Annotated in this window: 58 protein-coding genes (2 of these 58 cut by a window edge); 20 read left to right on the top strand and 38 right to left on the bottom strand. The window is 69.1% G+C overall.

What is annotated here, in order from left to right:
- Positions 1–383: the 3' portion of an ABC transporter ATP-binding protein gene (locus tag ACTMTI_RS11455; protein WP_441120227.1), read on the top strand. The gene continues 379 nt to the left of window position 1, outside the view; 383 of the gene's 762 nt are visible here — the last part of the coding sequence; its start codon lies off the left edge, out of view; it ends in the stop codon at positions 381–383.
- The gene (locus ACTMTI_RS11450; protein WP_441120226.1) at positions 380–1,048 is read left to right on the top strand and encodes a hypothetical protein; all 669 of its coding nucleotides are present in this window, start codon (positions 380–382) and stop codon (positions 1,046–1,048) included. The genes ACTMTI_RS11455 and ACTMTI_RS11450 overlap by 4 nt, the downstream gene beginning before the upstream one ends.
- Position 1,049: 1 nt before the next feature.
- Here ACTMTI_RS11450 and rlmN read toward each other — a convergent pair whose 3' ends face one another.
- Entirely contained in the window at positions 1,050–2,150 is a 1,101-nt protein-coding gene (gene rlmN, locus ACTMTI_RS11445; RefSeq protein WP_441120225.1) for a 23S rRNA (adenine(2503)-C(2))-methyltransferase RlmN, read from the bottom strand.
- Between the two features lie 118 nt (positions 2,151–2,268).
- On the opposite strand from rlmN, the gene ACTMTI_RS11440 reads away from it, so the two are divergent.
- Positions 2,269–3,291, top strand: coding sequence for a suppressor of fused domain protein (locus ACTMTI_RS11440; protein WP_441120224.1), 1,023 nt, complete (start codon positions 2,269–2,271; stop codon positions 3,289–3,291).
- Here ACTMTI_RS11440 and ACTMTI_RS11435 read toward each other — a convergent pair.
- The 6 genes from ACTMTI_RS11435 to ACTMTI_RS11410 form a co-directional block, all read right to left on the bottom strand.
- Positions 3,288–4,127, bottom strand: coding sequence for a phosphatidate cytidylyltransferase (locus tag ACTMTI_RS11435; protein WP_441120223.1), 840 nt, complete (start codon positions 4,125–4,127; stop codon positions 3,288–3,290). The two genes, ACTMTI_RS11440 and ACTMTI_RS11435, sit on opposite strands and share 4 nt — an antisense overlap.
- A gap of 107 nt (positions 4,128–4,234) precedes the next feature.
- Positions 4,235–4,792, bottom strand: coding sequence for a ribosome recycling factor (gene frr, locus ACTMTI_RS11430; RefSeq protein WP_441120222.1), 558 nt, complete (start codon positions 4,790–4,792; stop codon positions 4,235–4,237).
- Between the two features lie 46 nt (positions 4,793–4,838).
- Complete coding sequence (gene pyrH / locus ACTMTI_RS11425; RefSeq protein ID WP_441120221.1) at positions 4,839–5,537, bottom strand: UMP kinase; 699 nt, start codon at positions 5,535–5,537, stop codon at positions 4,839–4,841.
- Positions 5,538–5,683: 146 nt separating this feature from the next.
- A complete protein-coding gene (tsf, locus tag ACTMTI_RS11420; RefSeq protein WP_441120220.1) occupies positions 5,684–6,517 on the bottom strand; it encodes a translation elongation factor Ts in 834 nt (277 codons plus the stop codon).
- A 560-nt stretch (positions 6,518–7,077) separates the two neighbouring features.
- A complete protein-coding gene (gene rpsB, locus ACTMTI_RS11415; protein ID WP_441120219.1) occupies positions 7,078–8,031 on the bottom strand; it encodes a 30S ribosomal protein S2 in 954 nt (317 codons plus the stop codon).
- 297 nt (positions 8,032–8,328) lie between these two features.
- On the bottom strand, positions 8,329–8,946 hold the full coding sequence (locus ACTMTI_RS11410) for an ArsR/SmtB family transcription factor (protein WP_441120218.1): 618 nt from the start codon (positions 8,944–8,946) through the stop codon (positions 8,329–8,331).
- Positions 8,947–9,011: 65 nt separating this feature from the next.
- On the opposite strand from ACTMTI_RS11410, the gene ACTMTI_RS11405 reads away from it, so the two are divergent.
- Both ACTMTI_RS11405 and ACTMTI_RS11400 read left to right on the top strand, forming a co-directional pair.
- Positions 9,012–10,304: an MFS transporter gene (locus ACTMTI_RS11405; RefSeq protein ID WP_441120217.1), complete on the top strand. Its 1,293-nt coding sequence runs from the start codon at positions 9,012–9,014 to the stop codon at positions 10,302–10,304.
- A 239-nt stretch (positions 10,305–10,543) separates the two neighbouring features.
- Positions 10,544–11,554: a murein hydrolase activator EnvC family protein gene (locus ACTMTI_RS11400; protein ID WP_441120216.1), complete on the top strand. Its 1,011-nt coding sequence runs from the start codon at positions 10,544–10,546 to the stop codon at positions 11,552–11,554.
- A gap of 69 nt (positions 11,555–11,623) precedes the next feature.
- Here ACTMTI_RS11400 and ACTMTI_RS11395 read toward each other — a convergent pair whose 3' ends face one another.
- From ACTMTI_RS11395 to ACTMTI_RS11380, 4 genes are all read right to left on the bottom strand, one after another.
- The gene (locus ACTMTI_RS11395) at positions 11,624–12,487 is read right to left on the bottom strand and encodes a tyrosine recombinase XerC (protein ID WP_441120215.1); all 864 of its coding nucleotides are present in this window, start codon (positions 12,485–12,487) and stop codon (positions 11,624–11,626) included.
- A 432-nt stretch (positions 12,488–12,919) separates the two neighbouring features.
- The gene (dprA, locus tag ACTMTI_RS11390; RefSeq protein WP_441120214.1) at positions 12,920–14,419 is read right to left on the bottom strand and encodes a DNA-processing protein DprA; all 1,500 of its coding nucleotides are present in this window, start codon (positions 14,417–14,419) and stop codon (positions 12,920–12,922) included.
- Between the two features lie 359 nt (positions 14,420–14,778).
- A complete protein-coding gene (locus tag ACTMTI_RS11385) occupies positions 14,779–16,314 on the bottom strand; it encodes a YifB family Mg chelatase-like AAA ATPase (RefSeq protein ID WP_441120213.1) in 1,536 nt (511 codons plus the stop codon).
- Positions 16,315–16,674: a YraN family protein gene (locus ACTMTI_RS11380; protein ID WP_441120212.1), complete on the bottom strand. Its 360-nt coding sequence runs from the start codon at positions 16,672–16,674 to the stop codon at positions 16,315–16,317. It abuts the gene before it with no gap.
- Positions 16,675–17,099: 425 nt separating this feature from the next.
- On the opposite strand from ACTMTI_RS11380, the gene ACTMTI_RS11375 reads away from it, so the two are divergent.
- Entirely contained in the window at positions 17,100–17,258 is a 159-nt protein-coding gene (locus tag ACTMTI_RS11375) for a hypothetical protein (RefSeq protein ID WP_441120211.1), read from the top strand.
- Positions 17,259–17,527: 269 nt separating this feature from the next.
- Here the strand turns inward: ACTMTI_RS11375 and ACTMTI_RS11370 are convergent, their stop codons facing one another.
- The 14 genes from ACTMTI_RS11370 to ACTMTI_RS11305 all read right to left on the bottom strand — a co-directional run bounded on the left by ACTMTI_RS11370 (position 17,528) and on the right by ACTMTI_RS11305 (position 28,863).
- Positions 17,528–17,851 carry a DUF2469 domain-containing protein gene (locus tag ACTMTI_RS11370; RefSeq protein ID WP_026215037.1) on the bottom strand — a complete coding sequence of 108 codons (324 nt, stop codon included), beginning with the start codon at positions 17,849–17,851 and terminating at the stop codon, positions 17,528–17,530.
- A 39-nt stretch (positions 17,852–17,890) separates the two neighbouring features.
- The gene (locus ACTMTI_RS11365) at positions 17,891–18,559 is read right to left on the bottom strand and encodes a ribonuclease HII (RefSeq protein WP_441120210.1); all 669 of its coding nucleotides are present in this window, start codon (positions 18,557–18,559) and stop codon (positions 17,891–17,893) included.
- 51 nt (positions 18,560–18,610) lie between these two features.
- Positions 18,611–19,204, bottom strand: a complete 594-nt coding sequence (gene lepB / locus ACTMTI_RS11360) for a signal peptidase I (protein WP_441120209.1) — start codon at positions 19,202–19,204, stop codon at positions 18,611–18,613.
- Entirely contained in the window at positions 19,204–20,064 is an 861-nt protein-coding gene (gene lepB / locus ACTMTI_RS11355) for a signal peptidase I (protein WP_441120208.1), read from the bottom strand. Before lepB (ACTMTI_RS11355) ends, lepB (ACTMTI_RS11360) begins: the two co-directional genes overlap by 1 nt.
- Positions 20,065–20,203: 139 nt before the next feature.
- Entirely contained in the window at positions 20,204–20,566 is a 363-nt protein-coding gene (gene rplS / locus ACTMTI_RS11350) for a 50S ribosomal protein L19 (RefSeq protein WP_441120207.1), read from the bottom strand.
- 137 nt (positions 20,567–20,703) lie between these two features.
- Positions 20,704–21,483: a tRNA (guanosine(37)-N1)-methyltransferase TrmD gene (gene trmD / locus ACTMTI_RS11345; protein WP_441120206.1), complete on the bottom strand. Its 780-nt coding sequence runs from the start codon at positions 21,481–21,483 to the stop codon at positions 20,704–20,706.
- Positions 21,483–21,983 carry a ribosome maturation factor RimM gene (gene rimM, locus ACTMTI_RS11340; RefSeq protein ID WP_441120205.1) on the bottom strand — a complete coding sequence of 167 codons (501 nt, stop codon included), beginning with the start codon at positions 21,981–21,983 and terminating at the stop codon, positions 21,483–21,485. Before rimM ends, trmD begins: the two co-directional genes overlap by 1 nt.
- Positions 21,984–22,053: 70 nt before the next feature.
- Positions 22,054–22,299 (bottom strand): RNA-binding protein, encoded by a 246-nt coding sequence (locus ACTMTI_RS11335; protein ID WP_043634919.1) that lies wholly within the window; start codon positions 22,297–22,299, stop codon positions 22,054–22,056.
- A gap of 1 nt (position 22,300) precedes the next feature.
- On the bottom strand, positions 22,301–22,741 hold the full coding sequence (rpsP, locus tag ACTMTI_RS11330; RefSeq protein ID WP_441120204.1) for a 30S ribosomal protein S16: 441 nt from the start codon (positions 22,739–22,741) through the stop codon (positions 22,301–22,303).
- Positions 22,742–23,029: 288 nt separating this feature from the next.
- The gene (gene ffh, locus ACTMTI_RS11325; RefSeq protein WP_441120203.1) at positions 23,030–24,577 is read right to left on the bottom strand and encodes a signal recognition particle protein; all 1,548 of its coding nucleotides are present in this window, start codon (positions 24,575–24,577) and stop codon (positions 23,030–23,032) included.
- A gap of 57 nt (positions 24,578–24,634) precedes the next feature.
- Positions 24,635–25,222 (bottom strand): GTP-binding protein, encoded by a 588-nt coding sequence (locus tag ACTMTI_RS11320; protein ID WP_441120202.1) that lies wholly within the window; start codon positions 25,220–25,222, stop codon positions 24,635–24,637.
- Positions 25,203–25,634, bottom strand: coding sequence for a DUF742 domain-containing protein (locus ACTMTI_RS11315; RefSeq protein ID WP_441120201.1), 432 nt, complete (start codon positions 25,632–25,634; stop codon positions 25,203–25,205). The genes ACTMTI_RS11320 and ACTMTI_RS11315 overlap by 20 nt, the downstream gene beginning before the upstream one ends.
- Positions 25,635–25,639: 5 nt before the next feature.
- A complete protein-coding gene (locus ACTMTI_RS11310; protein ID WP_441120200.1) occupies positions 25,640–26,062 on the bottom strand; it encodes a roadblock/LC7 domain-containing protein in 423 nt (140 codons plus the stop codon).
- The gene (locus tag ACTMTI_RS11305; protein WP_441120198.1) at positions 26,059–28,863 is read right to left on the bottom strand and encodes a nitrate- and nitrite sensing domain-containing protein; all 2,805 of its coding nucleotides are present in this window, start codon (positions 28,861–28,863) and stop codon (positions 26,059–26,061) included. Before ACTMTI_RS11305 ends, ACTMTI_RS11310 begins: the two co-directional genes overlap by 4 nt.
- 435 nt (positions 28,864–29,298) lie before the next feature.
- Between ACTMTI_RS11305 and ACTMTI_RS11300 the strand changes: the two genes are divergently transcribed.
- The 8 genes from ACTMTI_RS11300 (at position 29,299) to ACTMTI_RS11265 (ending at position 36,662) form a co-directional block, all read left to right on the top strand.
- The gene (locus ACTMTI_RS11300) at positions 29,299–30,285 is read left to right on the top strand and encodes an ABC transporter substrate-binding protein (RefSeq protein WP_441120196.1); all 987 of its coding nucleotides are present in this window, start codon (positions 29,299–29,301) and stop codon (positions 30,283–30,285) included.
- Positions 30,282–31,058 carry an ABC transporter permease gene (locus ACTMTI_RS11295; protein WP_441120194.1) on the top strand — a complete coding sequence of 259 codons (777 nt, stop codon included), beginning with the start codon at positions 30,282–30,284 and terminating at the stop codon, positions 31,056–31,058. The genes ACTMTI_RS11300 and ACTMTI_RS11295 overlap by 4 nt, the downstream gene beginning before the upstream one ends.
- The gene (locus ACTMTI_RS11290; protein WP_441120192.1) at positions 31,055–31,846 is read left to right on the top strand and encodes an ABC transporter permease; all 792 of its coding nucleotides are present in this window, start codon (positions 31,055–31,057) and stop codon (positions 31,844–31,846) included. Before ACTMTI_RS11295 ends, ACTMTI_RS11290 begins: the two co-directional genes overlap by 4 nt.
- Positions 31,847–31,863: 17 nt before the next feature.
- The gene (locus ACTMTI_RS11285) at positions 31,864–32,868 is read left to right on the top strand and encodes a methyltransferase (protein ID WP_441120190.1); all 1,005 of its coding nucleotides are present in this window, start codon (positions 31,864–31,866) and stop codon (positions 32,866–32,868) included.
- Positions 32,869–32,986: 118 nt separating this feature from the next.
- Positions 32,987–33,982, top strand: coding sequence for an ABC transporter substrate-binding protein (locus ACTMTI_RS11280; protein ID WP_441120188.1), 996 nt, complete (start codon positions 32,987–32,989; stop codon positions 33,980–33,982).
- Between the two features lie 147 nt (positions 33,983–34,129).
- A complete protein-coding gene (locus ACTMTI_RS11275) occupies positions 34,130–35,107 on the top strand; it encodes an ABC transporter substrate-binding protein (RefSeq protein ID WP_441120186.1) in 978 nt (325 codons plus the stop codon).
- A complete protein-coding gene (locus tag ACTMTI_RS11270) occupies positions 35,104–35,883 on the top strand; it encodes an ABC transporter permease (protein ID WP_441120184.1) in 780 nt (259 codons plus the stop codon). Before ACTMTI_RS11275 ends, ACTMTI_RS11270 begins: the two co-directional genes overlap by 4 nt.
- Positions 35,880–36,662 carry an ABC transporter permease gene (locus ACTMTI_RS11265; RefSeq protein ID WP_441120182.1) on the top strand — a complete coding sequence of 261 codons (783 nt, stop codon included), beginning with the start codon at positions 35,880–35,882 and terminating at the stop codon, positions 36,660–36,662. The genes ACTMTI_RS11270 and ACTMTI_RS11265 overlap by 4 nt, the downstream gene beginning before the upstream one ends.
- Here ACTMTI_RS11265 and ACTMTI_RS11260 read toward each other — a convergent pair.
- The 7 genes from ACTMTI_RS11260 to ACTMTI_RS11230 form a co-directional block, all read right to left on the bottom strand.
- Entirely contained in the window at positions 36,659–37,654 is a 996-nt protein-coding gene (locus ACTMTI_RS11260; RefSeq protein WP_441120180.1) for a nitrilase-related carbon-nitrogen hydrolase, read from the bottom strand. The genes ACTMTI_RS11265 and ACTMTI_RS11260 overlap by 4 nt on opposite strands.
- Complete coding sequence (locus ACTMTI_RS11255) at positions 37,655–38,092, bottom strand: DUF3598 family protein (RefSeq protein WP_441120178.1); 438 nt, start codon at positions 38,090–38,092, stop codon at positions 37,655–37,657.
- A gap of 4 nt (positions 38,093–38,096) precedes the next feature.
- Complete coding sequence (locus tag ACTMTI_RS11250; protein ID WP_441120176.1) at positions 38,097–39,476, bottom strand: aldehyde dehydrogenase family protein; 1,380 nt, start codon at positions 39,474–39,476, stop codon at positions 38,097–38,099.
- Positions 39,477–39,560: 84 nt separating this feature from the next.
- On the bottom strand, positions 39,561–40,148 hold the full coding sequence (locus ACTMTI_RS11245) for a GTP-binding protein (protein WP_441120174.1): 588 nt from the start codon (positions 40,146–40,148) through the stop codon (positions 39,561–39,563).
- Entirely contained in the window at positions 40,129–40,476 is a 348-nt protein-coding gene (locus ACTMTI_RS11240; RefSeq protein ID WP_441120285.1) for a DUF742 domain-containing protein, read from the bottom strand. The genes ACTMTI_RS11245 and ACTMTI_RS11240 overlap by 20 nt, the downstream gene beginning before the upstream one ends.
- A 71-nt stretch (positions 40,477–40,547) precedes the next feature.
- Positions 40,548–40,970, bottom strand: coding sequence for a roadblock/LC7 domain-containing protein (locus ACTMTI_RS11235; protein WP_441120172.1), 423 nt, complete (start codon positions 40,968–40,970; stop codon positions 40,548–40,550).
- Complete coding sequence (locus ACTMTI_RS11230; protein ID WP_441120170.1) at positions 40,967–43,879, bottom strand: nitrate- and nitrite sensing domain-containing protein; 2,913 nt, start codon at positions 43,877–43,879, stop codon at positions 40,967–40,969. The genes ACTMTI_RS11235 and ACTMTI_RS11230 overlap by 4 nt, the downstream gene beginning before the upstream one ends.
- Positions 43,880–44,396: 517 nt before the next feature.
- Between ACTMTI_RS11230 and ACTMTI_RS11225 the strand changes: the two genes are divergently transcribed.
- From ACTMTI_RS11225 to ACTMTI_RS11205, 5 genes are all read left to right on the top strand, one after another.
- Positions 44,397–45,392, top strand: coding sequence for an ABC transporter substrate-binding protein (locus tag ACTMTI_RS11225; RefSeq protein WP_441120168.1), 996 nt, complete (start codon positions 44,397–44,399; stop codon positions 45,390–45,392).
- Positions 45,389–46,201 carry an ABC transporter permease gene (locus ACTMTI_RS11220; protein ID WP_441120166.1) on the top strand — a complete coding sequence of 271 codons (813 nt, stop codon included), beginning with the start codon at positions 45,389–45,391 and terminating at the stop codon, positions 46,199–46,201. The genes ACTMTI_RS11225 and ACTMTI_RS11220 overlap by 4 nt, the downstream gene beginning before the upstream one ends.
- A 43-nt stretch (positions 46,202–46,244) precedes the next feature.
- On the top strand, positions 46,245–47,105 hold the full coding sequence (locus ACTMTI_RS11215) for an ABC transporter permease (RefSeq protein ID WP_441120164.1): 861 nt from the start codon (positions 46,245–46,247) through the stop codon (positions 47,103–47,105).
- Positions 47,106–47,222: 117 nt separating this feature from the next.
- Positions 47,223–47,993, top strand: coding sequence for an ABC transporter ATP-binding protein (locus ACTMTI_RS11210; RefSeq protein ID WP_441120162.1), 771 nt, complete (start codon positions 47,223–47,225; stop codon positions 47,991–47,993).
- A gap of 198 nt (positions 47,994–48,191) precedes the next feature.
- Positions 48,192–48,431: a hypothetical protein gene (locus ACTMTI_RS11205; protein ID WP_441120160.1), complete on the top strand. Its 240-nt coding sequence runs from the start codon at positions 48,192–48,194 to the stop codon at positions 48,429–48,431.
- A 92-nt stretch (positions 48,432–48,523) separates the two neighbouring features.
- On the opposite strand, the gene ACTMTI_RS11200 is transcribed toward ACTMTI_RS11205, so the two are convergent.
- Positions 48,524–49,960, bottom strand: coding sequence for a glycoside hydrolase family 6 protein (locus ACTMTI_RS11200; protein WP_441120158.1), 1,437 nt, complete (start codon positions 49,958–49,960; stop codon positions 48,524–48,526).
- A gap of 308 nt (positions 49,961–50,268) precedes the next feature.
- A complete protein-coding gene (locus tag ACTMTI_RS11195; protein ID WP_441120156.1) occupies positions 50,269–50,712 on the bottom strand; it encodes a VOC family protein in 444 nt (147 codons plus the stop codon).
- Positions 50,713–50,834: 122 nt separating this feature from the next.
- Here ACTMTI_RS11195 and ACTMTI_RS11190 point away from each other — a divergent pair, with 122 nt between their 5' ends.
- A complete protein-coding gene (locus ACTMTI_RS11190; protein WP_441120154.1) occupies positions 50,835–51,380 on the top strand; it encodes a GrpB family protein in 546 nt (181 codons plus the stop codon).
- Positions 51,381–51,500: 120 nt separating this feature from the next.
- On the opposite strand, the gene ACTMTI_RS11185 is transcribed toward ACTMTI_RS11190, so the two are convergent.
- The 4 genes in view from ACTMTI_RS11185 to ACTMTI_RS11170 are tightly spaced (at most 28 nt apart) and all read right to left on the bottom strand, a layout consistent with a single transcriptional unit that may run on beyond the window.
- On the bottom strand, positions 51,501–52,031 hold the full coding sequence (locus ACTMTI_RS11185; protein WP_441120153.1) for a GTP-binding protein: 531 nt from the start codon (positions 52,029–52,031) through the stop codon (positions 51,501–51,503).
- A gap of 28 nt (positions 52,032–52,059) precedes the next feature.
- Positions 52,060–52,464: a DUF742 domain-containing protein gene (locus ACTMTI_RS11180; protein ID WP_240777152.1), complete on the bottom strand. Its 405-nt coding sequence runs from the start codon at positions 52,462–52,464 to the stop codon at positions 52,060–52,062.
- A 22-nt stretch (positions 52,465–52,486) separates the two neighbouring features.
- Positions 52,487–52,909, bottom strand: a complete 423-nt coding sequence (locus tag ACTMTI_RS11175; RefSeq protein ID WP_103955849.1) for a roadblock/LC7 domain-containing protein — start codon at positions 52,907–52,909, stop codon at positions 52,487–52,489.
- Positions 52,906–55,471 carry the 3' portion of a nitrate- and nitrite sensing domain-containing protein gene (locus ACTMTI_RS11170; protein ID WP_441120151.1) on the bottom strand. Its footprint extends 761 nt past the window's final position, so 2,566 of the gene's 3,327 nt are visible here — the last part of the coding sequence; the start codon falls outside the window, past its right edge; the stop codon is at positions 52,906–52,908. The genes ACTMTI_RS11175 and ACTMTI_RS11170 overlap by 4 nt, the downstream gene beginning before the upstream one ends.

Raw genomic sequence — 55,471 nt, 5'->3', positions numbered from 1 at the left:
TGGCCCAGGCGCTGATGGCCGAGCCGGGGCTGCTGATCCTGGACGAGCCGTTCGCCGGGCTCGACACCGACACGCGCGAGGCGCTGCCCTCGATCGCCACCGAGGTCGCGGCCAGGGGCGGCATCGTCATCGCCGGCGACCACCAGGGCGGCCTGCGTGCCTTACCCGGCATGCGCCACTGGTCGGTGGTCGACGGCCGGCTCAAGGAGAGCACGGCGGCCGTCGCGCACGACAAGGCCGCCGTCATCGGCCCTCGGGACGGCGCGGCCGGGCGCCCAGACGTGACCGTGGCGGTAACGATGCCCGCGGACGAGGTCCAGCGCTTCCTCGTCCGGATGCGCGACGAGGGCTACCAGGCCCGCGAGATCGAGGAGACCCGATGATCGCCCTGGCCGCTTTCCGCCTGACGGCCTACGTCCGCTCCCACCGCGTGTTCCAGGCGCTCCTCCTCGCCCTGGCCATGCTGGCGATCCTGTACGGCAGCCGGGCGCCGAGAGGCCAGGAGGCCGCCGTGCTGGCGGACGGCGCCGTACTGATCGTCCCCATCCTGGCCTGGGCCGCGAGAAGCCTCCTCGACACCGAGCCGGACCGGCAACGGGAGATGTCCGCGGTGACGGCGGGCGGCCGCGGCAGGGAGGTCACCGCCGGACTCGTGGCGGCGTTCGCGACCTGTGCCGCCTTCGCCGCGATCGGCCTGGCCGCGGCGCTCGCCCTCGGCCTGAGCGCCACCCCGAGGCCCGGCCTGCTCGCCGCGGCCGTCGTCATGCATGGCCTCGCCGCGCTGACCGGGACGGCGCTCGGCGCGCTCACCAGCCGGGCGATCCTGCCGTCCCCGGCCCTGTCGATCATGGGCTTGCTGATCGGCTTCCTGCTGATGCTGCTGCTGAGCGCCTCGCCGCTCTATTGGCTCACGGTCCCGCTCGTCGTCTGGATGCGCGCCGCGAACAACGGCGAGCTGCTCGACCGTCTCCCCGAACTCGCCGCCGTCTCCCTCGCCTGGTGCCTGGTCGCCCTCGCGTGGTACGTCTGGCGGCGCCTCAGAAGATGACCTATTCGGCCGCGGCGAGCTGCCCGCAGGCGCCGTCGATCTCGCGCCCGCGCGTGTCGCGTACGGTCACCGGAACGCCGTGGAACTGCAGCCGCCGGACGAACGCCCGCTCGTCCTCCGGCCGCGAGGCCGTCCACTTCGACCCCGGCGTCGGGTTGAGCGGGATCAGGTTGACGTGCACCAGTTTGTTCTTGACCAGCTTGCCCAGCAGGTCGGCCCGCCACTCCTGGTCGTTGATGTCCTTGATCAGGGCGTATTCGATCGAGACCCGCCGCTTGGTCTTCGCCGCGTACGCCCACGCGGCGTCGAGCACCTCCGACACCTTCCACCGCGTGTTGATCGGCACCAGCGTGTCGCGCAGCTCGTCGTCGGGCGCGTGCAGCGACAGCGCCAGCGTGACGGGCAGCCCCTCGTCGGCGAGCTTGCCGATGGCGGGCACCAGGCCGACGGTGGAGACCGTGACGCCGCGCGCGGAGATGCCCAGCCCATCCGGCGCGGGCTCCACCAGGCGGCGGACCGCGCCGATCACCTGCTTGTAGTTGGCCAGCGGCTCGCCCATGCCCATGAACACGACGTTGCTGACCCGCGCCGGACCACCGGGCACGTCGCCGGCCGCCAGCGCCCGAGCCCCGGCCACGACCTGCTCGACGATCTCCGCGGTGGACATGTTGCGGGTCAGTCCCGCCTGCCCGGTGGCGCAGAACGGGCAGTTCATGCCGCAGCCGGCCTGCGACGACACGCACATCGTGACCCGGTCGGGGTAGCGCATGAGCACCGACTCGACCAGCGCGCCGTCGAACAGCCGCCACAGCGTCTTGCGGGTGGTGCCGCCGTCGGTGGCCAGCTCCCTGACCGGGGTGAGCAGCGTGGGCAGCAGCGCGGCGAGCTTGTCACGGGACGCGGCGGGCAGGTCCGTCATGGCCGCGACGTCGGTGGTGAGGCGCTCGAAGTAGTGGCGGGAGAGCTGGTCGGCGCGGAAGGCCTTCTCGCCCAGCTCGGTCACCGCGGCCCGCCGGTCGGCCATCGGCAGGTCGGCCAGGTGCCGGGCGGGCTTGGCCCGCCGCGGCGCGACGAAGGTGAGCTGACCTGGTGGCTGGGACACGTCATTGCCTTTGCTTGAGTGGTTGTCGACCAGGGTAGTGAACGTTCAGATCGGAGGTGGAATTCCTGTCACGGTTCGGCTCGCGGCACGGTATCCGCCGGATCTACAGTGCTCTCGTATGGCGATTTTTCGGTCGGCATCTGGCGAGGGTGGCGCCGAGGTCGTTCTCGCCGCCGGTAATCCGTATGGCAGCCGGACGCTCGTCGTCGAGCGGGACGAGGACTCCTCGGTAGCTTACCTGTGCTCGCCCGACGGCACGGTTCACGGCGCCGTCTGGCTGGCCAACCACCGCCCCGCCCCCGCCGTGGTGGACCTGGCCAGGATCAACGCGGGCCTGCCGCCGCTGATGCCCAGGCACAACACGCTGCACCCGGACGGCCGCAGGCCGCTCGGCCAGCTCAGCGCCCTGTGGTTCGAGGAGGGCGACGGGGTCGCTCTCTACGAGGACGACGACCTGCTGGCGGTCATCCCCGGCTGGGCCGACATGAGCAGGGGCATGCCCGGTTACGCGTGCGAGGCGGTGGGCGAGTCGCCGTTCGCGTGGGCGCTCTCGGAGGCGCTCGAAGGGCTGCGGCCCCGTATCTCCAACGCCAGGTCCTACTGGCGCTGGCGGCACGGTGAGGGCTCCTGGCCGTCGTTCCAGCAGTTCGTCATGAGCCATCTGGACGGGGTGCTGGGTCCCGCGGGCAGATACTGGGACGCCAGCGGCGAGCGGCTGCCGACCGTCGGGATCACCGAGCGTCCGCCGCACCACAAGCGCGGCTTCACGGTGCTGTCCACGGTCGGGATGAGCTGCCAGCGCATGCCGACGGTGGAGCAGTGGATCGACAAGCCGGGCGCGTACGCGAGGATCGAACTGGCCGTGGCCACCCGAGAGGATCCGCGGGACGCGGCGCTGCTGCTGGTGTGGCTGTCGCAATATCCGTGGCACTCGGTCACGTGGCTCGGCCACGGGCACACGGCCAAGTGGTATCACGAGCCGTCGACGTTCCCGCTGGGGTCGCAGTATTCGGGGGTCCTGATGCAGGCCGACGCCCCCCACATGCCCGACATGTCAGGATTCGCGTTTGGCGGTGAGGCCGTACGGTGGCTCTGGCTGACCCCCGTCACGGAAGAAGCTCTAGAGGCGCAACATCCCTAGAAGAACAGCGTCATCAGCACCCAGATCGGCACCAGCGTCGTCACCAGCGAGTCCAGCCGGTCCATCAGGCCGCCGTGGCCGGGCAGGATCGAGCCGAGGTCCTTGATGCCGAGATCCCGCTTGATCATCGACTCGATGAGATCGCCGACGGTCGCCAGCAGCGCGGCCAGCGCCCCGATCAACGCTCCCTGCCAGATCTCGCCGCCGAGCAGCCACGTCACCAGCCACGCCCCGACCGCCATGCACGCGACGAGCGACCCGGCGAACCCCTCCCAGGTCTTCTTCGGACTGATGGCGGTCATCTGGTGCCTGCCGAACAGCACGCCCGCGACGTACCCGCCGATGTCGCTGGCCACGGTCACCGCTAGGAAGATCACCACTCGGTGGTCGCCGTCGCCGGCCCGCAGCAGCAAGGGCACGAACGCCGCCAGCATCACGGGATAGAACAGCGTGAAGACCGACGCCGAGGCGTCGCGCACGTAACCGTCCGTGCCATCGCTGAACATCCGCCAGATCAGCAGCACCAACGCGAACACGGCGAACGTGGCGAGCAACCAGACCGCCCCGGCCCAGTACGCTGCCGCCTGCATCGCCACGAGACCCGCGAGCACGGGTGCGGCGGGCACCTTGATGTCGCGGGTGGCGAATGCCTTGGTCAGCTCCAGCACGCCGACGCCCACGGCGCCCACGATCACCAGGAGGAACAACTCCTTGATCGTGTAGAGTGAGCCGAGCGCGAGCGCGCCCAGTCCCGCGCCGACGGCGATCGCGGCAGGCAGGTTCCTTCCGGTACGGCCGCCGCCGCTCGGACTGCTGCTAGCCGTACGTTCTTCCACTGAATTTCTCCATAAGCCACGGCCCTCGCCACGAGGACGAGGGCCGCAGTCCAAGACTCGCTACCTGCGGCGGCCCGCTGAACGCGATCCGCCGCGCGGCGAGCCGCTCAGACCTCGAGCAGCTCGGCTTCCTTGTGCTTGAGCAGCTCGTCGATCTTGGCGACGTGCTTCTGAGTGAGGTCGTCGAGCTCCTTCTCGGCCCGCCTGACCTCGTCCTCGCCCGCGTCGCCGTCCTTGATCATCTTGTCGAGCGTCTCTTTGGCCGAGCGGCGGATGTTCCGGATGGACACCTTGGCGTGCTCGCCCTTGGTCCTGGCGACCTTGATGTATTCCTTGCGGCGGTCCTCGGACAGCTCAGGGAACGTCACGCGGATCACCTGGCCGTCGTCGGTCGGGTTGACGCCGAGGTCGGAATCGCGGATGGCCTTCTCGATCGCGCCCATGGAACTCTTGTCGTAGGGCTGGATGAGCACCATGCGAGCCTCGGGCACGTGGAACGACGCCAGCTGCTGGATCGGCGTCGGCGTGCCGTAATACTCGGCATTGATCTTGTTGAACATCGAGGGGGTGACCCGGCCCGTCCGGATGGTCGCGAAGTCCTCCTTCGCGACCGAGACGGCCTTGTCCATCTTTTCCTCGGCTTCGAGGAGGGTTTCGTCGATCACAGCGGCTCCCTGTCGTCTTCTAGCTGGCGGTGTCGGGCTCGCTCCCTCATTTGCCTGCGGGACTCACCAGCGTGCCGATTTTCTCACCGCGTACCGCTCGCAGGATGTTGCCCTCGCCCATGAGGTCGAAGACCACGATCGGCAGATCGTTGTCCTTGCACAGGCTGATCGCGGTGGCGTCCATGACCGCGAGGTCGCGCAGCAGCACCTCGCCGTAGTCGAGGTGGTCGAACCTGACCGCGTCCGGGTTCTTCCGCGGGTCGGAGTCGTAGATGCCGTCCACCTGCGTGCCCTTGAGCAGCGCCTCGGCGCCGATCTCCAGGGCCCGCTGGGAGGCCGCGGTGTCGGTGGAGAAGAACGGCGAGCCGAGTCCCGCGCCGAAGATGACCACGCGCCCCTTTTCGAGGTGCCTGATCGCGCGGCGCGGCAGGAACGGCTCGGCCACCTGCTGCATGGTGATGGCGGTCTGCACGCGTGTCTCGACGCCCCGCCGTTCGAGGAAGTCCTGCAGGGCCAGGCAGTTGATGACCGTGCCCAGCATGCCCATGTAGTCGGCCCTGGCCCGGTCGATGCCGCCCGCCGACAGGGTGGCGCCGCGGAACATGTTGCCTCCGCCGACCACGACCGCGACCTGCACGCCTTCCCGGACCGCCTCGGCGATCGAATCGGCCAAGTGATCGACGATCCTCGGGTCAATGCCCAGCGGCTCGCTGCCGGCGAACGCCTCGCCCGACAGCTTCAGCATGACCCGCTTCCACCTCAGGTGGTTGCGCGAATTCGGAGATGAGGAAGCCGCCGTCCGTGTGGCTTCTTGGGCTGGCTCCCGGTGGTCCTGCACGGCGGCGGCCTCCTTCGTTCGGTGGATCGTTTGGGCTGGTGGCTCGCCTCAGCCTAAGCCTGGCCGACCTTGAAGCGGACAAAGGCGAGGACCTCGACGCCGTTCTCCTCAGCGTACTTGCCCACGCTCTTCTTGTTGTCCTTGACGAAGGCCTGCTGGAGCAGCGTGAAGTCCTTGTACCAGCCGTTGACGCGGCCCTCGACGATCTTGGCGATCGCGGCCTCGGGCTTGCCCTCCTCGCGGGTCATCTCCTCGAAGAGCTTGCGCTCCTTGTCGACGACCTCGGCAGGGACGGAGTCGGCCTTGAGGTACTGCGGGGCCATGGCGGCAGCGTGCTGCGCGATGTCCTTGGCGACCTCGGCGTTCGGCTTGTCGAGCTGGACCAGCACGCCGACCGCGGGCGGCAGCGCCGGGTCGGTCTTGTGCATGTAGGAGCCGATGTAGCCGCCCTCGAGCACCGTGAAGCGGCGGATCTCGATCTTCTCGCCAAGCGCGGCGTTGGCCAGGTCGAGGTGCTCCTTGACGGCCTTGCCGTCGAAGGAGGACTCCAGCAGCGAGGCCACGTCGGCCGGCTTGGTCTCCAGGATGTGCGCGACGACCTGACCGGCCAGTTCCTGGAAGCGCTCGCCCTTCGCCACGAAGTCGGTCTCGCAGTTGAGCTCCAGCAGCGCGGCGGCGGAGTCGCCGTCCTGCTTGAGCGCGACGAGGCCGTTGGAGGCGGTGCGGGCCTCACGCTTGCCCACGTCCTTGGCGCCCTTGAGGCGCAGCAGCTCGATGGCGCGGTCGAAGTCGCCCTCCGACTCCTCGAGCGCCTTCTTGCAGTCCATCATGCCGGCCGCGGTGATCTCGCGAAGCCGCTTGACGTCGGCCATGTTCACGGAAGCCATTGCTCTTTTTCCTTGTGGGATTTCGTCGTCTTCGTGGATCGGGTGGGGACCGGAGATCCGGTCGCCCACCCTTGGTCGGTACGGCAGGCGCGTGCCGTACAGGAGCCTTGTCTTGCCGGCGGCTCGGTCAGGTCGGCTTTACTGCTACTTCGTTCGGCATACTGCCCAGCCTCGCCTCGGCCTATCACCTCGGCTCGGCCACCACCTCACGTCAGCCCTCGGCCGGCAGCCGGTCCTCTGCTCACCGACCTCGACCGGTGACCGCCTGGCCGCAGCTTTCGCTGCGGCCGGGCCGTGCCGCTCTTCAGGTCGTCGCCTCAGTCCGGCTCGCACCTCACGCCCGGCACCCTGGCCTGGCTTACCGCCCGGCCGCGGGGTCCGGCTTCGCCGAAACGGCTCGGCCGTTCACCCAGTCCTTACGCGTGCCTTGCCTGACGGCCGGCCAGCCGGTTACCCGGCGGTGTGGTGATTCGCCTTATTCAGCTGTCTGTCTGCCTGCCTGCCTTGCCCGCGCCCGCGAGCCTGTGGCAATGGCCGGAGGCCATCGCCACGGGCGTACGTCAGGCCTGCTGCTCGGTCTCGCCCTCGGCGGCCTCGGCCACCGGAGCGGCCTCAGCCGGAGCGGCCTCCTCGGCCACCGGAGCAGCCTCGGCCGGAGCGGCCTCCTCAGCCTCCGGAGCAGCCTCGGCCGGAGCGGCCTCAGCCTCGGGAGCGGCCGCGGTCTCGGCCGGGGGCTCAGTGGTGCCCTGCTCGATGAGCTCGCGCTCCCACTCGGCCAGCGGCTCGGCGGCGGCCGGCTTCTCGTCACCGCGGGCGGCGCCGGAGCGGGCCATCAGACCGGCGGCGACACCGTCGGCGACGACCCTGGTCAGCAGGCCGACGGCGCGGATGGCGTCGTCGTTGCCCGGGATCGGGTAGTCGACCTCGTCCGGGTCGCAGTTGGTGTCGAGGATCGCGACGACAGGGATGCCAAGCTTCTTGGCCTCGCTGATCGCGATGTGCTCCTTCTTCGTGTCGACGATCCACACCGCGCTGGGCACGCGGCCCATGTCGCGGATGCCGCCGAGCGTGCGCTCAAGCTTGTCCTTCTCACGCCGGCGCATGAGGAGCTCCTTCTTGGTGAGCCCCGAGCCCGCGACGTTGTCGAAGTCGAGCTCCTCGAGCTCCTTCAGCCGCTGAAGCCTCTTGTGCACGGTGGAGAAGTTGGTGAGCATGCCACCCAGCCAGCGCTGGTTCACGTACGGCATGCCGACCCGGGCGGCCTGCTCGGCGATGGCCTCCTGGGCCTGCTTCTTGGTGCCGATGAACAGGATCGTGCCGCCGTGGGCGACGGTCTCCTTCACGAAGTCGTAGGCACGGTCGATGAACGACAGCGACTTCTGCAGGTCGATGATGTAAATGCCGTTGCGCTCGGTGAAGATGAAGCGCTTCATCTTCGGGTTCCAGCGCCGGGTCTGGTGACCGAAGTGAACGCCGCTCTCGAGCAGCTGTCGCATGGTGACGACGGGGGCCATCTGCTGGTCCTCCAGGTCTGGGCGCCCTGCGGAGGGGCGCGATTCTCGGTTGTGCCGCGGCAGCGCGTCGGCTGCCGCCCTGATGCCCCGAACCCGCTCCAGCCGGGCCGTTGGCCCGGACCGATGGCGCGGTCCGCAGTGGGACATGCGAAGTCGGCCTGATGTGACAGGCCACCGAAAAGTCTACCTCCCGCGCCGCCCCAGGCTGACCGTCTGCGGTCAATCGGACATCCCGTTCCCACCATCAACGTTCTGATCATCGGACGACGGCGGCCGTACGGCGATCGCGGCGAGCAGTCAGCTCACCGCGTCGTGATCCTCAGTAGGCAACCCAGGACTGACCCTCTTCGCCAGCGGGAAGAGGTTGATCTGCGCCTCGACGATCCTGGCCCCGCTCGGCGCCTCCTTTTCACCGCGCTGGCTGGAGATGTACGGCTTGATCACCTTCTCGATCGCCTCGTTGAGCCGCGCCAGCTCGTCGGCGTCGACCCTGATCCGGTAGCGGCTGAACCGGGTCGTGTCGCGCCACTCCGCGGGTTCCTTGTCGACGTCGCTCAGCGCGCGCTCCGCCTCTTCGTTGGCCTCCCGCCGGAACGCCGAGATCAGCGAGAGTTTGGCGTCCCGCACATCCGGGTGATCACTGGGCGAGATTCCTATCGAGAGCGGCGCTGCCGCGACCTTCCACAATCGTTCTCTGCCGTCCCCTCGCGGCGGCGCGTCCTCCACGAACCCGTACTTGGCCAGCATCCGCAGGTGATAGCTGGCCGCGCTGGGCGTGATCCCGGCGATCTCGGCCACTTCGGTTGCGGTGGCGCTGCCTTCGACACCAAGCCGGGTGAGGATCATCAACCGCGCCGGGTGCGCCAACGCCCGCATCGCCTTCGGATCGCTGAGCCCTTCGCTGTCCTGCGTCATGCGCCAAAGGTACCCACTTGCGTGAAACGTTGCTTTCATAACTATGAAGGACTACTTTCAGAGTTATGAAGCGTTCCCTTCATAACTCCGGTCCCGTTTTAGCAACCGGCGTCGAGGCCGGACCCCTGCTCCCCCTCCACAAGCAACGCGACTACCGCCTGCTCTGGACTGCCCGGACGATCTCGGTCACCGGCTCGGAGGTGTCCAAGCTCGCCATCCCCCTGACCGCGGTGACCTCGCTGACCGCCTCTCCCTCCCAGATGGGCATGCTGACGGCGGCGGCCTCGGTGCCCGCGCTCATGTTCGGTCTCCAGTCGGGCGCCATCGCCGATCGCCTCACCCGGCATCGTCCGCTGATGATCGCCTGTGAGCTCGTCTCCTGCGCGGCCGCCGCCACCGTCCCCCTGGCCTGGCTGTTCGGCCTCCTGAACGTCACCTGGCTGATCGTCGTCGCTCTGGTGATCGGCTCGGCCGGGGTGCTCTTCAGGGCGGCGAACTTCCCCCATGTGGCAACCGTGGTCCCCCCGGCCCGGCGAACCGAGGCGATGGCCGGTCTGCACGCCTCCTACTCGGTCGCCTCGGTCAGCGGCCCCGGTCTGGCCGGCCTCCTGGTGCAGATCCTCACGGCCCCGCTGGCCGTACTGGCTGAGGCACTGTCGTTCCTGACCTCGGCGCTGCTGCTGCGCGCCATCCGCACCCCCGAGCAGAACGCCCCGGCACCGTCCCGAGGCATGTGGCGCGACGTCGTGGCGGGCCTCAGGGCCGGCGTCACCCATCCCGTGCTTCGCGCGCTGCTGGCGGCAGGCGTGACGATCAACTTCTTCGCGATGGCGTACACAGCCGTCTACATGCTCTACATGGTGAACACCCTCGGCATCCCCAAGGGCATGATCGGTGTGCTCATCGCCCTGGGCGGCGTCGGCGGCCTGTTGGGCGCCTGGATCACCGCCCGCTTGTCGAAACGCTACGGTGAGAACCGCATCCTGCTCGTCTCGGTGATCTTCTTCCCCATGGAGATCCTCGCGGTAGGCCTGCTGACCGGCCCTCTCTGGTGGAAACTCGCCCTCCTCGCCATGACCGGAACGATCACGGGCGGCATCGTCGTGGCCTTCGCCACCTGCATGGGCGCGATCACGCTCCGCGAGACCTCCCCAGAGCTCCGCGGCCGGGTGAACGCCACCATGACGTTCGCGGTGCAGGGTGTCCTGGCTGTGGGCGGCCTGGTCGGCGGCATCGCCGCCGAGTTCCTGGGCCTGCGCCCAGTGATCCTCATCTGCGCGGCCGGCATGGCCATGAGCAGCATCTGGATCTGGGCCTCCCCGCTACGCCCGCGCCGCCCCCGCCCTCCGGCCGCATAACGCTCGATGCCCAGCCGACGCCCTCCCAGGCCCTGGGGGGCCACCTGATGGCCGCCAAGCACCGACCCCTGACCTGACCCTTGGCAACGCTCCAGCCCTTGGCAGCGGGCAGAAGACCGGTCCCGAGGGACGGAAGCATTGCTCCCGGCTATCCACAACCGGTCCTCCGCCCTCCCCGTCCATCAACAGAACGCCGTTCGCCCCCACGCGGCCAGGGGCGCCTCGAACAAACTCGCGCCATGAATTCCCAGTCCCCCGCCGGATGCCGGTACGAGCGCGACCCGTCCACGCACCCTGCACCAACGCCAGAAGCTGACCACACTCCCACCAGAGCTCATCCCACCAGCCGAAGTGCCTCTCTCCCGGCGGCTCCGAGAGCCCTGCTGACCCTCGTCATCACGGCCGCGATCCTCGCCTCCCTCCCCGCCCCCGCCGCAAGCGCCTCGCCAGCCGGCTGGCGGTGGCCGCTGGACGGGCACCCCCGCGTCATCCGCCGCTACGCTCCACCGCCCGAGCCATGGCTGGCGGGACACCGCGGCATCGATCTGGCCGCCCCCGCAGCCACGCCGGTGCTGGCGGCCGGCCCTGGCACAGTGCGCTTCGCCGGCCCTGTAGCGGGGACCGGAGTGGTCACCATCGAACACCAAGGCGGCCTGCGGACGACGTACCTGCCGGTCGCCGCGTCAGTGAGACGAGGCCAGCCGGTCGAGCCGGGAGCCGAACTGGGCGTCGTCGAAGCCTCGAAGGCCCACTGCCGGCAATCGTGTCTGCACTGGGGCCTCCTTCGCGAGGACCGCTACCTGGATCCCCTGATCCTCCTGGGCCACGCCCCCATCCGCCTCCTCCCCTTCTGGCCGGCGAACCCCAGCGGCGGGACTGCGGCAGCGCTCACCGCCCTCCTTCCTGGCCCCACCGCCCGCCCAAAGATCCCCAGCCCGGCCAGCGCCGCACTTGCCGCCGCACCGGAGGACGAAGACACTGCCGGACCCGCCCCCATCGCCACATCGCGCCAGACGCATCGCCCCACGTCACCGGAGCTCCTGAGCCGTGCGGCCGCAACGCACGCGGCACCCGCCATCGGTCTGGCCGCACTGCTGGCAATCGCCTTCCTGATCACCGCCGTCTACCAGCGACGACGACACCGCCGCCGGACTCGACGAGGCCCCCACAACCCAAGAAGGGGCCAACATCGCAAACAACGCCATAGCCGCCACGGCGGACCACCACGCCGCCGACGCCCGTCACCATGACCCCCATCACCACACCCTCAGGCCGCCCTGGAACGAACCCTGAGGCACGCCCCGGAAGAAGCGGAACCCTCAGGCCCGCGGATGAGCCTGCCGGTACGCCGCACGCAGCCGCTCGATCGAGACATGTGTATAAATCTGCGTGCTGTTCAAGGACGCATGTCCGAGGAGCTCCTGAACGCTGCGTAGGTCCGCCCCGCCCTCAAGCAGATGGGTCGCCGCGGTGTGCCGCAAACCGTGCGGTCCCATGTCCGGCGCCCCTTCCACCTGAGCCAGCCGCGCATGCACCACGCGTCGAACGGTTCCCGCGTCGATTCGCCCCCCACGTACCCCGAGAAAGAGCGCCGGCCCCGACCCTGCCCGAACCCACAACGGCCGCCCGTGAATGCACCACCTGTCCAGCGCCCGAAGAGCAGGCAAGCCGAACGGCACCGAGCGTTCCTTGCGTCCCTTGCCCAGCACCCGGATGACGTGCCGATCCCGATCCACGTCATCGACATCGAGCGCACACAGCTCACTCACCCGCACACCTGTGGCGTACAGCATTTCGAGCAGGGCTTGATCCCGCAGTTCCTTGGGCTCCGCCGTCGAAGACGCGTCCAGAACGGCCTGTGCCTGCGGCTGATCGAGTACGGCGGGCAGGGTGCGGGGCGCCTTGGCGCTCCCGAGCAGCAGTCCTGGGTCCACCGGCAGCCATCCACGACGATGACAGTAGGCGGTGAACGTACGGGCGCAGGCGGCCCGGCGAGCCAGGGTGGCTCTCGCCTTCCCTGCCCCATGCTGCTCGGCCAGCCACGCTCTCAGCGTCCCGACATCAAGGATCTCAATAGGCCCGTTGAGGCGGTCGAGGAGCGAGTTGACATCGGCGAGGTAGGCGCGGACCGTGTGCGGGGAAAGATCGCGCTCGAACCGCAGGTACCGGCCGAACGCGGCCACCACCTCGTCCCTGTCCACCCCAGGCCTCCCGCCCACAGCCACGTCACCGCCGCCCAAAACGATCGTGCCACCCCCACCCAACCCCAAACGCCCTCACCGCAGCAACCTCCGCGCCCCAACCGACCGACCGTGTTAACGCCGCATGGCGCACATGAGTGACGGCCGTGACAGTGACGCCTTCCACGACACGCACGCCACCGCACCCCGCGCCCAAGCACAGCCGCCGTGACCATGGCACCACACACACCACCACAGCCCACGCCCAAGCACAGCCGCCGGACGGAGACACCGCCGCAAGACGCCCGCCACCGCAGTCCGCATCCCATGGGTGGTGGGCTGTCAGCAGGTTCGGCACGCAGTGGTAGGCGACGCTGCCGAATCCGGAAGACTATCTCCGGGAGGGGTGCGTGTCTCCGTGCGCTGGGCGGTCATTCACCGCTCGGGAGCCGCCCCCGGAGCGCGCCGGTCCGCCCCTCTGCTTGGAGGGTGCGTCCCCTCGTCTGGACGGCTCTCCTCACGTGACAGCCCGGCCTCATCCGCGCCACCACAACCCGCCCCCGTCCCAGACGAGACCGCCTCCGCACCACCACAACCCGCCCCCGCGCCTGGAAGGTCGGCCAGTGTGCCCTGCTGATGGTGGGTCCCGTTTGAGGGGCCCGTCGTCCAGGCTGGGAGGTCGGGCAGCGGGTCTGGGAGGTTGGGCTCTCGGCGGGCGAGATCGTCGTCATCAGGGAACGGAGGGTCCTGGGTCGGGTCCGTGTCTTCCGCGATGGGCGGCGGCTCCAGAGCGGCGGATTCCGGGGCCTTCGGGTACGTGGTCGCCTGCTTGCGGAGGCGCCAGCCGTCCGGGGCTCGTTCGATGTAGCCCGCGGCCGCCAAGCCGCCCAGCGCGCTCAGCGTGGCATCCAGGCTTACCCCGGCCGAGACCGCTATGGAGGCCGGGCCGGCGCCCCCTCGGGCGGGGATCGCGTCCAGGACCTTTCGGGTTGATTCGTTGAGCTTGTCCCTGGGGACCGCGGGGGCGCGGGAGTGTGGGGCCAGGTCGTCGCCGATCACGCCAACGAGTTCGATCATCTCCTCCGGCGACGTGATGCAGACCGCTTTGCGCTCGCGGAGGAGTCTGTGACAGCCGGCTGACAGGCTGGAGGTGACCGGGCCGGGGACGGCTCCCAGGTGCCTGTTGAGTGACAGGGCATGAGCGGCCGTATTGAGGGCGCCGCTGCGCAAGGCGGCTTCTACCACCACCGTGCCTCTCGACAGGGCGGCTATCAGGCGGTTTCGGATGAGGAAGCGGGCCCGGGTGGGGTGGACCCCTGGCGGGCATTCGCTGATCACCATGCCCTGGTCCCTGACGGCAGCGAAGAGGGTGTTGTGGCTGCTCGGGTAGCAGATGTCCACGCCGCAGGCCAGGACGACCACCGTCGGCGAGTCGGCCGCGAGCGCTCCCCTGTGAGCGGCGCTGTCCACGCCGAAGGCGCCGCCCGACACGACAGTCCATCCTGACTCGCTGAGCCCGACGCCGAACTCGGCAGCGATGTGCACGCCGTACGCCGTCGCGGTTCGGGCTCCCACCACTGCCACGGATTTGAGGCAGGAGAAGCGGAGGTTCGCCGTGCCGTGGAGCCACAGTCCGAGAGGGCGGCTGGGGCCGAGGTGGTCCAGTTGCGTGGGCCATTCCGGGCTACCGGGGATGATCAGTCGGGCGCCGAGCTTTTCTCCGGCTTCGAGGTCGGCGGCGGGATCGGCGGCGGCCAGGCGGGCGTGCCAGGCGTTCAAGCGGGCGATCAGGTTCGGCGGACGATTTTGCCGGGCTTCCTGGGCCGCGAACCCCGCTGGCAGGGTCCGGGTGCGGATCGCCTCCACGGCCGCCGGAGCGCCGCACTGCGTCACGAGGCGGCCCATGATCGTGTCGCCGACGTCAGCAGCACGCATGAGGGCTGCTCTTGCCTCCTGCTCGGCGCCGATCGACAAGGGGAGCGGGGGTGGTTGCCGAGTCCTCGGCGGCTCTGGTGATGGTGGTGGCCCAGGGCGCCCGGCGGTGGCGTCCACTGGCGCCAAGGGTTGCGGCGCGGTCGTTGTCGTCGCTCCCGGCGGCGAAGGCCGGGCTGATGACGACGATGTCGCGTACGCCGGCGGCTCCGCATCCCGTTGCGGATGCGCGGTCGCGGGTGGGGTCATGACGCCCTCAAGGTGCGGATGCTTGGTCGGGGGTTGCGGGGTGCTGCTCATCACGACCTCATTCCGAGCCGTAAGTGGAGGATGCTGGGTCGGGCTTGCCGGGGTGGTGGACATTACGACTTCACCCCGAGCCAGAAGTGCAGGGCGGCGGTGGTCTCGTCTTCCTCCGGGCGGTCCTTGCCGGCCAGGTCGGCGAGAGTCCAGGCCACGCGGACGGCGCGGTCCAGGCCGCGGGCGCTGAGGGTCCCCGAGTCCAGGCAGGACGTCATGGGTTTCATGGCCTCCGAGGACGGGCGGTAGTCGCTGTGGAGGATGGATGAGGGAATTTCGGCGTTCGTCCGCCATGGAGTGCCACCCAGGCGTTTCGCGGCTCTCTCGCGGGCCACGAGAACGCGTTCGGCCACCGTCTCGCTGGATTCCGCGAACTGACGATCGGCCATGAGCTCACGCCTGGAGGCGCGGACCACGGTGACCTTCATGTCCACACGGTCGAGGAGCGGGCCCGAGAGCCTGCCCAGGTAGCGGCGCTTGACCGTGGGAGAACATTTGCAGATTTCCTCCTGCTCCTCGGCCTGGGCGCACGGGCAGGGGTTCGCGGCCAGGACGAGCATGAACCTGGCCGGGAAGGTGACCGAGCCCGCCGCTCTGGACACGGTCACGCGACCCGACTCCAGCGGCTGCCGCAGCGCGTCGAGCACGTGGCGGGGGAACTCGGGAGCTTCGTCCATGAAGAGCACCCCTCTATGGGCGAGCGCGACCGCGCCGGGGCGCACGATCGTGCTGCCACCGCCGATGACCGCGGCGGCGGTCGCCGTGTGGTGGGGACTGACGAACGGCGGCCTGCTCACCATGGGCGCGTTGGGCGGTAGGACCCCTGCGACCGAGTGGATGGCGGTGACCTCCAGGGCATGGTCGAGCTCCAGGTCGGGGAGGAGGGTGGGAAGGCGCTCGGCGAGCATGGTCTTACCGGTGCCCGGCGGGCCGAGCATCCAGAGGTTGTGGCCGCCTGCCGCGCACACCTCCAGGGCGCGGCGGGCGACCGGCTGGCCGACGACGTCCGCCAGGTCGAGCGCGGGCTCTGTGGTGGGCTTGGGCGGCTCCACGCACTCCTCGACCTGGGGCGCGGGTGCGTCCTCTCCCCTGCGCAGCCACTCCACCAGTTGACGCAGGTGCGCCACCGGGACCACCTTGGCATCGGGCACCAGGGCCGCTTCCGCCGCGTTGGCGGAGGGCACGACGATCGTGGCGTCCTCGTGCTTGGCCGCTCCCAGAATGGAAGGCAGCACGCCGCGTACGGGTCTTATGCGGCCGTCGAGGCCGAGCTCTCCCAGGAAGAACGGCTCCGCGATGCGCTCGGCGGGCACCACTCCTGCGGCGCCCAGGATCGCCACCGCAATGGCCAAGTCGAACTGGGATCCGCGTTTGGGCAGGCTGGCCGGGAAGAGGCTGACGATGATGCGGGCGTCGGGCCACGGATAGGTGCTGTTGACGACCGCGGATCGGACTCGGTCGCGGGCCTCGCTGAGCGCCGTGTCGGGGAGGCCGATGAGGTGGATGCCCGCCAGGCCGTTGCCCACGTCGGCCTCGACCTCCACGGCGCGGCCCGTGACGCCCACGAGAGCCACGCTGCGGGTGCGCGCCACGGCCATCTAGATCGCCCCCCGTACGTGGCGCAGGGCGAAGTCGCCGGCGAAGCGTTCGAGGGCGATCACATCCACTCTTATGGCGTCGAACGTGCGGGGTTGCGTGGCCAGCCACTTGGCCGCCAGCATCCGGAGCCTGGCCAGCTTGGCCTGGCTCACCGACTCCAGGGCAGTGCCGTGCGATCTGCCCGATCGGGTCTTGACCTCGACGACGATCAGATTGGGGCCTTCTTCGGCGATGATGTCGATCTCACCATGGCGGCAGCGCCAGTTACGTTCGATGATCTTCATCCCCTTGGCCTCCAGGTAGGTCACGGCTAGCTGCTCGCCGTGCTTGCCGAGCTCGAGCTCTTTCTTCGTGGCCATGCGCCACCTCCGTCACACGCTCAGTCCGGTCCGATCCGGGAACCGACCTTCGCGGATGCGGGGTGGTGGCGGTTGAGGCGAACGGGGTTCTGGGGATTGTGGCGGCTTGTCGTGCGAGGGCTGTGGATAAGGGCCTACATGGCGGGCCGACACAAGAGTGCTGACGAAGCGGGCACCGGATCTCGGCCGCGCACGCTATGGGCACGGGATTTTGGGCACGTGAAAGCGCGAGGCACACACCCCGGCTACCGGCGCCGCCGTTGATGCGGCGCGTGGAGACGCGACGCACACCACGTGGTGCTGCGGGTGGTGGTTGGTGGCCATGGCGCTGACGCACACGGCCTTGAGCCACGCTGACGCACACGGCCTTGAGCCACGCTGACGCCGGTGCCGAGCCGCCGCCACGATATGACGGCGCCGGATTCATGCCACTGCTTGCCACCGCCGCCGTGCCGCCGCCGCCGTGCGACCGCCGCCGTGCCCGTGCGCCGCTGTGCCGTGCCGCCGTCGTGCCCGTGGCCGCCGTCGTGCCGGTGCTGATGGGCTGGTGGTGGTGTGGTGTCCGTCGACTGGTGGTGGTGTAGGCCGTGGTGCGGGACGCATTGCGGCGTGGCGCTGGGGATCGCCGTCGTGTGGCGTTTGGGGCGTGTGGGACCTGACGCCCAGAACCCTCCTGTGTAAACCCGCGTGGAGCATCGCGCAAAGCCCCGAGAACCCCGAAACTGCGAGCCCCGCGCGAAACGCCCCGGCCCGCGGCGCCAGGCCACCGGATCAAGGACTCCCAGCGCCAGGCCACCGGATCAAGGGCCCCCGGCGCCAGGCCGCCGGATCAAGACCCGGGCCGACCTGCCGGCTAGCCCGAGAAGCCCTCCTTGGGCATTTCAAGATCGGCCTTGGCCAGCTCCTCCACGTTTACATCCTTAAACGTGACCACCCGCACGTTCTTCACGAATCGCGCCGGCCGGTACATGTCCCACACCCAGGCGTCCTGCATCTTCACGTCGAAGAAGACGTCGCCGTTCTCCGCGGTACGGACGTCGAGATCGACCGAGTTGGTCAGATAGAAGCGCCGCTCAGTCTCCACGACATATGTGAACAAACCGACGACATCACGGTATTCGCGGTAAAGCTGCAGCTCCATCTCGGTTTCGTACTTCTCGAGATCCTCTGCGCTCATCGCGGTCCTCCTGTCGTACCGGTCCCCCGGTTTGCCTGGTCAGGCAACCCCGGCCCCCATTTCATTTTCACCCATCTCCCTGGCCACCGTGACGAAGGAGTAACGGTGCTCAGGACATGGGCCGTGCGTTTCCAGCGCCAGCCGGTGCCCCGGCGTGACGTACCCCTTGTGATCGGCGAAGCCGTACTGCGGGAAGCGCTCGTCCAGCGCGACCATCAAGCGGTCCCTGGTCACCTTGGCCACGATCGAAGCGGCTGCCATGCACGCGGCCACCTGATCCCCCTTCCACACGGCCAGCGACGGCGCCGGCAGCCCCGGCACCGGAAAGCCGTCCGTCAAGATGTACTCCGGGTCACAAGGCAACTGTGCGACAGCTCGCCGCATTCCTGAAACGTTGCACTTGTGAAGGCCTTTGGCGTCGATCTCCCCCGGTGGGATCACCACGATGCCCACGTGGGAGACGCGCATGACCTGGTCGTAGAGGCGTTCGCGCACTGCCGGGGCCATCAGTTTAGAGTCGCAGAGGCCGTCGATCTCCTTGCGGAGGATCACTGCCGCGACCACAAGCGGGCCCGCGCAGGCGCCGCGGCCTGCCTCGTCGACACCGGCGATCGGCGTGAGGCCGCGGCGAGCCAGCGCCCGCTCATAGGCGTAGAGCCCTGAATCGCGCCGGACGACACTCGGTCGAGGGCGGAACGCAACTGTCATGACAGAGGCAGCGTACGCCCCATTAGCCGCAACCCGCGACCGGAAGTCCCTCTACTTGACCTTGGCGAAGGTGTCCGGCTGGGAGAACAGATAGCCTCGCGACAGCGGCCAGTAACGCACCACGGCCTTGCCGATCACCGCGTCCACCGAGATGAAGCCGCCACCGGGCTCGTCCATGTGGCCCCGGGAGTCAAAGGAGGCGCTGCGGTGGTCGCCCATCAGCCACAGCTTCCCCGCCGGCACCGTGACGTCGAACTTATCGCCCGAAGCGTAATCGCCGGGGTAGAGGTAAGACTCCTCATCCAGCGGCGTCCCATTGACGGTGATGCGCTTCTTGGCATCGCAGCACACCACCTTGTCGCCGCCGACGCCGATGACCCGCTTGATGGTGTCCTCGCCGTTCCAGCCCTTGAACACCACGATGTCGCCGCGCTCCGGCGCGCCCGCGAGCTTGTTGACGAACACGCGGTCGTTGACCAGCAGGGTGTTCTCCATCGACACGGACGGGATGTAGAACGAGCCGACCACGAACGCCTGCAGCAACAAGGCGATGCCCACGCCCATGACCAGCAGCAACACCGTCTCGCGGAAGCCGCCCTTTTTCTTCTCTTTCCCCACGCCCTCCGCCTTCTTGGTGACGGCCATCAACGCCTCCTCTTCCGCCAGCGCCGACGAACCAGGACCAAGGGTACGGCCAGCCCGAACCCGGCGAGCAACGGCACGGAACCGCCGAGAGCCTGGAGCGCGGGCTGGGCGAACGTGTCGGGGATGTTGAGCAAGCTCGCCCGGTCGAACGGCCAGACGATGACGAACGCCCGGCCGATGACCTGACTCTCGGGAATGGACCCGCCGCCCGGGTCACCGGTGTGCTTGCGCGAGTCGAGCGACACCGCGCGATGGTCCCCCATCACCCACAGCCGCCCGGGCGGCACCGTGATGTCGAAGAACTCGTCGGACGGCTCGTTGCCGGGGTAGAGATAGCTCTCCTCGTCGATGGGCGTGCCGTTGATCGTGATGCGCCCCTTGGAGTCGCAGCACTTGACGCGGTCGCCACCGACGCCGATGACCCGCTTGATGTAGTCCTTCTCACCGGGCACGAGGCCGAACGCCGTGCCGACCCACCGGAAGAACCCCGCAACAGGGTTGGACGGCTCCTCCATCTGGAACTCGCCGTCCCACGAGTCGACGCCGGAGAACACCACCACGTCGCCCCGCTCGATGTCGCGCGTGTGGTAGACGAGCTTGTTGACCAGGACCCTGTCGTTTTTCAGCAGGGTGTTCTCCATCGACTCCGATGGAATGTAGAAGGCCTGGACCACAAACGTCTTGATGATCAGGGCCAGCACCAGGGCTACGACGACAAGAACAGGAAGTTCTTTCCAGAACGACCCCTTCTTCTCTTTTTTCTCGCCCTTGGCAGGCTTCTGAGTATCTTCGGCGACCACGTCCACCTCGTCCTTGACCGGGCGGCGCGCCGCGCCGTGCTCCTGGCTCTCGCTAGTCATCGCTGACGAGCCTAGATGATGGATCGGCTCGACAAGCCTCGACCGACGTTACACCGGGCACGAGTCGCTCCACATAAAGGAAAGGGCCCCGTAAAACCGAATGGCCCGCGCAGGGCGCGGGCCATGGTTGAAGAACGGCCTACTTGGCAGCCGTCGTCTCGCGCTTCTCGCGGATGCGGGCGGCCTTGCCGCGCAGTTCGCGCATGTAGTAGAGCTTCGCGCGGCGCACGTCGCCGCGGGTCACGAGCACGATCTTCTCGATGACCGGGCTGTGCACCGGGAAGGTGCGCTCGACGCCGACGCCGTAGCTGACCTTGCGGACCGTGAAGGTCTCGCGGGCGCCGCTGCCCTGCCTGCGCAGCACGAAGCCCTTGAAGACCTGGATACGGGAGCGGTTGCCTTCGACGACGCGTACGTGAACCTCGAGCGTGTCACCGGGTCGGAAACCCGGCACATCGCTGCGCAGGGTCGCCTTCTCGAGCTCCTGGATCTTCGTGTGCATGAGAGCTGTCCTCAAGTCCTCGTAAGCACGCGGAGGTCCACCCGGCCGTAGCTCGCGGCGGACGCGCCTGCTGATGTGATGAACCCGGGATCGTTTCCCGGGCATGACAGACCAACCGGGTGACGGTTGGCAGCGATTCAGTTTGCCATATCTTCTGGCCCGACGCGAAACGAGAGCTCCTCCAGGAGCTTTCTGTCGTGCTTGTCGAGCGTTTCGGGGTCGAGCGCCGCCGCGAGTTCGGGCCGGTTTCGTATGGTACGGCGCAGCGCCTCGTCCCGCCGCCACCTGGCGACCTTTCCATGATGCCCGGACAGCAGCACGGCCGGCACCTCGTGCCCCCGCCAGACGGGCGGCTTGGTGTAGACCGGCCCCTCGACGAGGTTCTGCATGGACCCGGGCGCGAAGGAGTCGTCCACGGCCGACTGGGCGTTGCCGAGCACGCCGGGCAGCAGCCTGCCGATCGCCTCCACCATGACCAGCACCGCGACCTCGCCGCCGGCCAGCACGTAGTCGCCGATGCTGACCTCGTCCACGCGCAGCCGCGGGGCGTATTCGGCCATGACCCGCGCGTCGATGCCCTCGTAACGCCCGCACGCGAACAGCAGCCACGGCTCTTCCGCCAGCTCCTGCGCGAGCTCCTGGGTGAACGGCCGGCCGCTCGGCGTCGGCACGATCATCCGCGGCCTGCCGTCACCGATCACCGTGTCGATGGCCTCGCCCCACACCTCGGGCTTCATGACCATGCCGGGACCGCCGCCGTACGGGGTGTCGTCCACCGTCTTGTGCACGTCGTGCGTCCAGTCACGGAGCTGGTGCACGCGTACGTCGAGCGTGCCGCGCTCGCGTGCCTTGCCGATCAGCGAGACGTCCAGGGGCGCGAAGTATTCAGGGAAGATCGAGATGATGTCGAGCCGCATCACAGCAGGCCCTCTGGCGGATCGACGACCAGCCGGCCCGCCTCCAGGTCGACCTCCGGCACCAGGGCCTTGACGAACGGGATGAGCGCGTCGTCCTGTCCCTTGCGGCGCACCACGAGGAGGTCCTGACCGTGGTGGAGGACGTCTTCCACCTCACCGACCGGGTCACCGGAGACGGTCTCCACCGCCAGGCCGATGAGCTGGTGGTCGTGGAACTCGTCGGGGTCGTCGGACGGCTCGACCTCGGCCGAGTCGATGACCAGCATGGTGCCCCGCAGTTCTTCGGCCGCGTCGCGACCGGCGACACCCTCGAACGTCATCAGCAGCATGCCTTTGTGCCAGCGGCGGCCGGCGATGACGAGTGGTCCCTTGTCCGCGGGGTCCGTCGTGATCGACGTGCCGACGGCGAAACGCCGCTCGGGTTCGTCGGTGCGCACCTCCACGGTCACGTCACCGCGTACCCCGTGCGGACGGCCTATCCGGCCGACGACCAGCTGCACGTGAATGTGCCCTTTCTAACGCAAGCGCCCCCATCGGTCAGCGAACCGATGAGGGCGCGGAAACCTGACGCTAACGGACTGCTTCGTGCAGGTCGAGCAGATCGACCCGCACGTACTTCCCGTCGGCCAGGGCATTCACGACCGTGCGCAGCGCCTTGGCGGTGCGCCCGCCGCGTCCGATGACCTTGCCCAGGTCCTCGGGGTGCACCCGGACCTCCAGGACGCGCCCGCTGCGAATGCGGCGTGCGCGGACCCGGACATCGTCTGGATGTTCGACGATGCCCTTCACGAGGTGCTCGAGAGCCTCCTCGAGCACGTCAGCCCTCGCCCTCAGTCGGGGTCTCGGCGGGGGCCTCGGCCTCTTCCTTCTTCTTGGCCTTCTTCGGCGTGGTGGCGGCCGTGCCGGTGTCTCCACCGGACAGCGCCTCCTTGGCCGCGGCCTCGTAGATGGCGTGACGGTCAGGCGCGGGCTCGGCGACCTTCAGAGGCGCAGGGGCGGCCTCGCCCTTGAACTTCTGCCAGTCGCCAGTGAGCTTGAGCAGCTTGAGCACCGGCTCGGTCGGCTGCGCGCCGACACCCAGCCAGTAAGCCGCACGCTCGGCGTTGACCTCGATGCGCGAAGGGTCTTCCTTCGGGTGGTACAGGCCGATCTCTTCGATCGCCCGGCCGTCACGCTTGGTGCGGCTGTCGGCGACGACGATACGGTATTGAGCGTTGCGGATCATGCCGAGCCGCTTGAGCTTGATCTTGACTGCCACGGGTGTGGTCTCTCCTGCATTCGAGCGTGGGTGAACGGCGTCTCACCGAGTGGGGCACGGATTGACGACGCTCCAGGGACAGGCGTGGCCGGCGGGAGATGAGAGGGCACCCACCTGGTCACGGTGTTCCAACATGTCATTGTGCCAGATCTACGGCACTGCCTTCGACCACACGCGGAAGGGGCCCCGCAAAGCCTCGGCAAGGATGCGGCCACCGCGCCGCCGCTGATCATCGCCGAATCCTCGCACGAGGCCCGCGGCAGGTGTCGGCGCCGGGGCGCGAGGGCGCTATTTCTGCCCGGGCAGCCGGAACTTCGACGGGTCGAAGCCCGGGGGCAGCTCCACGCCCGGCGGCAGCTTGCCGCCCAGGTTGCCGAGCATCCCGCCCTGCTTCGGCTCCGCCGGAGCCTCGGCCGCGGACGCCTTCTCCAGCGCCGCCTTGCGCGGGTCGCCGCTGACGCGCCGCCCCTTCTTGTTCTTCTTCTGGTTCTTGGCGACCTTGTTGCGGCCGCCCGGCATGCCGGGGATGCCCATGCCGCCCGCCATCCGCTTCATCATCTTCTGTGCATCGAAGAAGCGGGTGACGAGGTTGCTGACGGCACTGACCGTGACACCGGAACCGGCGGCGATGCGGGCGCGGCGAGACCCGTTGATGATCTTCGGATCCTGCCGCTCGGCCGGGGTCATGGAGCGGATGATGGCGGCGATGCGGTCGAGATCGCGGTCGTCGATGGAGTTGAGCTGGTCGCGCATCTGCCCCATGCCGGGCATCATGCCGAGCAGGTTTTTGATCGGCCCCATCTTCTGGACCATCATCATCTGCTCGAGGAAGTCCTCGAGCGTGAAGTTCTCGCCCGACGTGAGCTTGCCGGCCATCTTGGCGGCCTGATCCTCGTCGAACGTCTTCTGCGCCTGCTCGATCAGGGTGAGGATGTCACCCATGTCGAGAATGCGGGAGGCCATCCGGTCGGGGTGGAAGGCGTCGAAGTCTTCCAGCTTCTCGCCGGTGGAGGCGAACATGATCGGCCGGCCGGTGATGTGCCTGACCGACAACGCGGCGCCGCCCCGGGCGTCGCCGTCGAGCTTGGTCAGCACGACGCCGTCGAAGCCGACGCCCTCCATGAACGCCTGCGCCGTGGTGACGGCGTCCTGGCCGATCATGGCATCCACGACGAACAGGACCTCGTCGGGCTGGACCGCGTCGCGGATGTCGGCGGCCTGCTTCATCATGTCCTGGTCGATGCCCAGGCGGCCGGCGGTGTCGATGATGACGATGTCGTGCTGCAGGCGCTTGGCCTCGTCGATCGACCTGCGGGCGACCTCGATCGGGTCGCCGGTGCCGTTGCCGGGCTCGGGCGCGTAGACCGCGACCTGGGCGCGCTCGCCGACGACCTGGAGCTGCTGGACGGCGTTGGGGCGCTGCAGGTCCGCGGCGACCAGCATGGGCACGTGGCCCTGCTCCCGCAGCCACTTGGCCAGCTTGCCCGCCAGCGTCGTCTTGCCCGCGCCCTGCAGACCAGCCAGCATGATGACGGTCGGCGGCGTCTTGGCGAAGCGGATCCTGCGGGTCTCCCCGCCGAGGATCCCGATCAGCTCGTCATTGACGATCTTGACGACTTGCTGCGCCGGGTTGAGCGCCTGGGAGACCTCGGCGCCGCGGGCGCGCTCCTTGACCTGGGCGACGAACGCCTTGACCACCGGGAGCGCGACATCGGCCTCCAGCAGGGCGATGCGGATCTCCCGGGTGGTGGCGTCGATGTCGGCATCGGACAGCCGGCCCTTGGATCGGAGGGAGGAGAAAACCGATGTGAGGCGGTCGGAAAGCGTCTCGAACACGTGGTTGGCCAGTCCTCGAAGCGAATGAACGTCTAAGACTCCAGCCTATCCGCTCTCCTAGCCGCTCCAGCCTGGCACGGCCATCCGAACCGTGAGCGCGTGCTCGACGAGGTTGATCAGGGTGCTCTTGACGGAGTCCTTCGAACGGGCGTCGAGCCGCACCATCGGGATGTGCGGAGCCAGGGTGAGCGCGTCGCGCACCTCGGCGTCGCTGTGGGCGTACTGGCCGTCCCAGCCGTTCACCCCCACGATGAACGGCAGCTGGGCCTCCTCGAAATAGTCGATCGCCGGGAAGCTGTCCGCCAGCCGGCGGGTGTCCACGAGGACGACCGCGCCGATCGCCCCGCGTACCAGGTCGTCCCACATGAACCAGAACCGGTGCTGCCCGGGAGTGCCGAACAGGTAGAGGATCAGGTCGCGATCGAGGGAGACCCGGCCGAAGTCCATGGCCACGGTCGTGGTCGACTTCAGCGGCGTCATGCCCAGGTCGTCGATCCCCTCGGAGGCGTCGGTCATGACGGCCTCCGTGGTCAACGGCATGATCTCCGACACCGCGCCGACGAACGTCGTCTTGCCCACCCCGAAACCTCCAGCCACCACGATCTTCGTCGAGGTGAGGCCGGGGCTAGAGCCTGCGAAGTCCACTGAGAACCCTTTCCAGCAGGTTGACGTCCGGCCTACCCGCCTCGAGCTGCGGCTGATGCACTCGCACGAGGCCTTCGGCCGCCATATCCGCGATCAGCACACGCACCACACCGAGCGGCATCCGCAACAGGGCCGACACCTCCGCCACCGACCTGACCTGCAGGCAGAGCTGGCTGATCGCCTGGTACTCGGGCGTGATGTGGGAGAACTCCCGGTGCTCGGCGGTCGCCGAGGACACCAGGGCCTCCATCGCCAGCTTGACCTTGGGCGCGGTCCGCCCGCCCGTGACGGCGTAGGGCCGTACCGGTGAGGCGGGGTCAGAGCTGGGCGGGGGCGGTGAGGACTCCCAGCCGCCGCTGTTCCACCCACCGCTGTTGTTCCACCCGCCGCTGTTCCATCTGGGGTCTGTCACCTACATCACCTGGTCTGGCTGGCGCGCAGCTCCGCGCGCACAGCCGGGGTCAGCACCTGTCCGGCGCGGTCGACCATCAGCGTCATCTGGTACGCCACCAAACCCATGTCGCAGTCCGGGGCGGCCAGCACAGCCAAGCACGATCCGTCACTGACCGACATGATCAGCATCAGCCCGCGCTGCATCTCCACAATCGTCTGGTTGACCGCACCACCCTCGAACACCCTGGCCGCGCCGTGCGTCAGGCTCACCAGGCCAGACGCGATCGCGGCCAGCTGATCAGCCCGGTCGGCCGGGAAACCCGACGAGGCCGCCAGCGGCAGCCCATCGGACGAGACCACCACCGCGTGCGCGACCCCCGGAACGGTACTGACGAAGTCGGTGATTAACCAGTCCACCCCGCGTGCCGCGTGGCTCAGGTCGTTCACGCGCCTCCCTCCCTGCTGTCATTCCTGGAGCCGGGCTGGTAGGCCCTGCCTTCGCTGATGTCGTCGCGTGCCGCCCGGAAGCCCTGCTGGAAGCTCGAAAGACGGCTGCGTACCCGCTCCGGCGAGACCGCCGGCATGGGCGCGACGCCCTTCGGCGCGGAGGCGGTGTCGGCCGAGCCGGGCACCAGGTTGGCCTTGGGCACCCGCTTGGGCAGCCCGGCCGCCGTCGATCCGTTGCGTACCGGCTCCACTACCGCCTCCGCCGCGCTCCAGCCCGCGTCCGCCTTGGCCGAGCCCCACGTTCCCGAGCTCTCGGTGCCGTGCTCGAACCAGGCCGATTCCACCGAGGCGAAGATCGGCAGGTATTCGTCCCCCGACGAGGCGGCCTTGACCGCCGGCATGGGGCCGGTCGCCGCGGCCTCGGTCTCGGGGAAGTCGTGACGCTGCGATGTGGGAAGTGGCTGCTCCGGGCCGCGTGGCCAAGAGCGGGTCTCCTCGGGCGGGGGGTTGCGCTTGGGCAGCGCGGTCTCGCCCGTGGCGGGTCCGCGCGAGGACACCCACACGTCGGAGGAGGGTGCGGAGTTCTCGGCCATCCAGTTGCCGGCCTCGGCGGGCCACTGCGGCATCGACGGCCAGGAGGGCCCCTGCGAAGGCTCGGACGGATAGGACGGGTGTCCGGGGCCGAGCTGGTAAGACGAGGCCGGCCACGGGCTGGCGGCCGGCGGCGGCGTCCCGAACGTGTCCTGGCGGCCGCCCGCAGGTGCGGCGCCGACGGGCGAGGGGGCGGTGGCCTGGGCGCCGAGCAGCGACTCGGGAAGGAGCACCATGGCGGTCAAGCCACCGGAGCCGTGCGGGCGCAACTGCACCCGGATGCCGTGGCGGTGCGCCAGCCGGGCGACCACGAACAGGCCCATGCGCCGCGAGACCGACACGTCCACGGTCGGCGCGTCGAGGAGGCGGTCGTTGGCCGCGTTGAGCTCGTCCGGGGCCATGCCGATGCCGGAGTCGCTGATCGACAGCATCACGCCGCCGCCGTCGATCCTGCTGCCCGACACGGTGACGCGGGTCTCTCGCGGCGAGAACGACAGCGCGTTCTCCACCAGCTCGGCGATCAGGTGGATGACGTCGTTGACGGCCTGGCCGACCACCGCGACGCCATCGGGGACCTGGAGGACCACCCGCTCGTAGTTCTCCACCTCCGACAGCGAGGCCCGGGCCACGTCCACCAGCTTGACCGGTTGGCTCCAGCGGCGCGGCGGCTCCTGACCGGCCAGGACCAGCAGGTTCTCGCTGTTACGGCGCATGCGCGTGGCCAGGTGGTCCAGCTTGAACAGGTTACCGAGCCGCTGCTCGTCCTGCTCGCCCTGCTCCAGCCCGTCGATCAGGGTGATCTGCCGCTCCACCAGCGTCTGACTGCGCCGCGACAGGTTCACGAACATCGCGTTGACGTTGCTCCGCAGCTTGGACTCCTCGCCGGCGAGGCGGACGGCCTCGCGGTGCACCTCGTCGAAGGCGCGGGCGACTTCACCGATCTCGTCCTTGGAGTTGATCTCGATGGGCGGCACGTGGAGCTGTTCGGGGTCGACGTCGGTGTTACGCAGCTGGCGGACCAGATCGGGCAGGGTCTGGCCGGCGATCTTGAGTGCGTCACCGCGCAGGCGCCGGAGCGGCCGTACGAGCGAGCCCGCCATGATGGCGGTGATCGCGAGGACCAGGACCAGTAGGGCGGCGACGATCGCGATGTTGATCGCGGCAAGCTGCCGGTCGCTGCTGGCGAGGTCGGCGCTTCGGGTGGCCACCTGCTCACCGAGCATCTTCTGCACCTGGTGGAACCGGTCGACGGTCTGGCTGATGGCGTCGAACCAGCGGTCGGCGTCGTCCGTGGTGGAGGTGTCGAGCCTGCGCAGATACGGCCCACGGGCGTTCGACGCGGCGCCGGCGGCGTTGTTGTGCAGCAGCACGGCGCGGTCGATGTAGAGCTCGGCTCGGCCGATGGCCGCGCTGGCGACGGTGTCGTCGAACGCCTGCCGCTGGTCCAGCGTGGCGACGGCCAGGAAGGAGGCCCGCTCGCTGTCGCGCCGGGAGTTGGCGTCGAGGAACGCCTGGAACTCGATCTCGTCGAAGGACCCTCTGACGAGGCCGATCGTCAGGAACGCGCGCTGTTTGGACGCCTCTTCCTCGGCTCGGGCGATGGCGCGCAGGGCGGCGCTGGTGGAGATCAGCGCCGGGTCCGTCGCGCCCTGGGCGACCTCGTCGTAGAGCTGGAGCATCTCGGTGATGGTCTCGGTGTACTTGTCCACCGTCGGCAGGGGCGGCAGCTGTGAGTCGTTCCCGGAGACCGTCTGGCGCAGCGAGCCCAGCTGCTCGAGCCGGACCCTGATGCGGTCGAGTTTCCTGCGGCCGGTCTCGGACAGGGACGGCTCAGCGGTCCGCGCGGTCGCCTGGACACGGCTGACGCTTGCGTCGACGACCTCCTGCTGGGCGACGAGCCGGCTCTTGTCGGCCGCCGCCCGGTTGGAGGCGGCGTAGCGGGCGGCCAGGTCGCGCTCGAGGCCGAGGTCGCGGGAGAGCTCGCCGAACTGGCTGACCAGCTTGCCGACCTCGCCGATGACCTGGTACTGCTCCGCGCTGCCGATCGAGGTGGTGACGCGCAGGCCGCCGAAGACCACGGCCACGATCGTGGGAATGGCGATGAGGGCGATGAGGCGGGTGCGTACACGCCAGTTGCGCAGCGCGAACGGGCTGCCCGCCTTGGGCAGCTTCACCTCCGGCGCCTCGCCGCCCACTGGCTCTTCGGGCACGTCCGGAGCCCTACCACGACCGGGGCCGGTCGTTGTTGTCCTCACTGGTGGCAACCTCTCGCCATGGCCTGCTTCAGGGGGGTCTCAGCAGCTTCGTCCTAGGGACGACTGATCGCAGGCAAGTTCGAGGCCCAATTTGAGCACAAACCTCATGCTTCAGCCAACGTCTCGAGCGTTTTCAACCGTTCCAACACACACGTTCTTCACATGGCAAGCCCTTGACCACAGACCGTGACGACAGTCCCAATTCGAACATATGACCCAAAAACAGCCTTTATACGCATATTTACATCTATAGCCGCTTTACTGTTATATGTGTTAGATAAACCTCCTATACACGGCACAGTGCTGCCGCCCGGAGCTCCCCTTCCGGTACGCTTCACGCCCGGTAACCAGTGCCGATCTCCAGACGCTTCCCTGGTAGGAGAACCCCCCATGACACGCAAACTGCGCTGCAGCGCCGTCGCACTCGGCGTCGCAGTCGCTCTAGTGCTTACCGGCTGCAGCGGCTCCGGCAGCTCCGCGAGCCCCTCGGCCGGCCCGAACGGCTTGGAGAAAACCACGATCAAGGTCGGGGCGATCCCGATCCCTGACTCGGTATCGCTCTATGTCGCCATGAGCAAGGGCTACTTCAAGCAGGAGGGCCTGACGGTCGAGCCGGTGACCATCACCGGCGGCGCGGCCGCGATGCCGCAGCTCCTGAGCGGCGCCCTCGACGCCACGCTTCAGAACTACGTGTCGGGGTTGGTGGCCGTCAGTCAGGGCAAGAAGATCAAGCTGATCGCGGACGCCTCTCAGGGCGCCCCGAACACGTTCAACATCATGGTCCCGAAGGACTCCGCCATCAAGACGGTGGCGGACCTGAAGGGCAAGACCGTCGCGGTCAACACCCTGAACAACATCGCCACGCTCGCCGTGGAGACGCAGCTCAAGGTGGCTGGGCTCACCAAGGCGGACGTCAATTACAAGGAAATCCCGTTCCCCGAAATGGGCAACGCACTCAAGACGGGCCTGGCCGACGCGGGCTGGATGGTCGAGCCCTTCATCACGAGCACCCAGACCACGGACGGCTTCCGCAAGCTGGCCGACACGATGACCGGACAGACCGAGAACTTCCCCATCTCCGGCTGGTCGGTCACCGAGGAATGGGCGCAGAAGTACCCGAAGACGGTGGCCGCGTTCCAGCGGGCGATCGCCAAAGCGCTGAAGGACCTCTCGACCGACCGCAAGGAGCTCGAGAAGGCCCTGCCGCTGTACACGAAGATCGACGCGAAGACCGCGTCCGTGATCACACCGCTCGCGTACCCGACTGAGCTGACCGCGAACCGCCTGCAGAAGGTGGCCGACCTCCTGCTCGAATACGAGTACATCAAGAGCCAGATCGACGTGAAGTCCGTCATCGTGGCTCCCCCGGCCGGATGACCGGAGCTCGAGTGCTCCGCGGCGCCGCCGGCGCCGCGGGGTTCCTTGCCGTCGGGGAGCTGTTCGTCCGCTTCGTCATGAGCGACGACTTGGACTTGCCGGCCCCCTCGACCATCCTGTACGAAGCCGCGCTCCTCCTGGCCGACCCCGACTTCCTGACGGGACTCGGCACGACCCTGACGAACTGGGCGTTCGGCCTGCTGATCGCGATCGGGATCGCCGTCCCCCTGGGCGTGCTGCTCGGCGCGCTGCCGCCGGTGGAGCGGGCCATCAGGCCCATGCTGGAGTTCATGCGCCCGATTCCCTCCGTCGCGATCATCCCGCTCGCCATCCTGCTGATTCCGGCGGACGGGCTGATGAAGATCTCGGTCATCGTGTACGCCTGCATGTGGCCGATCCTGATCAACACCCTCTACGGCATGCAGGACGTGGACCCGCTGGCCAAGGAGTCCCTGCGGAGCTTCGGCTTCGGCCCGCTGGCCGTGCTGGCCCGGGTGAGCCTGCCCAGCGCCGCCCCGTTCGTCATGACCGGGGTCAGGATCGCCGCCGGCATCGCACTGATCCTGGCGGTCAGCGCCGAGCTGCTGGCCGGCGGTGTCGCCGGGATCGGCGTGTTCGTGGTCCAGGCGAGCAGCGGCAACCGGATGGACCTCATGATGGCGGCGACGTTCTGGGCCGGGATGTTCGGCGTGATCGCGAACCTGGCGCTGCTGGCCGGAGAGCGCCGCCTGTTCCACTGGCACCGCATGCGGACGGGAGCGCAGGAGTCGTGAAAACCCTCGTCAAGGCCGGCGCCAAACTCTGGGTCATCCCCGTGGTGCTCGTCGCCTGGGAGCTCATCGCGCGCGGGCTGGAGGACACCGACTTCCCGCCGCCCACGATGATCGTCACCCGCATGTACGAGCTGTGGTTCTCCGGGCCCATCTCGCGGATCTTCCTCACCGACGACGCGGTGGACAACCTGCTGCCGAGCCTCGGCCGCATGTTCAGCGGCTGGGTCCTGGCCGCCGTGCTCGGCGTCACGCTCGGTATGGCGCTCGGGCGTTCGCGGACGGCGACCGACTACGTGGACCCGCTGATCGAGTTCGGCCGGGCCATCCCGCCGCCGCTGCTGCTGCCGGTGTTCCTCGTGCTGTTCAAGGCCGGGCTGACCATGCAGCTGGCCACGATCGTGTTCGGCGTCATCTGGCCCGTGCTGCTCAACTCCATCGACGGGGTCAGGGCCGTGGACCGCACGTACACCGAGACGGCCAGGGTCTTCAACCTGTCGAAGGCGCAGTACCTGCGCGTGGTGCTCCTTCCGGCGGCCTCGCCGAAGATCTTCGCCGGGCTGCGGCTGAGCCTGTCGCTCGCGCTGATCCTCATGGTCATCGCGGAGCTGTTCGGCAGCACCGACGGCATCGGCTACCAGTTGCTGGTGGCGCAGCGCAGTTTCGACGGCGCCGGGGTGTGGGCGACGATCGCCCTGCTCGGCGTGCTCGGTTATCTCGTGAACGTCCTGTTCGTCCTGGCCGAGCGGCGTCTGCTCGTCTGGCACCGGCAGGCCACTCGTAACGCGTGATCACGCTGGAAGGACCTATGTCGCATTCCGACGACCTCCTTTGGGGAGCCGTAGGCGACCTCTCCCGTTTCGCGGCTCTGCTGACCATGGCGGAGCTGGGCCTGGCCGATCATCTGGCGCATGGTCCGCTCGACACGGGCGAGCTGGCCAGGCGCTGCCACGCGCACGCGCCCTCGCTGCGCAGGGTCCTGCGCCAGCTGGCCAGCATGGACGTGGTGTGCCCGGCAGGGCCGGACACCTACGAGCTCACCGCGAAAGGCGCCGCGGTGCGCTCGGACGTCCCGGACTCCGTCCGATCCTCGATCCGCATGCTGGGCGAGGAGGGCTTCTGGTACGCCATGGGCATGCTCCCCGCCACGGTCAGGGACGGCAGTTCGGCTTTCGTGAAGCGCTACGGCCACCTCTACGACCACCTGGCGAAGAATCCCACGTCGAGCAGCATTTTCGACGACTACATGACGCGCCGGGCCCGCCCTTTGACCGAGGGCCTGGCCAAGCGGTACGACTTCCCCGCCACGGCGACCATGGTGGACGTGGCGGGCGGCAAGGGTCACATCCTGGCCACGGTCCTGCACGCCAACCCGCAGATGCGCGGCATCCTCTTCGACTTGGAGCATGTGACCGGTCACGCCGCGGCGACGCTGGCCGCGGCGGGCCTGTCCGACCGGGCCGAGGTCGTCTCCGGCGACTTCTTCGCCTCGGTCCCGGCCGGCGGTGACGTCTACCTGCTGGCCAGCGTCCTGCACAACTGGGACGACGAGGACGCCGTGAAGATCTTGCGTAACGTCCGCCAGGCCATGAACCCCGACGGCCGCGTCCTGGTGCTGGAAGTGGTGCTGCCCGATGACGAGGCACCGCATCTGGGCAAGGACATCGACCTGCGGATGCTGGCCATCTTCAACGGCGGCACCGAGCGCAGCCGCGCCGAGTACGCCGCCGTGCTGGGCCAGGCCGAACTGAAGCTCAGCGACATCATCGAACTGGGCTCCGGCGCGAGCCTCATCGAGGCCGTTCCCCGCTGACCCCGGCCCCCGGTCCTCAGACTGATGACAGGCCCCGGAGAGCTGCTCGGCCCCGTCGCCGAGAGCGCCGGGGCCTCCGTCGCAGACTTCAGAACACCCAGGTCAAAGGAGACACGCAATGCGCTTAGGTGAATTAGGGCGCACCGCCCTCGCCGGCCTGGTAGCAATCCTCGTCATCACGGGATGTTCCGGTTCGGCCGGCAAGGTGGAAGGCCCCAGCACCGCCACCGCCACCGGTATGAAGACCGACCTGGTGGTCGGCCAGTACCCCGGCGCGGACTCCGCGCCGCTGTTCATCGCCATCGATCGCGGCTTCTTCAAGGAAATGGGCCTCAGCGTCAAGACCGAGGCCATCCAGGCTCCCCAAGCGGTCCTGGGCAAGCTCTCCAACGGCACCATGGACATCGTCCTCGGCAGCTACGCGACCATCCTGACGATCCAGGAGGCGGGCACCGAGAAGTTCAAGTACATCGCCGACTCCTACCAGGGTGCCGCCGGTGCGTTCGGCATCATGGTGCGCAAGGACTCCCCCATCAAGCAGGTCTCGGACCTGAAGGGCAAGAAGATCGGCGTCAACGCCCTGGCCGGTCTGGGCGTGCTCACGATGAACCCGCACCTGGAGGCCGCCGGTCTCGACCCCGAGCAGGACGTCCAGTACGTCGAGGTCCCGACCACCAACTGGCTCTCCGCGCTGGACAAGGGCGACGTGGACGCGGTCTGGATGACCGACCCCTACGTCAGCATGGCGAAGAAGGAACTCGGCGCCACCATGCTGCTGGACACGATGTCCGCCCCGACCGACGGCCTGCCGATCAGCGGCTGGGCCGCCACGGAGAAGTGGGTGGCCAACAACCCCAAGACGCTGGAGGCCTTCCAGAAGGCCATGGGCATGGCCCAGAACGTCGCGGCCACCGATCGCAGCGCGGTGACGAAGATCCTGCCGACCTACACCAAGCTCCCGGCTGACACCGCCACCACGATCAGCCTGGGCGACTACCCCACCTCGCTGAGCGCCGAGCGCATCCAGCGGGTGGCGGACCTGATGCTCGACGCCGGCATGCTCAAGCAGAAGATCGACGCGAACTCCATGATCTATTCTTCCCCTCAGGGATGATGGTCACGCTAGATCCCGCGCGGCGCGCCGCACCCGCTCACGTACGTCGACAAACGCCTCGCGCGGATCACCGCTCCGGCCGATATCGTCGAGCGGGGCCGGGTGGTCCGGCCGCCACCTGATCACCGGACCGAGAAGGGCAGTGGCATGAAGCTGGCCAGGATCGTCGTCACGGGCATGGCAGTCGCGCTGGCGCTGAGCGCGTGCGGAGGAGGGGGCGGGGCCGGCAGCGGCGGCACCGCGTCCGCGGGCGGGCTGGAGAAGACACAGCTGCTGATCGGCGTGGTGCCGGTGCCGTCGTCGGCCCCGCTGTTCATCGCGGAGAAGCGGGGTTTCTTCCAGGCGGAGGGTCTGACGGTCAAGACCGAGATCATCCAGGCTCCGCAGGCGGTCATGCCGAAGATCCTCAACGGCAGCATGGACGCCTTCCTGACGAGCTACGTGTCGCTGATGGCGATCAACGACACGGGCGCGGCCAAGCTGAAGCTCTTCCAGCACAGCCAGGAGGCCGCGCCCGGCGTCGCCGGCGTCGTGGTGGCCAAGGACTCCCCCATCAAGACGGCCGCCGACCTCAAGGGCAAGACGATCGCGGTCAACGTGCTCAAGGCGCTCGGGCAGACGCTCACCAACGCCCATCTGCAGCAGGCCGCGCTCAAGCCGGAGGACGTCAAATACGTCCAGGTCCCGTTCGCCGACCAGCTCAGCGCGCTGTCCTCCGGCAGCGTGGACGCGGCCTGGCTGGTGGAGCCGTTCCTGACCGCGGCGAAGAAGAGCGGCGCCACTCAGATCATCGACACCACGGACGGCGTGACGGCCGGCGTGCCGATCGACGGCTGGGGCGTCAGTGAGGAGTGGCTGGCCAAGAACCCGAAGACGGCCGCCGCCCTGCACCGCGCCCTCGCCAAGGCGCAGGAGATCGCGAGCTCCGACCGCAAGGCGATCGACGAGGTCGTGCCGACGTACACGCAGATCCCGGCGGAGGCGGCCGCGGCCATGACACTCGGCAAGTTCTCCCTGCAGGCCGACAAGGCCGGCGTCCAGAAGCTGGCCGACCTGCTGCACGGCTATGGCTACCTCAAGGCGAAGGTGGACGTGGCGCAGCTGTTCGCGCCGCCGGCCGGATGATCGGCGGGCGCCTCGAGCGGGGCGTTCTGGGGGTCGCCGGAGTCGCCGGGTTCATCGCCGTCGCCGAGCTGGCGGGGCGGGCGGGGCTGGTTCCCGACGTGTTGCCGTACATGTCGGATGTGCTGGTGGCGGCGGCGCGGCTGCCGCTGGAGGCGCAGTTCAGGGCCGACGTGCTGGCCACGCTGACGGCCTGCCTGAGCGGGCTGGCCATCGCGATCGCGGTGGCCGTGCCCGCCGGGCTGCTGCTCGGCACGGTGCCGTTCGTGGAGCGGTCGGCGCGGCCGCTGGTGGAGTTCCTGCGGCCGATCCCCTCGGTGGCGCTGATCCCGCTGGCCATGTTCCTGTTCCCGGCCGGCCAGGACGCCAAGACCGCGCTGGTCGTCTACACCTGCTCCTGGCCGCTGCTGATCAACACGATGTACGGCCTGAGCGACGTCGACCCGCTGGCCAGGGACACGCTGCGGAGCTTCGGCTTCGGCCCGCTGGCGGTGGTGCTGCGGGTGAGCCTGCCGAGCGCGGCGCCGTTCATCGCCACCGGCGTGCGGATCGCCGTGTCCGTGACCCTGATCGTGGCGGTGAGCGTGGAGCTGCTGGCGCCCGGCGGGGGCGGGATCGGCGCGTTCCTGTCGCTGGCGGGCAGCGCGAACCGGGTCGATCGCATGCTGGCGGCGGCCCTGTGGGCCGGCCTCATCGGGCTGGCCGCCAACCTGCTGTTCACGGCCGGCGAGCGGCGCGCGTTCCGCTGGCGCCACACGCGAACGGGGGATGCTTCATGATCAGGCGGCTGGCGTGGTACTGGCTGCTGCCCGTGGCGGCGCTCGCCTGGGAGCTGGCGACGCGTTCGGCGCAGGCCGCCTACTTCCCGCCACCGTCGCGGATCGCGGTCAGGCTGCACGAGATGTGGTTCTCGGGGCCGCTCACGCAGGCGTTCCTGACCGACGAGGCCGTCGCCGACCTGCTGCCGAGCCTGGGCAGGCTGTTCGCGGGCTGGGCGATGGCGTGCGCGGCCGGGGTGGTGATCGGCGTGGCGCTCGGCCGCTCCCATCGGCTGTCGGCGCTGGTGGAGCCGCTGCTGCACTTCGGCAGGTCGGTGCCGCCCGCCACGCTGCTGCCGCTGTTCCTGGTGCTGTTCCAGATCGGCACGCCGATGGAGCTGGCCTCCATCGTCTACGGCGTCATCTGGCCGGTGCTGATCAACTCCATGGACGGCGCCCGCCACATCGACCGCCAGTACATCGAGACCAGCGCCGTCTACCGCCTCGATCCCTGGCAGCGGCTCACCCGGGTCATCCTGCCCGCCGCGTCTCCGAAGATCTTCGCCGGGCTGCGGCTGAGCGTGTCACTGGCGCTCATCATGATGATCATCTCGGAGCTGGTGGGCAGCAGCGAGGGCATCGGGCACCGGATGCTGGAGGCGCAGAGCCAGTTCGACATTCCCGCCATGTGGGCCGGGATCGTGCTGCTCGGGCTGCTCGGCATCGCGCTCAACGCGGCGTTCCTGGGCGCCGAGCGTACGGTGCTGGCCTGGCATCGGGGCGCCCGCACGACCGGCTAACCGTACAGCCGCTCGATCGTCTCGGCCTGCCGGGCCAGGAACCACGCCCGGTCACGGCCAGGGGTCTCGCCGGGGCGCTCGCCGTCGTGCCTGGCGTACTCCTCGGCCCACAGCCCGGTCTTGACCCGGCTCGGCAGGTTGCCCATGCCGGGCCGGCGCCGCGCGCGGCGCAGCGTCGCCAGGTCGAGCTCCGCGGCGGCCACCAGCGACTCGCCCGCGCCTGCCTGCGCGAGCACCCGCCCCTGGTGGTCGATCAGTTCGGAGCCGCCGTTGGTGGAGTCGACGGGGATGGCGATGCCGGTGAGGCCGCCGCTGTTGGCCGACACCACATACGCCAGGTTCTCGACGGCTCTGGCCCGGCGGGCGATGGCCTTCGGCGTCAGCATCGGGGACGACGCCTCGGAGGTCGGATGGCAGAAGATCTCGGCGCCGCGCAGTGCCAGTGCACGGGCGAGTTCGGGCATCAGGATCTCCTCCGACGCGACCACCGCCAGGTTGCCGATCTCGGTCCGGGCCACCGGCAGCACGCCGTCGATGCCGTAGATGTCCAGGTAGCGCTCCCACACGTCGTACGGGGTCGGCGTGAACATCGAGTGCAGCCTGCGATACCGCAGCACCGCCTCTCCACCTGGGGAGAGGATCACCGATGCCTGGAAGTACAGCTCGGGGAAGTGCTCGTCGCGCTCGTAGGCGTTCACACACAGGAACACCCCGTGCCGCGCGGCGAGGTCGGCCAGCGCCCGGTATTCGGGGCCTTCCGGATCGAGCGCGGCCTTGGCCCGCCACTCGGCGAAGCTCTCCCGCATCGGGAACCCGGTCAGCACGTATTCCGGCAGCACCACCAGGCGCAGGTCGGACCCGAGCCACGCCTTGGAGGCGCCGACCTGCGCGCCGATCCGCTCGATCGCGGCCCCGATCTCGGCCCGCGGCTCGGCGGCCGCGGTGACGGCCCTGGTCTCGACCTGCAGCGCCAGCGCGATGAACGCGGTCATTCAGCCGGCCCGCCGTTCGTCGATCAGGGTGCGCCGCACGCACACGCCGTCCTCGATCCACTGCCAGACCCGGCTGCGCGCCTTGCCGTCCGTGCTGAGCACGATCAGCTCGTAGAGCCGCAGGGGCTGTCCCTTGTACTCCCACGTCAGGTAGATCGTGGTGTCGTCCAGCTCCCGGAACTCGCCCTTGAGCCGCTCGGTGTCGAAGCCGCACCGCCCGCCGCCGAGGTAGGTGCCGGGGAACTCGTGCGTCTCGGTCCGCCCGTCGTCCCAGGTGTAGCGGTTGACCTGGTGGTAGGCGGCGTCGTCGACGATGCGGCAGGTCATCAGGACGCGATGCCGGTCGAGCAGGTTGCCCTCACGGTCGAGGTGGCGGTATTCGCCCTCCCACTCGCCCTCGTGCCGGGCCAGCAACGGCATGTCCGCGCGCAGTCCCATGCGGCTACTCCTTTGTCGCGTGCCACCAGGGGTCGGCGGCGCCGGATCGGTTGACCAGAAACGCCCTGCGGCGCAGGAACCGGGTGATCGAGGCGGCGCCCATGCGGGAGCCGCCGAGCCCGGACAGGCCGAAGGAATGCTTCTCCCCCTCGTGGACGAGCGCGGTCAGCGAGGCGTCGCCGACGCTGACCGCGCCGGCCCGCAGCCGCGCCGCCACGGCCATGGCCTGCTCCTCGGTGGCGGCGAAGACGGCCGCCGACAGCCCGTACGCCGAGTCGTTGGCCAGCGCGACCGCCTCGTCAGGCCCGGCCACGGCCATGACCGGCAGCACCGGGCCGAACGTCTCCTCCGTCATCACCAGCATCGTGTGATCGACGCCGGACAGCACGGTGGGGCGGCACCAGTGGCCGCCGCCGTGCCGCTCGATCACGCCGCCCGTGTGCACGACCGCGCCCTTGGCCACGGCGTCGGCGAGGTGCGCGGCGAGCACGTCCGGCTGGTCGGGCGCGATGATCGGCCCGATCGGCCCGCCCTCGCAGGTCAACCCGACCTGTGCGGCCTTGCCCGCGAGCAGCGCCAGAAACTCGTCGTGCACCTCGCGAGCCACGTAGACGCGCTCGATGGACTGGCAGGACTGCCCGGCGTTGGCGGTGCCGCCCCACAGGATCGCCGCGGCCGCCCGGTCCAGGTCCGCCCCGGCCAGCACGATCGCCGGGTCCTTGCCGCCGAGCTCCAGGTGCGCGGGCACGAACGCGCGGGCGGCCGCCTGCGCCACCAGCCGCCCGGTCGGCACGCTGCCGGTGAACACCACGGCGTCCACCAGATCCACCAGCGCCGCCCCTGTCGCGCCGTCGCCCTCGACGACCTGGAGCGGCAGCCCGTCGGGGACCAGCCGCATCAGCGGCTCGATGAACCTGGGCGTCACCTCGCTCGGCTTGACCAGCACCGCGCACCCGGCGGCCAGCGCCGGGACGGCGTCGATGAGGCCGAGCAGCAGCGGGAAGTTCCACGGGCTGATCACCCCCACCAGCTCGTACGGCACCGCGTCGCCGGCCACGAAGACGCCGGGCAGCGAGGCGGGGAACTCGGCGGGCGGGGCGAGCAGCGCGGGCGCCTGGCGTACCCATCGGTCGATGAGAGCGGCGGTGATCTGCCGCTCCAGCACCGACTCCGCCACCCTGCCGGTGTCGGCCACCAGCGCGGCGAGCAGGTCGTCGTCATCTGCGAGGGCGGCGCCGAACCGCGACAGGAGCGGGCCGCGCTCGGCGCTCGCCCAGGCGGGAGCCCGCGCGCGCAGCCCGGCGGCGACGGCGGCCAGCCGGTCCGGCGGGATGGCGGCGAAGGGACGCTCGACCTGCCCGGTGAGCGGGTCGCGCACGTTCATCGGCCGCGGCACTCCTGTGATGTCGGGAACCCCGCAGCCATTCTGATCATGAGGGTGCCGGCCCTGTCAACGCGTGTTCGACGGCTAATTGCCCCAGCCGGGCACGGCCATCCTGACGGTGAGCGCGTGCTCGACGAGGTTGATCAGGGTGCTCTTGACGGAGTCCTTCTTGCGGGCGTCGAGCCGTACGAGCGGGATGTGCGGGGCGAGGGTCAGCGCGTCGCGCACCTCGGCGTCGCTGTGCGGATATTGGCCGTCCCAGCCGTTGACGCCCACGATGAACGGTAACTGCGCCTCCTCGAAATAGTCGATCGCCGGGAAGCTGTCGGCAAGACGACGCGTGTCGACCAGCACGACCGCGCCGATCGCCCCGCGTACCAGGTCGTCCCACATGAACCAGAACCGGTGCTGCCCGGGAGTGCCGAACAGGTAGAGGATCAGGTCGCGATCGAGGGAGACCCGGCCGAAGTCCATGGCCACGGTCGTGGTCGACTTCAGCGGCGTCATGCCCAGGTCGTCGATCCCCTCGGAGGCGTCGGTCATGACGGCCTCCGTGGTCAACGGCATGATCTCCGACACCGCGCCGACGAACGTCGTCTTGCCCACCCCGAAACCTCCAGCCACCACGATCTTCGTCGAGGTGAGGCCGGGGCTAGAGCCTGCGAAGTCCACTGAGAACCCTTTCGAGCAGATTAACGTCCGGCCTGCCGGCGTCCAGCTGTGGCTGGTGCACGCGGACCAGGCCTTCGGCCGCCATGTCAGCGATCAGCACGCGTACCACGCCGAGGGGGATCCGCAGCAGGGCCGACACCTCCGCGACGGACCTGACCTGCCGGCATAGTTCGCTGATCGCCTGGTACTCCGGCGTGATATGCGAGAACTCCCGCTGCTCGGCCGTCGCCGAGGACACCAGGGCCTCCATCGCCAGCTTGACCCGCGGCGCCGTCCGTCCACCTGTCACCGCGTACGGGCGGACGGGCGAAGCGGGGTCAGGATTCAGCTGCGACTGGGACTGGGGCTGTGGCGGAGGCGCCCAACCGCCGCTGTTCCATCGAGGGTCTGTCACCTACATCACCTGGTCTGGCTGGCGCGCAACTCCGCGCGCACAGCCGGGGTCAGCACCTGTCCGGCGCGATCCACCATCAGCGTCATCTGGTACGCCACCAAACCCATGTCGCAGTCCGGGGCGGCCAGCACAGCCAAGCACGATCCGTCACTGACCGACATGATCAGCATCAGCCCGCGCTGCATCTCCACAATCGTCTGGTTGACCGCACCACCCTCGAACACCCTGGCCGCGCCGTGCGTCAGGCTCACCAGGCCAGACGCGATCGCGGCCAGCTGATCAGCCCGGTCGGCCGGGAAACCCGACGAGGCCGCCAGCGGCAGCCCATCGGACGAGACCACCACCGCGTGCGCGACGCCAGGAACCGTGCTGACGAAATCGGTGATCAGCCAGTCGACTCCGCGTGCCGCGTGGCTGAGGTCGCTCATGCGCCCTCCTCCCTTTCGTTGTGCTTCGGACTCGAGGGACTCCCCGGCAACGCCCTGCCCTCGCTGATGTCGTCGCGTGCCGCCCGGAAGCCCTGCTGGAAGCTTGAAAGGCGGCTGCGTATCCGGTCCGGCGACACCGCCGGCATCGGTGTCACGCCCTTCGGGGCCGCCGAGGTGTCCGCCGAGCCGGGCACCAGGTTGGCCTTGGGCACCCGCTTGGGCAGCCCGGCCGCCGTCGATCCGTTGCGTACCGGCTCCACTACCGCCTCCGCCGCGCTCCAGCCCGCGTCCGCCTTGGTCGATCCCCAGCTCTGGTTGCGGCCGAACCAGGCGGACTCCACTGCGGCGAAGATCGGCAGGTAGTCGTCCCCGGCGGACGCGGGCGGCGCCGCCGGGAGGGATCCCGTGGCCGAGGACTCGGACTCGTGGAAGTCGAATCCGGGCCGCTGCGGCGGCACGGTGTCGTGGCTCCAGCCGCCCGGAGGCGGCTCGGGGAGCGGCCGTTTGGGCAGGCGGTCGCCGTTCCAGGAGGGGCCGCGGGGCGGCGACCAGACGTCGGCGCCGTCGAAGCCGCGCGGCTCGGCGGACCAGGCGCCCGGGTCGGGCTGCCATTGGGGCGACGCCGGCCAGCCGCCGCCGGTTTCCGGGTTGGACGGGAAGGACGGGTGACCGGGGCCGGGCCGGTAGGCAGGCTGCGGCCAGTCCGTGGCGGGAGGAGCCGGGTGCGGTCCCGAGTACGGCTCGTCACCGCCCCCCACCCCCGCGAGGGCGGGAGGCTGATCACCGGAGAAGGCGGAGACCTGGTTGCCCGAGAAGGCGGGAGGCTGGCTGCCCGCGAAGGGCTTGTTGCCCGAGAAGGACGGCGGCTGGTTCCCCGAGAAGGGCTGGTTGCCGGAGAAGGACGGCGTGCCGGAGAGGGTCGGGGCCTGGGAGCCGAGCATGTTCTCCGGGATCAGCACCATCGCGGTCAGGCCGCCCGAGCTGTGCGGGCGCAGTTGGACGCGGATTCCGTGGCGGTGCGCCAGCCGGGCGACCACGAACAGGCCCATGCGCCGCGAGACCGACACGTCCACGGTCGGCGAGTCGGTCAGCCGCTCGTTGGCCTGGGCCAGCTCCTCCTGCGTCATGCCGATGCCGGAGTCGGTGATCGACAGCATCACGCCGCCGCCGTCGATCCTGCTACCGGACACGGTGACGCGGGTCTCGCGCGGCGAGAACGACAGCGCGTTCTCCACCAGCTCGGCGATCAGGTGGATGACGTCGTTGACGGCCTGCCCGGCCACGGACACCCCATCGGGGACCTGGAGGACCACCCGCTCGTAGTTCTCCACCTCCGACAGCGAGGCCCGGGCCACGTCCACCAGCTTGACCGGTTGGCTCCAGCGGCGCGGCGGCTCCTGACCGGCCAGGACCAGCAGGTTCTCGCTGTTACGGCGCATGCGCGTGGCCAGGTGGTCCAGCTTGAACAGGTTACCGAGCCGCTGCTCGTCCTGCTCGCCCTGCTCCAGCCCGTCGATCAGGGTGATCTGCCGCTCCACCAGCGTCTGACTGCGCCGCGACAGGTTCACGAACATCGCGTTGACGTTGCTCCGCAGCCGCGCCTCCTCGCCCGCCAGCCGTACCGCCTCGCGGTGCACCTCGTCGAACGCCCGCGCCACCTCGCCGATCTCGTCGTGCGTGTCCACGCCGATCGGGACGACGGGGCCGACCGTGCCGTCGCCGCTCTCGCGCAACTGCTGCACGGTCTCGGGCAGGCGGGCGCCGGCGATGTCCAGCGCCTCGTGCCGCAGCTTGCGCAGCGGCCTGATCAGCGAGCGGGCGATGAGCGAGATGATCGCCAGCACCACGAGGAGCAGCAGCAGGATGAGAACGCCGGAGATCAGCGCCGCGCGGTTGGCGCCCTCCTCCAGGGCGCGGGCCCGCAGGATCACGGAGGAGGCCAGGTCCTTCTCCACGCTGCGCAGCGCGTCGATCTTCCCGGTGCTGACGTCGAACCACGTGGCCACGTCCTTGTCGGCCGGGACGCCGATGCTCAGCTCCTTGCCTTCGGCGGACTGCGCCATGGCCCGCAGCCGGAACAGGTCCGTCTGATCCACGTCCCTGCCGACGACCGTGTTGCGGTAGAGCTCGAGCTGGTCGAGGTTGGCCAGCGTGGCGAACAGCGTCTCCTCGCTCTCCTCACGCGACTTGGCGTCGGTGAGCGCGTCGAGCTCTCCGCTGTCGAAGCCCTTCTTGTCCAGTGCGCTGGCCAGGATGCCGCGCTGTTTGGACGCCTGCTCCTTGGCCCGTGCGATGGCGGCCATCGAGCTGGCGCTGTGGGAGACCTCGTCGTCGACCGCGACCTGGCCGACCTGGTCGTGGAACTGCAGGATGGCGGCGATGATCTCCGAGTACTTCCGGATCATCGGCAGCGGCTGGATCTTGCCGTTGACGGCCGTGTCGCGCAGCGTCGGGATCTCGTCCAGACGCCGCAACACCGGGCGCACGGCCTCGGGGTGGGTGTCCATGATCGCCTGGGTCCGCTGCTTGGCCTTGTCGATGAGGCCGTTCACGGCGCTGTAGGTGGTGCGGAGCTGGGCCTCGCGGTTCTGAGGGCGGCCCTGGGCGATGTAGAGGGCGGTTTCGTCGCGTTCGAAGGACAGCTCGTGCGTGACGGCCCCGAGCTGCTCGCTGAGCTCGGCGACCTCTCGAAGGGTCTGGTACGTGCTGGCGTCGCTGAGCGAGGTGATCACGTTCAGCCCGCCCAGACCCACGGCCACGGCCGTGGGAACGACGATCAGCGCGACGAGGCGCGACCGTACGTGCCAGTTGCCCAGCCCGAACCTCTTTGAGGAAGGTTTGGACAGCCGTGGCTTCTGATGCCCATGCGGCTCGCGGTCAGCGGAAGCTTCAGCGCTCTGCGTTCTCACTTGCCTTCGCAACCTCTCGCCCCGGAGGGGAATTCTCGGGTGACCATGCAGGTAAAAGCACGTGGGGCAATATGTACGTCGAGATAAGCGCCATTTGAGCACAAGCGTTAGCCAGGGCCAACCACCACTAGTGCCCCAATGAGGTGTTTATCCCAGATTGTCCGAAAAATACGACAGAATCGTTAGAGCGCCTTCCACCTGCGGAAACAGGCAATAGCCGACCGCTCCACGAACCGGCTCCGGATTCGCGGAAGAGATCGAATAGTGCGCCCCATCAGTAACGGAAGTCTCGCTGCCACCCCCTTCCCCAAACAGGACAAACACTGAGATACTTACGGGTCGTCAAATTTTCACGATATAGCTAGAAACAGACATTGCAACCACAAGTGTCATCTTCGAGATAATGACCGCCAATTTGGTGCTACGGTCAATCCCTGTTGTGCGTCAGGCACACAGCCCCCCGGGAGCGGAAGCCGCTCCGGTCCCCCCCTGGCTCCATCTGAAGGGAGTCCCTGACATGAGGCTTGGCCGTTCCGCCAGGGCCGCCATCATCGGGTTCGCTTTGATCCTCGGCGCCGTCGCGTGCAGCACGAGCGGCTCCACCACCGCGAGTGCGCCGCCGTCCGCCGCCGGCGGCCTTGAGAAGACGAAACTCAAGATCGCCACGCTGCCGGCCATCGACAGTGCCGCCCTCTACGTCGCCATCGACCAGAAGCTCTTCGAGAAGGAGGGCCTGGAAGTCACCCCGCAGATCGTCCAGGCCGCGCCGGAAGCCATCCCCATGCTGCTGAACGGCGAGATCGACGCCATGTTCGGCAACTACGTGTCCATGTTCCAGGCCCACGACAAGGGATCGCTGAAGCTGCGGATCCTGGCCGAGGGCTCGCGCGCCGCCCCTGACTCGCTGAGCATCATGGCGCTGCCGGACTCGCCCATCAAGACGGCCAAGGACCTCGAAGGCAAGACGATCAACGTGAACGTCCTGCACAACTTCCAGGAACTGGCGCTCGCCCAGGTGCTCAAGGCCAACAACGTCGATCCGGCCTCGATCAAATACGTCCAGGTGACGTTCCAGAACATCATGCCCTCGTGGCGGGGCGGCCAGATCGACGCCGCCTACCTGGGCGAGCCCATGGTCACCGCGGCCACCTCGACGATGGGCGCCCGCAAGATCCTCGACCCGGCGTCCGGTCCCGCCGCCGAGTTCCCGATCTCCGGGTACGTCAGCACGCAGGACTGGTACGACAAGAACCCCAAGGTCGCGGCGGCGTTCCAGCGGGCCATCCACAACGCGGCGAAGCTGATGGAGAACAACCGCGAGGTGGTGGCCAAGGTGCTGCCGACCTTCACCCAGATCGAGGCGGCGACCGCGGCGACCGTCACCTTCCCGTACTTCTCCAGCAACGACAACCCGGTTCGCCTGCAGCGCGTGGCCGACTGGATGCTGGAGGCCAAGTGGCTCACCAAGGCGATCAAGGTCGAGTCGCTGATGTCGCCCACCACCTCAGGGTGAGCGCCCAGACTCTGACCCGCGCCCGCCCGGCCGGGCTCGCCACGCGGTGGTCGCGCCGGGCGGCCGGAGCCCTCGGCTTCGCCGCGCTGATCGAGCTGCTCAGCCGGACGGGCGCGGTCGACCCAGAGTTCCTGCCGCCCGCGACGGAGATCGCCGGGCGGGCGGTCACGCTCGCGTTCGACCCCGCCTTCCAGGGGCACGCCCTGACGAGCCTGCTCGCCTGGGCGATGGGGCTCGGCCTGGCGGCGCTGATCGCGGTGCCGCTGGGCCTGCTGCTCGGCAGCGTCCCGATCATCGACGCGGCGACCCGCTCGATCGTGGAGTTCCTGCGGTCGATCCCCTCGGTGGCGCTCATCCCGCTGGTGGCCCTCGTGATCGGCACGGGGCTGCAGCTCCGCGTCACGCTCGTGCTCTACGCCTCGCTGTGGCCGATTCTCTACAACACCATGTACGGCCTGCGCGGCGTCGACCCCCTGGCCAAGGAATCGCTCAGGTCGTACGGCTTCGGGCCGCTGTCGGTGCTGCTGCGGGTGTCGCTGCCGTCGTCGGCGCCCTTCATCACGACCGGCTTCCGGCTGGCCGCCGGAGTGGCGCTCATCCTGACCGTCAGCACCGAGATCGTGGCCGGGCGGGGCGAGGGCGTCGGCGTGTTCATCTTCTTCGCCGGGATCGCCGTGCCCGCCCGGATGGCCGACATCCTGGCCGGGGTCTGCTGGGTGGGGCTGTTCGGGGTGGCGGTGAACGCGCTGCTGGTCGCGACCGAACGCCGCGCCTTCCGCTGGCACCACGCGCGCTTGGGAGAGCCCTGATGAAGAAGGAAGCCCGGACCGGCATGGAGGTGGGAGCGCCTTGATGAAAGCCACCGCCGGAGTCGTCGGGAGAGCCGGGGTCACCCGGCATGCCCGAGTCGCGCGCAAGAAGGGCGCGGGGCGAGCGGCGTTCCGCTGGCTGGTGCTGGTCGTGCTCGTGCTCGCCTGGGAAGCCGCCACGAGGATGGCGGGGAGCGCGTTCTTCCCCACGCCCACCACGATCGTGGCGCGGATGCACGCGATGTGGTTCTCGGGACCGCCCTCGCAGGCGTTCCTGACCGACCTGGCCATCGGGAACATCCTGCCGAGCCTCGGCCGGATGGCCGCCGGGTTCGCCGGGGGAGCGCTGGCCGGGGTCGCGATCGGGCTGGCGGTGGGAATTTCCACCCGGGCGTACGACTATCTCGACGGGGTGCTGCAGTTCCTGCGGGCGATCCCGCCGCCTGCGCTGGTCACGGTGTTCCTGGTGGTGTTCGGGTTCGGGCTGCGGATGCAGCTGGCGTTCATCGTGTTCAGCATCGTGTGGCCGGTGCTGCTCAACACCGCCGACGGCGCGCGCTCGGTCGAGCCGCTGCACCTGCAGACGTGCCAGGTGTTCCGGCTGTCGCGGGCCGAGCGGCTGCGCCGGGTGATCCTGCCGTCGGCGCTGCCCAAGATGTTCGCGGGGCTGCGGCTGGCGCTGTCGCTCTCCTTGATCGTCATGGTGTTCTCCGAGCTGCTGCCCGGCACCACGAACGGCATCGGGTTCCAGATCACGGACGCGTACTCGACGTTCGACCTGCCCGCCATGTGGGGCGGGATCGTGCTGCTCGGCGTGCTCGGCTACCTTCTCAACGAGCTGTTCCTGATCGTGGAGCGGCGGGTGCTCGCCTGGCACCACGCCGCCCAGCAACTGGTCGGCTAGGATCACGCTGCGGAGAGATCGAGCCCACAGACATGTACATCCCACTCAGATAGAGTTCTTTCCTGACTCTTTTACAGTCGCCGTGTTGTCCACGGTCTCGCCCCCCTAGGAAGCACCTTGCTCGAGATAGACAACCTCTCCCACATCTACGGCGGCGGCGGCCCCAATGCTCACCACGCCATCGACGGCCTCAACCTGAGCGTCGCCGAGGGCGAGCTGCTGTGCATCGTCGGGCCGTCGGGCTGCGGGAAGTCGACGCTGCTGCGTTCGATCGCCGGCCTGATCACGCCGACGGGCGGCCAGGTCATGGTCGAGGGCAACCTGGTGCGCCAGACCCCGGACAACCTGGCCGTGGTGTTCCAGGACTACAGCCGCTCGCTGTTCCCGTGGATGTCGGTGGCGGACAACGTGGCGCTGCCGCTGCGCCGCAGGAACATGGACAAGCGCGCACGTCGCGAGGCCGCGATGGAGGCTCTGGAGTCGGTCGGGCTGGCGGGGGCGGAGCGCAAATACCCGTTCCAGCTCTCGGGCGGTATGCAGCAGCGGGTGGCGATCGCGCGGGCGCTGGCGTACCGGCCGTCGCTGATGCTCATGGACGAGCCGTTCGGCTCGGTGGACGCCCAGACCCGGGAGGACCTGGAGGACCTGGTCCTCAAGGTGCGCGGACACCACCAGATGACGATCGTGCTGATCACGCACGACATCGACGAGAGCGTCTACGTGGGCGACCGCGTGGTGGTGCTGTCCAAGGCCCCGGCGCACGTGGTCGGCGACCTCAAGGTGGAGCTCCCCGCCCCCCGCGACCAGATCACCACCCGCGAGCACCCCGACTTCGTCCATCTCCGTGCTGAGGTGGGGCGTCTCGTCCGCGGGCACGCCGCCCTGTAAAACCTTCTTGCTTTACGGCGGGGCCGAGCCGGCCCAGCCGACGTACGTTGGCTGAGGGCCCTCCAGGGAGACGCGATCTGAGCCCTTCAGTGGCGGGCCGCCGTTACGGCGCGCCCTTGACCGGCTGCTGCGCAGGGCGGCGCTGCCCGAGGGGGGCGCGCATCTTCGATCTCGGATGCGGCCAGGGGCGAATGGTCGTTGCGGGCGCTGGAGCTGATCCCCTCCGCCGTGGCCGACGGTGTGGACATCTCGCCGCACGCCCTGTCGTCCGCCGAACGCGGACTGTCCGACCGGCTGTCGCTGCATCTGACGCCCGCCGCGGAGTTCTCCACCGCCGAGCCGTATGATCTGGTGCTCTGCCAGGGCTCGACGCACGTCTTCGGTGGCCTGGAGAACACGATGGACGCGGCCGCCCGGTTGGTCCTCCAGCGCGTATGAGCCGGTGATGCCCGGGCTCGGGTGAGCCCGGGCCGGCGATCCTGGCGCGACGGGGTGACGATGCCGCCGGCAGCTCACCCCGTCGCGGCCTCTCAGGGACTGCCGTTGATCAGAGCCATCGCCAGCATGGGGCTGAACGTCCCGGCCGGGATCTGGCCGGGACCGGCGAGCCCGCATGGGCCGTCGGAGTCGCCCGGCACCTTGACCCAGAAGAGGTACTCAGCGCCGCTCGCCTGCTTGACCGGCGCGGCACCGAGCGTGCGCCCCGGCGGGTTGCACCAGTTGTCGTCAGGTGTCGGGTCCGTGTACGGGCCGTTGCCGTTGCGGCTGGTGTCGATCACGTACTTCTTGGCGCCCACCGTGCCGGACAGGTGGCCGTTGAGCGCGACGGCGTACGGCTCGGTGACGCCGGTGGTGATGAAGTTGGACACGTTCAGGGAGAAGCCGCGGGTGTTGGCGATGCCCGACTTGACCAGCCGCGGCGCCATGTCCTCCGCCCGGATCCAGGTGGCGTTGCCCGCGTCGAGATAGACCCAGGCGTTGGGGGCCTGGGCGCGCAGCACCTGGGTGGCGTCCAGCAGCATCCGGTACTGGTCCTCCGGGTCCTTGCCGATGCGGGTCACGCACTCGGCGGCGGCGACCCCGTCGGGTTCGAGCACGACGATCGCGTGCCGGTTGCCGATCGCCCTGGCGAACTCGGTGATCCACCTGTGGTATCCGGCCGCGTCGCCGGCGCCCCCGCCCGAGTGGTTCGCGCACGCGTCACGGTTGGGAATGTTGTACGCCACCAGCATCGGCAACCGATCCTGGGCCTGCGCGGCGCCCACGTAGTCGTCCACGGCCAGCGTGAGGTCCATGAACCAGCCGCCGAACCACTCAAAAATCGGCTTGTTGGCGATGTTGGCCTGGATGGCCTTCGCCTCTTCCGTCTGCGAGTTCTCGGCGGCCCATCTGGCCGGGTTCGACTTGCCGGACACGTACAGGGCGGTCGGGCGGATCGTCTGCGTCTCCATCAGCGACACGTTGTCGAAGCGCACCACCGGCGTCCCGCCGGATCCGCCGAGCTGGAAGGTCACCTCGGCGGCCGTGTTGGACGCGGCCGTGGCGGTGAAGGGGATGCTGAAGCGCTTGCTTGCCGTCGTGAGCTGCACATCCGCGGCCAGCGACTGGTTGGAGCCGGGCGTGGCCGCGTACTGGACCGTCGTGCGGGCCGTGAAGGCGGCCGAGGAGTAGGCGTCGAACGAGAGCGTGTAGCTCTTGCCGGGGTTCAGGGCGGCGGTGGTGGGCGCGGCCACCATGGCGTCCCAGGGGTTGGCGACGACGGACTTCACGTCCACCCGCATCCGGCCGGATTCGGCCGTGACCGTGGTCTGGCCGATCGCGGCCCATGGGCTGGTGGAGGTGGTGAAGGTGCCGTTCCCGACGAGCTGGGCGGCGGCGGAGGCGGCGGGCGGGACCACGAGGTGGGTGGCCAGGGCGGCTGTCAGGACGGTGGCTAAAGCTGCAGCTTTGCCGACGATTTTGCGCACGTATTTACCTTTCGGCCGGTGTCGCCGTTGATCATCACTGACCCTCCCGACAAGGTCAAGGGATTCCGTGAGAACACATGTCGACATCCGGATGATCTTTCACCGGCGCTCAGTGAGTGATCTGAAGTGCCCGGATGGAGACCTCGATGCCGCGCCCCGCAGCCTACGGCGCCGTCGCCACCTCCCTGGCCCTGTCCGGCGAGCTGCCGGACAAGGCCGACCCGCTCAGTTCCGGCATCGGGGAAAGTCGGCGCTGCTGGAGGTGTCCAGGTCTTCGTGAAACGGAAGCGCCGTCATGCCGCGAGCCTTCAGACGCGGCGCGCCGGCTCGGGCGTGTCCTTGAGTGCGGACAGGATGCTCAGGTAGTGCGGGTTGTACATCAGGCCGAGGATGTTGCCCCAGGGGTCGATCACCGAGGCGGTGATGAAGCCCTCGCCGCGGTCTCGCGGAGAGTCGTGCTCTTTCGCGCCCATGGCCACGAGCCTGGCAAGGGCCGCCGGCACATCGTTCACGTGCCAGAACACGAGGGCGCCCGCCGGGCCGACCGTGTCGGGGGCCGGAGTCATGGCCAGCTCGGTCTGCGCGTGCGAGCTGTGGACGAAGCCCAGCTCGTGCTGGTAATCGCCGATGCGGAACTCCATGTAGTCCGGGGTGTCCAGGTACGGCGCGACGCCCAGCGCCTCGGTGTACCAGCGCTTCGCCGCCTCGAAGTCGGAAGCGTAGAAGCAGACGGTGGTGAGTCCGCGCAGCATGTGTGGTTCCTCTCGTCGTGGTTGTACGACGAGTCTCTCTTCCAAAGTGTTCATCAATTGAGCACTTTTGCTTGGCCCGGGTGAAGGAATCGCCGGTGGACGGAGTGAGACACAATCGGGCCATGGGAGATCCCGTGGAGATCGTGGACTACGACCCGGCCTGGCCGCTGGAGTTCGCCACCCTGGGCAGGACGTTGCGTGCGGCGCTCGGCGACGTCGCGGTGCGGATCGATCACATCGGATCGACGTCGGTTCCCGGTTTGGCCGCCAAGCCGGTGATCGACGTCCAGATCTCGGTGCGGTCATTCGAACCGCTGGACGCCTTCAGAACACCGCTGGAACGCCTCGGCCTGGTGTATCGGGCGGACAATCCCGAGCTGACCAAGCGCTACTTCCGGGAGGCGCCGGGAAGCCGCCGAACCCATGTCCACGTACGCGAGCTCGGCAGCTTCTCCCAGCAGCTTCCCCTGCTGTTCCGCGACTACCTGCGGGTTCATCCCGACGCCGCGGCTGGGTTCGCTGACGCCAAACGGCGGTGTGCGGAGAAGTTTCGCGATGAGCGGCCGCAGTACGTCGCCGCGAAGGAGCCGTACGTCTGGGACATCCTGCGCCATGCGGACACCTGGGCCAAAAGCATCGGCTGGCGACTGGGCCCGAGCGACGCGTGAGCCGGCGCTCCGTCCCGCCCGGCTTGCCCATCCGCCCGCTGCGCGAGGCCGCAGTCCAGCAGGGCAGGGGATGGGTGCCGGCGGGGGCTGTCCGACTCCCCCGGCGGCACCCGAGAACGTCTATACCGGCGTGTGCATGTGGCGGGCGAGGGCGTGTTCCACCAAGGTGATCAGGGTGGACTTGACCGATTCGCGCTGCCGGGCGTCCAGGCGCACGATCGGGATGTGGCCGCCGATCGACAGGGCCTCGCGGATTTCCTCCTCCGCGTGGGCGAACTGGCCGTCCCAGCCGTTGATGCCTATCACGAACGGCAGTTTCGCCTCTTCGAAATAGTCGATGGCCGGGAAGCTGTCCGCCAGCCGGCGGGTGTCCACGAGGACGACCGCCCCGATCGCGCCACGTACCAGGTCGTCCCACATGAACCAGAAGCGGTGCTGTCCGGGCGTGCCGAACAGGTAGAGGATCAGGTCACGGTCGAGCGAGACCCGGCCGAAGTCCATGGCGACGGTCGTGGTCGTCTTGTTCGGCGTGAGGGAGACGTCGTCCACGTGCGCCGAGGCGTCCGTCATGACCGCTTCCGTGGTGAGCGGCAGGATCTCCGAGACCGCACCCACGAACGTCGTCTTCCCCACGCCGAAGCCCCCGGCCACGACGATCTTCGTCGAGGTTAGGCCGGGGCTAGAGCCTGCGAAGTCCACTGAGCACCCTTTCGAGCAAGTTCAGGTCCGGCTTTCCGGCGTCCAGCGCAGGCTGGTGCACGCGGATCAGGCCCTCCGACGCCATGTCGGCGATCAGCACCCGGACCACGCCGAGGGGCTGCCGCAAAAGGGCGGAGATCTCCGCAACCGACCGGACGTTCCGCGTCAGCTGGATGATCGCCTGATACTCCGGACTAAGTAGGGAAATATCTTGGTATTCCGACGTCACGGAGGACACCAGTGCCTCCATGGCGAACTTCATCCGCGGCGCGGTGCGCCCCCCGGTCACGGCATAGGGCCGTACCAGGGAGCTCTGCTTCTGCGGACGCGGGGCCGCCGGATGCGGCGGAGTGCTATCACCAGCCCAACCCTGACCTGTCACCATGATCTCCTGTCACGCCCAGCGCCTAGCGGGGGCGGGTTGCTTGCAACTCCGCACGTACGGCCGGAGTGAGCACCTGCCCCGCCCGCTCGACCAGCAGGGTCATCTGGTAAGCCACCAGGCCCATGTCACAGTCGGGAGCGGCCAGGACCGCCAAGCAGGAGCCATCACTGATGGACATGATCATCAAGAGCCCACGCTGCATCTCGATGACGGTCTGGGTCACCATACCGCCCTCGAAGACCCGCGCTGCGCCCTGGGTCAGGCTGATCACGCCAGATGCGACCGCCGCGAGCTGGTCGGCCCGATCCTTGGGGAAACCCTCGGAGAAGGCCAGCGGCAAGCCGTCGGACGAGACCACAACCGTGTGCGCGACGCCTGGCACGTTGTTCACGAAGTCCGTGATCAGCCAGCTTATACCACGCGCTCCCTGGCTCATCTCTCTCATTTGTCCTCCTCATTTTCTTCTCCGCGGGTGAACGCTCGGCCCTGGCGGACACCCTGCTGGAAGCTGGAGAGCCTGCTGCGCAGCCGCTCGGGCGAGACCTGCGGCGCTGGTGACGTGACCTGGGGCTCGGCAAGGCTAGCCGTACCGGGCACCAGATTCGCCTTGGGAACGCGACGGGGCAGGCCCGAAGACGTCGTGCCGCCCTGTGCGGGCTGCGCGGCGGCCTGCGCGGCCTGGAAGCCGGAGTCCGCCGGCGAGGACCAGGACGCGCCGGCGCCGGACTGGCCGGGAGTGCGCCGCGGCAGCGCCGACTTGCCCGTCGTCCCGGAGGCGACCGGCGCCTCCGGTGCGAAGGGAGCCGCGGGCGGGTCGGCAGGCACGGCCGGATGCACGGCCGTGATCTCCGGCTCCGGCTCCGCCGGCGGCTGAAACTGCTCGGGGTCCGGCCGCCGGAACCAGTCCGAGCCGACCGACGAGAAGATCGGCAGGAACTCCTCGTTCTGCTCCTCCATGGGCGTGTTGCGCACCACGGGGAGCGGTCCGGTCATGTCCTGCGAGGAGTAGTCCCCCGGGCCGAAGGGTCCGTAGTTGCTGCGCCCGTTCTGTTCGAACGGCTCGGCGGACTCGCCGAAGCGCTGGTCCTCGCCGAACCGCGGCCGCGACGGCTCGTCCACCTCGAACAGCGACCTGCGCGGCAGCGGGTCGGCGAAGGACGACCATCGGGACTCGTCCTGGTCCTTCGGCGGCTCGGTGGCGAAGGAGGGCCAGCGCGGCTCGTCGCTCTGCAGAGGCGGCGGCTGCTCGGCGAACGACGGCCACCGGTTCTCGGCGAACGACTGGGGCTGCGCGGTGGGGGGCGGCGGCTCCTCCGCGAACGGCGGCCAGCGGTTTTCCTCGCCGAACCAGCGGTGGTCTTCCTGTGGCCGCGCGTCCGACGGTGGCTCCTCGGCGAAGGACGGCCAGCGCGGCTCGTCCTGCGCCTCCCGCGGGCGCTCCCCGAAGGCCTGCTCCCCGCCGAAGGCGGCGGGCTGCTCGCCATAAGCAGGCGGCTGCTCCCCGAAGGGCGGAGAGGGCTCGCCGAAAGCCGCGGGGCGCTCGCCGAAGGCCGCCGGCTGATCACCGAAGGCGGGCGGCTGGTCGCCGAAAGCGGCAGGCTGCTCCCCGAAGGCCGCAGGCTGCTCGCCGAAGGACGGGGAGGGCTCGCCGAAGGCCGGTGGCTGATCACCGAAGGCGGGTGGCTGCTCGCCGAAGGACGGCCAGTTACCGGTCCCCGGCGCGGGCAGCGAACCCGGCCACTGCGTGTCGATCACTCGGTCGGGCGTGTCGAGCGAGGGCATCGCGTGCTGCCCGTTCGACGAGGGCTCCTGCCCGAACATGGCCGGGTCGAACGACGTGAACGCCTCGTACTGCCCGCCCTGCTGCGGCACCCCCAGTTCGCTGGTGATGAGCATGTCGGGCAGCATGACCAGCGCGCTCAGGCCGCCCGTCTCGCGCATGCTGAGCTGGACCCTGACGCCGTGCCGCAGGGCCAGCCGGCCGACCACGAACAGGCCCATGCGCCGCGACACCGACACGTCCACGACCGGCGGGTTGGCCAGCCGCCAGTTGGCCTCGGTCAGCTCCTCCTGGCTCATGCCGATGCCCAGGTCGTTGATCGTGACCAGCACGCCGCCCTCGACGGGCGTGCTGGTGACCGTGACCTTGCTCTCGCGGGGGGAGAACGAAATCGCGTTCTCGATCAGCTCGGCGAGCAGGTGGACGGCGTCGGTGACGGCAGGGCCGACGATCAGCGTGCCGGACGGAATCTGGATCTGGACGCGTTCGTAGTTCTCGACCTCGGACAGCGAGGCACGGGCGACGTCGACCAGCGGGACCGGCTCGCTCCACTTACGCGCGGCCTCCTGGCCGGCGAGGACCAGCAGGTTCTCGCTGTTGCGGCGCATGCGGGTGGCCAGGTGGTCGAGCCTGAACAGGTTCGCGAGCCGCTGCTCGTCCTCCTCGCCCTGCTCCAGGCCCTCGATGAGCTGCAGCTGCCGCTCGACCAGCGTCTGGCTGCGGCGGGAGAGGTTGACGAACATCGCGTTGACGTTGGCGCGCAGCTTGGCCTCGTCGCCGGCCAGCCGGATCGCCTCGCGGTGGACCTCGTCGAACGCCCGCGCGACTTCACCGATCTCGTCGCGGGTGTTGACGCCGACCGTGGGCACTTCGGGGATCTGCGCGCCGTCGCCGGACTCGCGCAGCACGCGGACGGTCTCGGGCAGCCGGGTGGTGGCGACCTGGAGCGCCTCGGCGCGCAGCCGGCGCAGCGGGCGGACCAGCGAGCCGGCCACGCGGGTGGTGAAGATCAGGACGAGGAGCAGCAGGACGAGGATCATCGCGCCGGAGATGATCGCGCTGCGCTGCTCGCCCTCGCTCAGGTCGCGGGTGGTCGTCAAGATTTCGGTGGACAGGCTTCCCTCGACCTTGCGCATGGCGTTGACGGTCGCCGTGGTGCTGTCGTACCAGCGGGACAGGTCCCTGCTGGTGGTGACGTCCAGGTCCTTGATCCTGTTGTACTCGCGG

Origin of the sequence: Nonomuraea sp. H19 (genome assembly GCF_052068215.1) — a bacterium.
Lineage (GTDB): Bacteria > Actinomycetota > Actinomycetes > Streptosporangiales > Streptosporangiaceae > Nonomuraea.
This window is presented reverse-complemented; position numbering and strand designations above follow the sequence as displayed.

Bases quoted from the DNA above. Each gene is read 5' to 3' on its own strand.
- ACTMTI_RS11250 (WP_441120176.1), bottom strand. From the start codon at position 39,476: ATGAACGTGCGCGACCCGCTCACCGGGCAGGTCGAGCGTCCCTTCGCC.
- ACTMTI_RS11385 (WP_441120213.1), bottom strand. From the start codon at position 16,314: ATGGCCGTGGCGCGCACCCGCAGCGTGGCTCTCGTGGGCGTCACGGGC.
- ACTMTI_RS11450 (WP_441120226.1), top strand. From the start codon at position 380: ATGATCGCCCTGGCCGCTTTCCGCCTGACGGCCTACGTCCGCTCCCAC.
- ACTMTI_RS11410 (WP_441120218.1), bottom strand. From the start codon at position 8,946: ATGACGCAGGACAGCGAAGGGCTCAGCGATCCGAAGGCGATGCGGGCG.
- rpsB (WP_441120219.1), bottom strand. From the start codon at position 8,031: ATGGCCCCCGTCGTCACCATGCGACAGCTGCTCGAGAGCGGCGTTCAC.
- ACTMTI_RS11280 (WP_441120188.1), top strand. From the start codon at position 32,987: ATGCGCTTAGGTGAATTAGGGCGCACCGCCCTCGCCGGCCTGGTAGCA.
- ACTMTI_RS11260 (WP_441120180.1), bottom strand. From the start codon at position 37,654: ATGACCGCGTTCATCGCGCTGGCGCTGCAGGTCGAGACCAGGGCCGTC.
- ACTMTI_RS11365 (WP_441120210.1), bottom strand. From the start codon at position 18,559: ATGACAGTTGCGTTCCGCCCTCGACCGAGTGTCGTCCGGCGCGATTCA.
- ACTMTI_RS11380 (WP_441120212.1), bottom strand. From the start codon at position 16,674: ATGGCCACGAAGAAAGAGCTCGAGCTCGGCAAGCACGGCGAGCAGCTA.
- lepB (WP_441120208.1), bottom strand. From the start codon at position 20,064: ATGACTAGCGAGAGCCAGGAGCACGGCGCGGCGCGCCGCCCGGTCAAG.
- ACTMTI_RS11400 (WP_441120216.1), top strand. From the start codon at position 10,544: ATGAATTCCCAGTCCCCCGCCGGATGCCGGTACGAGCGCGACCCGTCC.
- ACTMTI_RS11255 (WP_441120178.1), bottom strand. From the start codon at position 38,092: ATGGGACTGCGCGCGGACATGCCGTTGCTGGCCCGGCACGAGGGCGAG.
- pyrH (WP_441120221.1), bottom strand. From the start codon at position 5,537: ATGCTGAAGCTGTCGGGCGAGGCGTTCGCCGGCAGCGAGCCGCTGGGC.
- ACTMTI_RS11440 (WP_441120224.1), top strand. From the start codon at position 2,269: ATGGCGATTTTTCGGTCGGCATCTGGCGAGGGTGGCGCCGAGGTCGTT.
- ACTMTI_RS11295 (WP_441120194.1), top strand. From the start codon at position 30,282: ATGACCGGAGCTCGAGTGCTCCGCGGCGCCGCCGGCGCCGCGGGGTTC.
- ACTMTI_RS11375 (WP_441120211.1), top strand. From the start codon at position 17,100: ATGCCACTGCTTGCCACCGCCGCCGTGCCGCCGCCGCCGTGCGACCGC.
- ACTMTI_RS11235 (WP_441120172.1), bottom strand. From the start codon at position 40,970: ATGAGCGACCTCAGCCACGCGGCACGCGGAGTCGACTGGCTGATCACC.
- ACTMTI_RS11195 (WP_441120156.1), bottom strand. From the start codon at position 50,712: ATGCTGCGCGGACTCACCACCGTCTGCTTCTACGCTTCCGACTTCGAG.
- ACTMTI_RS11180 (WP_240777152.1), bottom strand. From the start codon at position 52,464: ATGGTGACAGGTCAGGGTTGGGCTGGTGATAGCACTCCGCCGCATCCG.
- trmD (WP_441120206.1), bottom strand. From the start codon at position 21,483: ATGCGGCTCGACATCATCTCGATCTTCCCTGAATACTTCGCGCCCCTG.
- ACTMTI_RS11285 (WP_441120190.1), top strand. From the start codon at position 31,864: ATGTCGCATTCCGACGACCTCCTTTGGGGAGCCGTAGGCGACCTCTCC.
- rplS (WP_441120207.1), bottom strand. From the start codon at position 20,566: ATGCACACGAAGATCCAGGAGCTCGAGAAGGCGACCCTGCGCAGCGAT.
- ACTMTI_RS11215 (WP_441120164.1), top strand. From the start codon at position 46,245: ATGAAAGCCACCGCCGGAGTCGTCGGGAGAGCCGGGGTCACCCGGCAT.
- ACTMTI_RS11225 (WP_441120168.1), top strand. From the start codon at position 44,397: ATGAGGCTTGGCCGTTCCGCCAGGGCCGCCATCATCGGGTTCGCTTTG.
- ACTMTI_RS11300 (WP_441120196.1), top strand. From the start codon at position 29,299: ATGACACGCAAACTGCGCTGCAGCGCCGTCGCACTCGGCGTCGCAGTC.
- ACTMTI_RS11190 (WP_441120154.1), top strand. From the start codon at position 50,835: ATGGGAGATCCCGTGGAGATCGTGGACTACGACCCGGCCTGGCCGCTG.
- ACTMTI_RS11175 (WP_103955849.1), bottom strand. From the start codon at position 52,909: ATGAGAGAGATGAGCCAGGGAGCGCGTGGTATAAGCTGGCTGATCACG.
- ACTMTI_RS11405 (WP_441120217.1), top strand. From the start codon at position 9,012: ATGAAGCGTTCCCTTCATAACTCCGGTCCCGTTTTAGCAACCGGCGTC.
- lepB (WP_441120209.1), bottom strand. From the start codon at position 19,204: ATGGCCGTCACCAAGAAGGCGGAGGGCGTGGGGAAAGAGAAGAAAAAG.
- dprA (WP_441120214.1), bottom strand. From the start codon at position 14,419: ATGCGTGCTGCTGACGTCGGCGACACGATCATGGGCCGCCTCGTGACG.
- ACTMTI_RS11265 (WP_441120182.1), top strand. From the start codon at position 35,880: ATGATCAGGCGGCTGGCGTGGTACTGGCTGCTGCCCGTGGCGGCGCTC.
- ACTMTI_RS11275 (WP_441120186.1), top strand. From the start codon at position 34,130: ATGAAGCTGGCCAGGATCGTCGTCACGGGCATGGCAGTCGCGCTGGCG.
- ACTMTI_RS11370 (WP_026215037.1), bottom strand. From the start codon at position 17,851: ATGAGCGCAGAGGATCTCGAGAAGTACGAAACCGAGATGGAGCTGCAG.
- tsf (WP_441120220.1), bottom strand. From the start codon at position 6,517: ATGGCTTCCGTGAACATGGCCGACGTCAAGCGGCTTCGCGAGATCACC.
- ACTMTI_RS11270 (WP_441120184.1), top strand. From the start codon at position 35,104: ATGATCGGCGGGCGCCTCGAGCGGGGCGTTCTGGGGGTCGCCGGAGTC.